The 56252-nt window shown below is 60.4% G+C and carries 56 protein-coding genes and 1 pseudogene (2 of these 57 running past the window's edge); 41 read left to right on the forward strand and 16 right to left on the reverse strand.

Going from position 1 to position 56252, the window contains the following annotated elements:
• The 9 genes from A9G06_RS01865 to A9G06_RS01905 all read left to right on the forward strand — a co-directional run.
• Window positions 1-3 carry the final stretch of a glycerophosphodiester phosphodiesterase gene (locus A9G06_RS01865; RefSeq protein WP_069554090.1) on the forward strand. 681 nt of this gene lie to the left of the window's left edge, so 3 of the gene's 684 nt are visible here — the last part of the coding sequence; its start codon lies off the left edge, out of view; the stop codon is at window positions 1-3.
• 155 nt (window positions 4-158) lie between these two features.
• Window positions 159-2036 (forward strand): methyl-accepting chemotaxis protein, encoded by a 1878-nt coding sequence (locus A9G06_RS01870; protein WP_021229777.1) that lies wholly within the window; start codon window positions 159-161, stop codon window positions 2034-2036.
• 509 nt (window positions 2037-2545) lie between these two features.
• Window positions 2546-4330, forward strand: a complete 1785-nt coding sequence (gene frdA, locus A9G06_RS01875; RefSeq protein ID WP_069554091.1) for a fumarate reductase (quinol) flavoprotein subunit — start codon at window positions 2546-2548, stop codon at window positions 4328-4330.
• Window positions 4323-5057: a succinate dehydrogenase/fumarate reductase iron-sulfur subunit gene (locus tag A9G06_RS01880; protein WP_005335057.1), complete on the forward strand. Its 735-nt coding sequence runs from the start codon at window positions 4323-4325 to the stop codon at window positions 5055-5057. Before frdA ends, A9G06_RS01880 begins: the two co-directional genes overlap by 8 nt.
• Before the next feature lie 16 nt (window positions 5058-5073).
• A complete protein-coding gene (locus A9G06_RS01885; protein ID WP_005335058.1) occupies window positions 5074-5472 on the forward strand; it encodes a hypothetical protein in 399 nt (132 codons plus the stop codon).
• A gap of 10 nt (window positions 5473-5482) precedes the next feature.
• Complete coding sequence (gene frdD, locus A9G06_RS01890) at window positions 5483-5839, forward strand: fumarate reductase subunit FrdD (protein WP_040066869.1); 357 nt, start codon at window positions 5483-5485, stop codon at window positions 5837-5839.
• 251 nt (window positions 5840-6090) lie between these two features.
• On the forward strand, window positions 6091-6819 hold the full coding sequence (locus A9G06_RS01895) for a nucleoside recognition domain-containing protein (RefSeq protein ID WP_005335061.1): 729 nt from the start codon (window positions 6091-6093) through the stop codon (window positions 6817-6819).
• Window positions 6816-7283, forward strand: coding sequence for a YjiG family protein (locus A9G06_RS01900; RefSeq protein ID WP_069554092.1), 468 nt, complete (start codon window positions 6816-6818; stop codon window positions 7281-7283). Before A9G06_RS01895 ends, A9G06_RS01900 begins: the two co-directional genes overlap by 4 nt.
• A 25-nt stretch (window positions 7284-7308) precedes the next feature.
• Complete coding sequence (locus A9G06_RS01905) at window positions 7309-8433, forward strand: M20 family metallopeptidase (RefSeq protein WP_069554093.1); 1125 nt, start codon at window positions 7309-7311, stop codon at window positions 8431-8433.
• 87 nt (window positions 8434-8520) lie between these two features.
• On the opposite strand, the gene A9G06_RS01910 is transcribed toward A9G06_RS01905, so the two are convergent.
• From A9G06_RS01910 to A9G06_RS01920, 3 genes are all read right to left on the reverse strand, one after another.
• Window positions 8521-9270, reverse strand: coding sequence for an ABC transporter substrate-binding protein (locus A9G06_RS01910; protein WP_139126132.1), 750 nt, complete (start codon window positions 9268-9270; stop codon window positions 8521-8523).
• Between the two features lie 91 nt (window positions 9271-9361).
• Window positions 9362-10588, reverse strand: a complete 1227-nt coding sequence (locus A9G06_RS01915) for a winged helix-turn-helix domain-containing protein (protein WP_069554095.1) — start codon at window positions 10586-10588, stop codon at window positions 9362-9364.
• A 108-nt stretch (window positions 10589-10696) separates the two neighbouring features.
• Window positions 10697-11290, reverse strand: coding sequence for a TetR/AcrR family transcriptional regulator (locus A9G06_RS01920; RefSeq protein ID WP_005335070.1), 594 nt, complete (start codon window positions 11288-11290; stop codon window positions 10697-10699).
• A 107-nt stretch (window positions 11291-11397) separates the two neighbouring features.
• Here A9G06_RS01920 and A9G06_RS01925 point away from each other — a divergent pair, with 107 nt between their 5' ends.
• Complete coding sequence (locus A9G06_RS01925) at window positions 11398-12321, forward strand: ABC transporter six-transmembrane domain-containing protein (RefSeq protein ID WP_069554096.1); 924 nt, start codon at window positions 11398-11400, stop codon at window positions 12319-12321.
• Between the two features lie 27 nt (window positions 12322-12348).
• Entirely contained in the window at window positions 12349-13737 is a 1389-nt protein-coding gene (locus A9G06_RS01930) for an FAD-binding oxidoreductase (protein WP_069554097.1), read from the forward strand.
• A gap of 31 nt (window positions 13738-13768) precedes the next feature.
• On the opposite strand, the gene A9G06_RS01935 is transcribed toward A9G06_RS01930, so the two are convergent.
• Entirely contained in the window at window positions 13769-14416 is a 648-nt protein-coding gene (locus A9G06_RS01935) for a class I SAM-dependent methyltransferase (protein WP_069554098.1), read from the reverse strand.
• A 144-nt stretch (window positions 14417-14560) separates the two neighbouring features.
• On the opposite strand from A9G06_RS01935, the gene A9G06_RS01940 reads away from it, so the two are divergent.
• The 7 genes from A9G06_RS01940 (at window position 14561) to A9G06_RS01970 (ending at window position 21127) form a co-directional block, all read left to right on the forward strand.
• Window positions 14561-15235, forward strand: a complete 675-nt coding sequence (locus tag A9G06_RS01940) for a thermostable hemolysin (protein ID WP_042054595.1) — start codon at window positions 14561-14563, stop codon at window positions 15233-15235.
• On the forward strand, window positions 15232-16728 hold the full coding sequence (locus tag A9G06_RS01945) for an AMP-dependent synthetase/ligase (RefSeq protein ID WP_069554099.1): 1497 nt from the start codon (window positions 15232-15234) through the stop codon (window positions 16726-16728). Before A9G06_RS01940 ends, A9G06_RS01945 begins: the two co-directional genes overlap by 4 nt.
• The gene (locus tag A9G06_RS01950; RefSeq protein ID WP_064340823.1) at window positions 16725-17378 is read left to right on the forward strand and encodes an iron-containing redox enzyme family protein; all 654 of its coding nucleotides are present in this window, start codon (window positions 16725-16727) and stop codon (window positions 17376-17378) included. Before A9G06_RS01945 ends, A9G06_RS01950 begins: the two co-directional genes overlap by 4 nt.
• A gap of 42 nt (window positions 17379-17420) precedes the next feature.
• Entirely contained in the window at window positions 17421-18290 is an 870-nt protein-coding gene (locus A9G06_RS01955) for an SDR family oxidoreductase (RefSeq protein ID WP_042082681.1), read from the forward strand.
• A 67-nt stretch (window positions 18291-18357) separates the two neighbouring features.
• Window positions 18358-18924 (forward strand): tetratricopeptide repeat protein, encoded by a 567-nt coding sequence (locus tag A9G06_RS01960; protein WP_253182300.1) that lies wholly within the window; start codon window positions 18358-18360, stop codon window positions 18922-18924.
• Between the two features lie 83 nt (window positions 18925-19007).
• Window positions 19008-19694 (forward strand): response regulator, encoded by a 687-nt coding sequence (locus A9G06_RS01965; RefSeq protein WP_069554101.1) that lies wholly within the window; start codon window positions 19008-19010, stop codon window positions 19692-19694.
• Complete coding sequence (locus A9G06_RS01970; protein ID WP_069554102.1) at window positions 19691-21127, forward strand: ATP-binding protein; 1437 nt, start codon at window positions 19691-19693, stop codon at window positions 21125-21127. The genes A9G06_RS01965 and A9G06_RS01970 overlap by 4 nt, the downstream gene beginning before the upstream one ends.
• 38 nt (window positions 21128-21165) lie before the next feature.
• Here the strand turns inward: A9G06_RS01970 and A9G06_RS01975 are convergent, their stop codons facing one another.
• Window positions 21166-21660: a RimK/LysX family protein gene (locus A9G06_RS01975; protein WP_081990717.1), complete on the reverse strand. Its 495-nt coding sequence runs from the start codon at window positions 21658-21660 to the stop codon at window positions 21166-21168.
• Window positions 21661-22041: 381 nt separating this feature from the next.
• Between A9G06_RS01975 and A9G06_RS01980 the strand changes: the two genes are divergently transcribed.
• From A9G06_RS01980 to A9G06_RS02000, 5 genes are all read left to right on the forward strand, one after another.
• On the forward strand, window positions 22042-23085 hold the full coding sequence (locus tag A9G06_RS01980) for a GMP reductase (RefSeq protein ID WP_069554103.1): 1044 nt from the start codon (window positions 22042-22044) through the stop codon (window positions 23083-23085).
• 96 nt (window positions 23086-23181) lie between these two features.
• The gene (gene earP / locus A9G06_RS01985) at window positions 23182-24390 is read left to right on the forward strand and encodes an elongation factor P maturation arginine rhamnosyltransferase EarP (protein WP_069554104.1); all 1209 of its coding nucleotides are present in this window, start codon (window positions 23182-23184) and stop codon (window positions 24388-24390) included.
• A 45-nt stretch (window positions 24391-24435) separates the two neighbouring features.
• A complete protein-coding gene (gene efp / locus A9G06_RS01990) occupies window positions 24436-25002 on the forward strand; it encodes an elongation factor P (RefSeq protein WP_005335100.1) in 567 nt (188 codons plus the stop codon).
• A gap of 134 nt (window positions 25003-25136) precedes the next feature.
• Entirely contained in the window at window positions 25137-25901 is a 765-nt protein-coding gene (locus A9G06_RS01995) for a DUF3530 family protein (RefSeq protein ID WP_069554105.1), read from the forward strand.
• 143 nt (window positions 25902-26044) lie between these two features.
• A complete protein-coding gene (locus tag A9G06_RS02000) occupies window positions 26045-27001 on the forward strand; it encodes a D-2-hydroxyacid dehydrogenase (RefSeq protein ID WP_069554106.1) in 957 nt (318 codons plus the stop codon).
• Window positions 27002-27097: 96 nt separating this feature from the next.
• On the opposite strand, the gene A9G06_RS02005 is transcribed toward A9G06_RS02000, so the two are convergent.
• Window positions 27098-27574 carry a YMGG-like glycine zipper-containing protein gene (locus tag A9G06_RS02005; protein ID WP_042061095.1) on the reverse strand — a complete coding sequence of 159 codons (477 nt, stop codon included), beginning with the start codon at window positions 27572-27574 and terminating at the stop codon, window positions 27098-27100.
• Window positions 27575-28061: 487 nt separating this feature from the next.
• Between A9G06_RS02005 and A9G06_RS02010 the strand changes: the two genes are divergently transcribed.
• A complete protein-coding gene (locus tag A9G06_RS02010) occupies window positions 28062-28664 on the forward strand; it encodes a nitroreductase family protein (RefSeq protein ID WP_069554107.1) in 603 nt (200 codons plus the stop codon).
• Window positions 28665-28777: 113 nt separating this feature from the next.
• On the opposite strand, the gene A9G06_RS02015 is transcribed toward A9G06_RS02010, so the two are convergent.
• Both A9G06_RS02015 and A9G06_RS02020 read right to left on the reverse strand, forming a co-directional pair.
• The gene (locus A9G06_RS02015) at window positions 28778-29428 is read right to left on the reverse strand and encodes an HAD-IA family hydrolase (protein ID WP_069554108.1); all 651 of its coding nucleotides are present in this window, start codon (window positions 29426-29428) and stop codon (window positions 28778-28780) included.
• An 8-nt stretch (window positions 29429-29436) separates the two neighbouring features.
• On the reverse strand, window positions 29437-29682 hold the full coding sequence (locus A9G06_RS02020) for a hypothetical protein (RefSeq protein WP_064340815.1): 246 nt from the start codon (window positions 29680-29682) through the stop codon (window positions 29437-29439).
• Window positions 29683-29798: 116 nt separating this feature from the next.
• On the opposite strand from A9G06_RS02020, the gene A9G06_RS02025 reads away from it, so the two are divergent.
• A complete protein-coding gene (locus A9G06_RS02025; RefSeq protein ID WP_069554109.1) occupies window positions 29799-30707 on the forward strand; it encodes a LysR family transcriptional regulator in 909 nt (302 codons plus the stop codon).
• 94 nt (window positions 30708-30801) lie between these two features.
• Here A9G06_RS02025 and A9G06_RS02030 read toward each other — a convergent pair whose 3' ends face one another.
• From A9G06_RS02030 to A9G06_RS02040, 3 genes are all read right to left on the reverse strand, one after another.
• A complete protein-coding gene (locus tag A9G06_RS02030; protein ID WP_069554110.1) occupies window positions 30802-31740 on the reverse strand; it encodes a GGDEF domain-containing protein in 939 nt (312 codons plus the stop codon).
• Between the two features lie 132 nt (window positions 31741-31872).
• Window positions 31873-32439: a cysteine hydrolase family protein gene (locus tag A9G06_RS02035; protein WP_069554111.1), complete on the reverse strand. Its 567-nt coding sequence runs from the start codon at window positions 32437-32439 to the stop codon at window positions 31873-31875.
• Window positions 32440-32488: 49 nt separating this feature from the next.
• Window positions 32489-33652 carry an FAD-dependent monooxygenase gene (locus A9G06_RS02040; RefSeq protein ID WP_069554112.1) on the reverse strand — a complete coding sequence of 388 codons (1164 nt, stop codon included), beginning with the start codon at window positions 33650-33652 and terminating at the stop codon, window positions 32489-32491.
• A gap of 265 nt (window positions 33653-33917) precedes the next feature.
• On the opposite strand from A9G06_RS02040, the pseudogene miaB reads away from it, so the two are divergent.
• The 5 genes and pseudogenes from miaB to lnt form a co-directional block, all read left to right on the forward strand.
• Window positions 33918-35345: pseudogene (gene miaB, locus A9G06_RS02045) on the forward strand (tRNA (N6-isopentenyl adenosine(37)-C2)-methylthiotransferase MiaB); the annotation flags it as partial.
• A 138-nt stretch (window positions 35346-35483) separates the two neighbouring features.
• Window positions 35484-36533: a PhoH family protein gene (locus A9G06_RS02050; protein WP_005354086.1), complete on the forward strand. Its 1050-nt coding sequence runs from the start codon at window positions 35484-35486 to the stop codon at window positions 36531-36533.
• A complete protein-coding gene (ybeY, locus tag A9G06_RS02055; protein ID WP_069554113.1) occupies window positions 36530-36994 on the forward strand; it encodes an rRNA maturation RNase YbeY in 465 nt (154 codons plus the stop codon). The genes A9G06_RS02050 and ybeY overlap by 4 nt, the downstream gene beginning before the upstream one ends.
• Before the next feature lie 95 nt (window positions 36995-37089).
• On the forward strand, window positions 37090-37974 hold the full coding sequence (corC, locus tag A9G06_RS02060; RefSeq protein WP_005354092.1) for a CNNM family magnesium/cobalt transport protein CorC: 885 nt from the start codon (window positions 37090-37092) through the stop codon (window positions 37972-37974).
• A gap of 148 nt (window positions 37975-38122) precedes the next feature.
• Window positions 38123-39667 carry an apolipoprotein N-acyltransferase gene (lnt, locus tag A9G06_RS02065; RefSeq protein WP_069554114.1) on the forward strand — a complete coding sequence of 515 codons (1545 nt, stop codon included), beginning with the start codon at window positions 38123-38125 and terminating at the stop codon, window positions 39665-39667.
• Between the two features lie 65 nt (window positions 39668-39732).
• Here the strand turns inward: lnt and A9G06_RS02070 are convergent, their stop codons facing one another.
• The 3 genes from A9G06_RS02070 to A9G06_RS02080 all read right to left on the reverse strand — a co-directional run bounded on the left by A9G06_RS02070 (window position 39733) and on the right by A9G06_RS02080 (window position 43438).
• The gene (locus A9G06_RS02070; protein ID WP_069554115.1) at window positions 39733-40917 is read right to left on the reverse strand and encodes a MerR family transcriptional regulator; all 1185 of its coding nucleotides are present in this window, start codon (window positions 40915-40917) and stop codon (window positions 39733-39735) included.
• A gap of 177 nt (window positions 40918-41094) precedes the next feature.
• Window positions 41095-42825, reverse strand: coding sequence for a single-stranded-DNA-specific exonuclease RecJ (gene recJ / locus A9G06_RS02075; protein ID WP_069554116.1), 1731 nt, complete (start codon window positions 42823-42825; stop codon window positions 41095-41097).
• Window positions 42791-43438: a disulfide isomerase DsbC N-terminal domain-containing protein gene (locus tag A9G06_RS02080; protein ID WP_069554117.1), complete on the reverse strand. Its 648-nt coding sequence runs from the start codon at window positions 43436-43438 to the stop codon at window positions 42791-42793. The genes recJ and A9G06_RS02080 overlap by 35 nt, the downstream gene beginning before the upstream one ends.
• A gap of 316 nt (window positions 43439-43754) precedes the next feature.
• Here A9G06_RS02080 and mscL point away from each other — a divergent pair, with 316 nt between their 5' ends.
• Window positions 43755-44165 (forward strand): large-conductance mechanosensitive channel protein MscL, encoded by a 411-nt coding sequence (mscL, locus tag A9G06_RS02085; protein WP_047438040.1) that lies wholly within the window; start codon window positions 43755-43757, stop codon window positions 44163-44165.
• A 72-nt stretch (window positions 44166-44237) separates the two neighbouring features.
• On the opposite strand, the gene xerD is transcribed toward mscL, so the two are convergent.
• Window positions 44238-45137: a site-specific tyrosine recombinase XerD gene (xerD, locus tag A9G06_RS02090; protein WP_069554135.1), complete on the reverse strand. Its 900-nt coding sequence runs from the start codon at window positions 45135-45137 to the stop codon at window positions 44238-44240.
• 249 nt (window positions 45138-45386) lie between these two features.
• Here xerD and fldB point away from each other — a divergent pair, with 249 nt between their 5' ends.
• The 3 genes from fldB to A9G06_RS02105 all read left to right on the forward strand — a co-directional run bounded on the left by fldB (window position 45387) and on the right by A9G06_RS02105 (window position 48848).
• Window positions 45387-45905 (forward strand): flavodoxin FldB, encoded by a 519-nt coding sequence (gene fldB / locus A9G06_RS02095; protein ID WP_069554118.1) that lies wholly within the window; start codon window positions 45387-45389, stop codon window positions 45903-45905.
• A 202-nt stretch (window positions 45906-46107) separates the two neighbouring features.
• Entirely contained in the window at window positions 46108-47508 is a 1401-nt protein-coding gene (locus tag A9G06_RS02100) for a TldD/PmbA family protein (protein WP_069554119.1), read from the forward strand.
• Window positions 47508-48848 (forward strand): metallopeptidase TldD-related protein, encoded by a 1341-nt coding sequence (locus A9G06_RS02105; RefSeq protein WP_069554120.1) that lies wholly within the window; start codon window positions 47508-47510, stop codon window positions 48846-48848. Before A9G06_RS02100 ends, A9G06_RS02105 begins: the two co-directional genes overlap by 1 nt.
• A gap of 86 nt (window positions 48849-48934) precedes the next feature.
• Here the strand turns inward: A9G06_RS02105 and A9G06_RS02110 are convergent, their stop codons facing one another.
• Window positions 48935-49429, reverse strand: coding sequence for a zinc ribbon-containing protein (locus A9G06_RS02110; RefSeq protein WP_005335155.1), 495 nt, complete (start codon window positions 49427-49429; stop codon window positions 48935-48937).
• 145 nt (window positions 49430-49574) lie between these two features.
• On the opposite strand from A9G06_RS02110, the gene leuS reads away from it, so the two are divergent.
• From leuS to mrdA, 7 genes are all read left to right on the forward strand, one after another.
• Window positions 49575-52151 (forward strand): leucine--tRNA ligase, encoded by a 2577-nt coding sequence (leuS, locus tag A9G06_RS02115; RefSeq protein WP_069554121.1) that lies wholly within the window; start codon window positions 49575-49577, stop codon window positions 52149-52151.
• 113 nt (window positions 52152-52264) lie between these two features.
• A complete protein-coding gene (gene lptE, locus A9G06_RS02120) occupies window positions 52265-52747 on the forward strand; it encodes an LPS assembly lipoprotein LptE (RefSeq protein ID WP_005335160.1) in 483 nt (160 codons plus the stop codon).
• Window positions 52748-52847: 100 nt separating this feature from the next.
• Window positions 52848-53885 (forward strand): DNA polymerase III subunit delta, encoded by a 1038-nt coding sequence (holA, locus tag A9G06_RS02125; protein WP_069554122.1) that lies wholly within the window; start codon window positions 52848-52850, stop codon window positions 53883-53885.
• Window positions 53879-54529 carry a nicotinate-nucleotide adenylyltransferase gene (nadD, locus tag A9G06_RS02130; RefSeq protein ID WP_069554123.1) on the forward strand — a complete coding sequence of 217 codons (651 nt, stop codon included), beginning with the start codon at window positions 53879-53881 and terminating at the stop codon, window positions 54527-54529. The genes holA and nadD overlap by 7 nt, the downstream gene beginning before the upstream one ends.
• Before the next feature lie 103 nt (window positions 54530-54632).
• The gene (gene rsfS / locus A9G06_RS02135; RefSeq protein WP_005335165.1) at window positions 54633-54974 is read left to right on the forward strand and encodes a ribosome silencing factor; all 342 of its coding nucleotides are present in this window, start codon (window positions 54633-54635) and stop codon (window positions 54972-54974) included.
• 19 nt (window positions 54975-54993) lie between these two features.
• Window positions 54994-55461, forward strand: coding sequence for a 23S rRNA (pseudouridine(1915)-N(3))-methyltransferase RlmH (gene rlmH / locus A9G06_RS02140; protein WP_005335166.1), 468 nt, complete (start codon window positions 54994-54996; stop codon window positions 55459-55461).
• 103 nt (window positions 55462-55564) lie between these two features.
• Window positions 55565-56252, forward strand: the start of a protein-coding gene (gene mrdA, locus A9G06_RS02145) for a penicillin-binding protein 2 (RefSeq protein ID WP_069554124.1). The gene runs 1235 nt beyond the window's last position; the window shows 688 of its 1923 coding nt (coding positions 1-688); it begins with the start codon at window positions 55565-55567; the stop codon falls past the right edge of the window.

The following is a 56252-nucleotide window of genomic DNA, read 5'->3' on the forward strand; positions in this document are numbered from 1 at the left end:
TGAGGGGGCGATACGCACATGGATAACCACTGATTTAGGCACTAACTTTAAATAGCTGACCGGGATACAAAGAGTTCAACTTCAGCCGATAAACAGAGGCTAATAACAATAACTAGATTCCACACACACTTCAGACTGACGCTCACAAGGATGTAACTATGAACTTATCCATTAAAAACAAGCTTGTTCTGGCTATCGGGGTCATCATTCTGGTGATCACCTGCCTGCAAGTCTGGTACAACACCTCGCAACTGCGCAGCGAGACCCAGCGACTGGTCTGGAACATCATCGACGAAAGCTCCATGGCCAACGTCAAGGGGATCTCCCGCTGGGTCGACTCCCGGATCAGCATGGTCAGCACCACCAAGGAAGCATTCGCCAAAGAAGACGAGCCCATCAGTCATCTGGCCCAGTCCATGAATGCCGGTGGCTTCGACCTGGTCTATGCCGGTACCGCAGACGGCAAAATGATCCAGAGCAAACCAACCGACTTGCCCGCCGGTTATGACCCACGTCAACGCCCCTGGTACAAGGACGCGGCCGCCGCAGGCAAGCTGGTCATCACAGCCCCCTATGCCGACATCTCCACCGGCCAGCTGATTGTCACCATTGCCGAACCGTTCCAGCGTGGCAATACCCAGGGGGTCATCGCCGGTGACGTCTCCATCAGCTCACTGATCTCGGATATTCTGGCGGTCACCACCGAGGGCACATACGCCATGCTGGTGGACAGCAATGGCACCATCATCGCGCACCCCGATGCCTCCCTGAGCCTGAAATCCGCCACCGCTCTGGCACCGGAACTGACTGCGGCCTACATCAATCAGGTCGCCCATGACGGCATGATCAACGAGCTGGTGATCAGCGGCAAGAAAGAGGTCTATGACTTTAATGCCATTCCCAATACCAACTGGTATTACGGCATGATGGTGGATGAAGAGATCGCCTACCAGTCGGTACGCCGCATGGTTACCTCCTCCCTCATTCAGGGGCTTATCACCATACTGATCGTGGCAGGCTTCTCCTATGTCGCCATCAACGGCTCGCTGGCCCCTCTGAAAACCCTGGGCGAAGCGATTGCCGATCTCTCCCGTGGCAACGGCGATCTGACCCGCCGCATCAAGATTGAACGTGAGGATGAGGTGGGCGCGGTTGCCAAACACGTCAACACCTTCATCGAGCGGATCCATGTGATGGTGCAGGATATCTCCAACTCCTCCGGCCAACTCAACCAACAGGCCAAGTCCTCCCACAGCATGGCGGAGAAGGCCAATCAGGGGCTGGCACGCCAGCAAAACGAGATCTCCCAGATCGCCACTGCGGTACACGAGATGTCGGCCACTGCGGTCGAGGTCGCCAGCAACGCCGAGCAGACCGCCGAAGCGGCCCGCAGCTCCTCCAGCAGTTGCGAGCATGGCAAACAGGTGATCGCCCGCAACCAGCGATCTATCACCGATCTGGCCACCCAGGTGGAACAGGCCTCCAACATCATTCAGGAACTGGAGAAAAACGCTCAGGAGATCAACACCATCCTCTCCACCATTCAGGGGATCGCCGAGCAGACCAACCTGCTGGCACTCAACGCCGCCATCGAAGCGGCACGTGCCGGTGAACAGGGCCGCGGTTTTGCGGTGGTTGCCGACGAGGTGCGCGTCCTGTCACAGCGTACCCACAGCTCCACCGTCGAGATCCGCAATATGATCGAAACCCTGCAACGCAATACCCAGGGGGCGGTCAGCACCATGCACGAAGGCCAACTGCTGGCCCAGAACAGCGTGGATGACGCCAACAACGCCACCCACGCGCTGGAGCAGATCACCACCTCGATCAACCAGATCTCCGACATGGCGACCCAGATCTCCAGCGCGGCTGAAGAGCAGCGGGCCGTCACCGACGAGGTAAGCCGCAACATTCAGGCGGTGAAAGATGTCTCGGACGAACTGGCAGTAGATGCAGACAGCTCACGCCATCTCTCTGAACAACTTAAAAATATTTCGGGTGAACTGAGCAATCAGGTCGGCATGTTCCGCATTTGAGCATGAGCAAAAGGGGCCGTACAGGCCCCTTTTATTTTTCTAAATAGCGCTTAATTTTCAGTGAGTAATCTCACATTACCCGCCAAATACCTCGCCTTGAAATCCTTGTAACTCATCTGGAATTATCAGATCACCGCCGTGATCATCGCAGCATTTCGGATTACCTATTTCTATCCGAATATATAAATGCCAATAATTCTCATTAAAAAATTACAATAAAAAACTTAAAATTTTTTTCGCGAGTACCTAAAAAGAGAGGTGATTCGCATTTTATTGAAAGAAAACTACGTACAATCCAGAAGTTAAAGTAATCGTAGCTAGGTGTTCAACTGCTCAGTAACACCAAAAAATGACGATAATAACGACATTTTCATCCAGGGATTTGGGTGTTTTATAGAAAAATAACCAATAAAAAGGGAATAAAACCTAGCAGTTTGACTTGCATCAAGCCTGAATTTTTTTCATAGAGCAAAATCGTGCCCAGCAAATCTATCCCTAAGGAGGCAGATGTGGATATTATCAAGACCGATGTGGCCATCATCGGTGCTGGCGGTACCGGCTTACGCGCCGCTATCGCTATAGCCGAATCACAGCCAGACCTGGACATCGCCCTGATTTCCAAGGTTTACCCGATGCGCAGCCACACGGTTGCTGCCGAAGGCGGCGCCGCCGGTGTCGTCCGTGATGACGACTCCCTCGAAAACCACTTCAACGACACCGTCTCCGGTGGTGACTGGCTGTGCGAGCAGGACGTAGTGGAATACTTCGTCAACAACGCGACCAAAGAGATGATCCAGCTGGAGCACTGGGGTTGCCCCTGGAGCCGCAAGCCGGATGGCAAAGCCAACGTGCGTCCGTTTGGTGGCATGAAGGTTCCCCGTACCTGGTTCGCCGCAGACAAGTCCGGTTTCCATATTCTACACACCCTGTTCCAGACCTCCGTCAAATACCCGAGCATCAAGCGCTTCGACGAGCATTTCTGCCTTGATCTGATCGTGGACGACGGCCGCGTTCAGGGCGTACTGACCTTCGACATCCAGAACGGTATCACCCGCTTCATCCAGGCCAAATCCGTGATCGTGGCAACCGGCGGTGCTGGCCGTGTCTATCGCTACAACACCAACGGTGGCATCGTCACCGGCGACGGCATGGCACTGGCCTACCGTCACGGCGTACCGCTGCGTGATATGGAGTTCGTCCAGTATCACCCGACCGGTCTGCCGGGCACCGGCATCCTGATGACCGAAGGTTGTCGTGGTGAGGGTGGTGTCCTGCTGAACAAGGATGGCTACCGCTACCTGCAAGACTACGGCTTGGGCCCGGAAACCCCGATTGGCCAGCCGAAGAGCAAATACATGGAACTGGGTCCGCGCGACCGCGTTTCCCAGGCATTCTGGCAAGAGCAGCAGAAAGGCCGCGTCATTCAGGGCCCGATGGGCGATGTGGTTCACCTCGACCTGCGTCACCTTGGCGAGAAGTACCTGAAAGAGCGTCTGCCGTTCATCTGCGAACTGGCCAAAGCCTACGTCAACGTGGATCCGGCCAAAGAGCCTATCCCGGTACGTCCGACTGCCCACTACACCATGGGTGGTATCGAGACTGACAACAAGTGTGCCACCCGTCTGCCCGGCCTCTACGCCGCGGGCGAATGTGCCTCCGTCGGTCTGCACGGTGCCAACCGTCTGGGTTCCAACTCCCTGTCCGAGATCGTGGTATTCGGCAAGCTGGCCGGTGAGCAGGCAGGTGAATTTGCCAAGACTCAGAAGAATGGCAACACCGAAGCGCTGGCCGCCAAGGCCGAGGCGCTCATCAAGCAGCACCTCTCCCTGATGGATGTAGACGGTACCGAAAACCCGGCCGATATCCGCAACGAGCTGGGCATGTCCATGGAAGCCGGTGTCGGTATCTACCGTACCGAAGAGCTGATGCAGGGCACCATCGACAAGATCAACGAGCTGAAAGCCCGTTACAAGAAGGTCAAGATCAACGACAAGTCCTCTGTCTTCAACACCGATCTGCTGTACGCCATCGAACTGGGTTACATGCTGGACGTGGCTGAAGCCATGGCGCACTCCGCCATCAATCGTAAAGAGTCCCGCGGTTCCCACCAGCGTCTGGATGGTTACGAAGAGCGCGATGACGTGAACTTTCTCAAGCACACGCTCTCGTTCTACAAAAATGGCGAAACGCCCTCCATCGATTACTCCGATGTGAAGATCACTAAGTCCCAGCCGGCAAAACGCGTGTACGGCTCCGAGGGTGAGAAACAAGACGAGGCTAAGAAGAATGGCTGAGATGATTGAAATTGAGATCCTGCGCTACCGTCCGGAACAGGATAACGAGCCCTGGATGCAAACCTTCCAGGTGCCATACCAGAGAGAGATGTCTCTGCTGGACGCCCTGCAGTACATCAAGGATCACCTGGACTCTACCCTGAGCTTCCGCTGGTCCTGCCGGATGGCGATCTGCGGCTCTTGCGGCATGATGGTCAACGGTGTGCCCAAGCTGGGTTGCAAGGCGTTCCTGCGCGACTATCTGCCGGGCAAGATGACCGTCGAGCCGCTCAACAACTTCCCGATCGAGCGCGATCTGGTGGTCGACATGTCCGACTTCATCGAGAAGCTGGAGAGCATCAAGCCGTACATCATCCCGAGCGAGCCTCGCAGCCTGTGTGATGGCGAGTACATCCAGACTCCGGCCCAGATGGCGCAGTACAAGCAGTTCTCCCAGTGCATCAACTGTGGTCTCTGCTACGCAGCCTGCCCGCAGTACGGCATCAACAAGAAGTTCACCGGTCCGGCGGCACTGGCTCTGGCCTATCGCTACAACGTCGACAACCGTGATGCCGGCGCCAAAGAGCGTATGCGTATCATCAGCCAGGACGAAGGCGTCTGGGGCTGTACCTTCGTGGGCTACTGCTCCGAAGTGTGCCCGAAGGGCGTCGATCCGGCGGCGGCCATCCAGCTTGGCAAGGTAGAAAGCGCCAAGGACTACATGATCGCCATGTTCAAGCCAGATTGAGAGCAGGATTGAGACCATGAACAACACTGATAGCAAACGTAAACCTTACGTCCGCGAAATGAAGAAAGACTGGTGGCTGAAGAACGCCTTCTACACCGGTTACATGATCCGTGAAGGCACCAGTATCTTCGTCTCCATCTACGCCGTTGTGCTGATGTGGGGCCTGATGCGCCTGGTTCAGGGTCAGGAAGCGTTCAACGGCTGGCTGGAATCCCTGCAAAGCCCGATCGCCATCCTGTTCCATGTCGTCGCTCTGGCGGCGTGCCTGTTCCATGCCAAAACCTGGTTCGCCCTGGCGCCGAAAGCCATGCGTATCTTCCGTGGTGAAGACCTGGTACCGGAGAAGCCGATCGTTCTCGCCCAGTATGTGGCGCTGGCGGTGGTGTCCCTGCTTGTCCTGATCATCGTGGCCTGAGGAGAAAACAATGAGACGTTCTGACGAACCAATTTACTGGGGTCTGTTTGGTGCGGGTGGCATGGTCGTTGCCATGCTGCTGCCGGTCATTGTCCTCATCACCGGTCTGCTGGTGCCCATGGGCATCATGGACGTGGAAACCATGAGCTATGACCGCGTGCACGCGTTCGCCAGCTCCTGGTGGGGTGCCTGTATCCTGCTGGTGATCATCGCCCTGCCAGTCTGGCACGGCATGCACCGTATCTACCACGGTCTGCACGATCTGGGGATCCACACCACCAAGCTGCACCACTATGTGTTCTATGGCTTTGCCTTCCTGGTATCTGCCATTACCGTCGGCTTGCTGATGGTGCTGGTACTCCAGTAATCACATCTGACTGATTGACCAAACCGGGCCAAGTGCCCGGTTTTTTATTGCCCCGCTATCCCGCCCTGCTTTTTATTCACTCAAACAATTCGATAAAAACCAGATTATCGTCCAATCATATGGCGATCACAGTCACATAACCCCAATACATTCGTCATTTGTAGCAAACCATTTTGACCACCATCAATTTAGTGACATCCATATCAATTATAATTATTCAGATTAAATAATTATTCATATGGAGCTAGCTAATGACAGACAAAACACGCTCGGTGAGCATAGGCAGTTACCTGGCACTGGCCTTCGCCGTGGTCTTCTTCTCCGGACTGTTGCAATCCGGCGAGTGGTACGGGGTATTCGATTTCACCACGCTGAACGGTTCGTTTGGTACCATGGTGCAGAGCGTCAGCGAGAATGGTGACGGCATCAAGACCGCCATGACCGACATGCGCGGCAAGGGGGGCAACGGCGCTCGCGATGGCTTTCTGTTTGCCCTGACCCTGATCCCCACCGTGATGTTTGCCCTTGGCATGATCAATGTGCTGGAACACTACGGCGCGTTGGAAGCGGCCCGCAAGTTGCTGACCCCGCTGCTGCGTCCGCTGATGGGGATCCCCGGTAATACCGGTCTGGCGCTGATCGCCTCCCTGCAGAGCACAGATGCCGGTGCCGCCATGACTCGTCAGCTCAAGGATGAAGGGCTCATCACCAAGCGTGAAACCGACGTATTCACCATGTTCCAGTTCTCCGCTGGTGCCACCATCGTCAACTTCTTCTCCTCCGGTGCCGTGCTGTTCACCCTGACACTGGCAGATGGCAGCCCGGCGGTCAGCTCCTCCATCGGTCTGGCTGTCATCGTGATGTTCGCCTTCAAATTTGTCGGAGCCAACCTGTTTCGGGTCTACCTCAATATGAGCGAAGGCAAGCAGACCGATAACAACACCCAGCAAACCCTCAACACTCAGGAGCAAGCCAAATGAGCCAGGCCAACATCAAGAAACCCATCGTCACCGATATCTTCGTCGAAGGGGCCAAGAAGGGCTGGGTCATCGCCACCACCTCCACCGTACCCAACGTACTGATGGCCTTCGTCATCATCAAGGCGCTGCAGATCACCGGCGCGCTGGATGCCATGGGCGCCATCTTCTCCCCCGTCATGGCCATCTTCGGGTTGCCCGGTGAGGCGGCAGCCGTGCTGATCGGCGCCTGGATGTCGATGGGCGGTGCGGTCGGTGTGGTCATCACCCTGTTCGATCAGGGGATCCTCAACGGCACCCACATCGCCATTCTGGCGCCAGCCATCTACCTGATGGGCTCCCAGGTGCAGTACATGGGCCGCATCCTCGGCTGCATCGGCACCGAAGGGCGTTACATCCCCATCATGGTCGCCATCTCGGTACTCAACGCCTTCGGCGCCATGCTGGTGATGAACATCATTCTCTGACCCGAACCTGATAGTGGAGCAAGCAATGACTTTTTCTCTGGATCAATACCTGACCGAACTGGCCCCGCTGATCAATCTGGATTGCGTATCCCTGCACCAGCCGGGCATTGCGGTAGTGGCCGACCTGATGGCCGCCAAATATGAGGCGATGGGCGGCTGGCAGATCAAGCGGGTCGACTGTGGCGCCGCCGGGGTGGGGCTGGAGATCCGCAACCAGCCTGATGCGGCGCAGATCGATGTAATGCTGATCGGCCATATGGATACCGTCTTCCCCCTCGGCACCGCCGCCGCCCGCCCGATGAGCATCGATGGTGAGCGCGCTTACGGCCCCGGTGTCTCCGACATGAAATCCGGCCTGCTCAACATCGTCTATGCCCTGCGTGAACTGCCCCGCGAGATGCGCGATCGCCTCAGCATCTGCGTCTGCATGAACCCGGATGAGGAGATCGGCTCCCTCCACTCCAGCGACTGGCTGGCCACGGTGGCCAAACAGGCAAAGCAGGTGCTGGTGGCCGAAGCGGCCCGCGCCGATGGCTCGCTGGTCAAGGCGCGCAAGGGGATGGCCCGTTATCGCATCGACTTCACCGGCAAGGCGGCTCACGCCGGCAACGAACCGCAGAAGGGGCGCAGCGCCATCACCGAGCTGGGTCACTGGATCCTCGCCATCAATGCCCTGACCAACTTCGAGAGCGGCACTACCCTCAACATCGGCATCGTCGAGGGGGGCAACGGCGCCAACATAGTACCGGCCCACGCCAGCGCGGTGGTGGATGTGCGCTTCTGGGACAATCAGGAGTACAGCCAGGTCAACGATCATCTGCTGACCCTGGTCGAACGGCCGCATCTGGAAGGGGTCACCATCAAGCTGACCCGCGAGGCCCACAAACCGGCCATGGTGCCGTCAGAGGGCACCCAGGCGCTGATGGCTCTGGTTGAAGAGTGTGGCGCCGAACTGGGGCTGCCCATTCGCTGGCAAGAGGTAGGTGGCGGCTCCGATGCCAACCTGACCGCCGCCCTCGGTATCCCCACTCTGGATGGTCTGGGCCCTATCGGTGCAGGTTTCCACAGTGACGAGGAGTATCTGGATCTGGCCAGCATTGCCCCGCGCATCGAGCTGCTGGTGAAGGTACTGACCCGTCTGGCGGCCTGACAGTCTCGCGTAGAAAAGGGCCAGCCGGTTTGCACCGGCTGGCCCTCTGTCCATCTGCTCCTCCTGAATGACAGCCCCCCTTCGCTATTACTCCATCGGCGGCAAGAAGCGGCGCATCACCTCATCCGTATGCCCCCCTTCCTGAAATGCCACCAGCGACTGATTGAGGATATTCACCAGCTGGTGGCTGCGGGGGGAGCCCTTGCTCACCAGCAGATAGAATCCCTTGCGACTGGGCAGGGCGAGATTGAGCAATCCGCTCTCGCTGCGGTAGATGCCAAGGCTGATGCCAGCCACCAGAGGTTCGATTTCACTTGGCAGAAAGTCGCAGCGATCCCGTTCCAGCATATCGAGCGCCTGCTGCAACTGCTTGACCCGGCGTGGCTCCTGCGCAAGCCCGTAGGGGGTATAGTTGTAGCCAATCACCCCGCACACCCGGGAACGATTGACCGTCTGCAGATCCGGCGGTTCGGGGTAGCGGCGCTTGAGATAGAAGAAACCGAGGTGAGTGTAATATAGGGGGACGCTGTAGAAGGCAAACTCGGCCCGCTCCGGCTTGTAGCTGGCATCCCAGGTCAGCTCGCACAGACCATTCTGGCGATAATCCGCCAGCTCCTGCTGCACCCGCGCCCAGGGCAGATAGCGGATCTGGTGCGAGAGCCCGCTCTGTTGTAATGAATCAAGCACCAGCGTCGTCGCCGAACCGGTCAGGCGGCTGGTATCGGGCACACCGTCCTTGCGCTCCCAGTAGGTAAAGGGGGCCCACTCGTTGCCCTCCCCCAGACAGATCTTCACTGGTGGCTCTTGCCCCCATAGCGCGGGGGACAAGATGGCCATCGCCAATCCCGCCCACCATGTTCCCGCTCGTTTCATCTCCCGCTCCCGGACTGTTTATCCCTCTTGCAGCTTAGCCCAGAAGGGATTTTGCTCACTTTGCAGGGGCGCTTTCATGCCACAACGCCAGCAAATTGGCCGGAATGGCACCATAACGAAGCTGCGGCGTCTGGTGCCAGTCAGCCAGCTTTTGCAGGGCTTTCGCCAGTTCCTGTGCAAGGGTGCGGGTCACTCTCACCCCGGCTTCCAGATAGAGGCTCTTGATCTCGAAGATCCCCTGCTGGCGATGAGCCTTGGCATCCATTCTGCCCACCAGTTTGCCGCGATGGAGCAAGGGCAACACGAAGTAGCCGTACTGGCGCTTGGGCGCCGGGGTGTAGCACTCGATGCGATAGTCGAAGTTGAACAGTTCACTGGCCCGTTTGCGATCCCACACCAGCGGATCGAACGGCGACAAGGCCGTGGTATGGGTCGCCTTGAGACGGCCCTCCTTGGCTTGCACCAGCTCATCGGCCAGCGAGGCGTGCACAAAAGCGCCGTGCTGCCACCCCTCCACTCGTACCGGCAACAGCTCCCCCTCGTCCGCTAGCTGATGGAGCAGGTCATCGTATTTGCCACGCCGCAGCCGGTAGTAGTCAGCGACCCAGCCAGTTTTGACCAGCCCCAATGCCCGGCAACTAGCGCGCACCATATCCCGTTGCGCCTGCTCGACGCTCGGCAGATCCCGCTGGTCGCTCCACTCGGGGATGACCCGCTCGGCCAAGTCATAGACCCGTTGAAAGTTGCGCCGCTCCCGTACCATCAGCTGACCGCTGGTAAACAATACCTCCAGATGGCGCTTCTCCGGTTTCCAGTCCCACCAGCCATTCCCCTTGCCGGTTGTGCGTTCAAAATCGGCCGCCCGTACCGGGCCATGGTGGCGAATACGCTCGATAAGCCGGTCGATCTCCTGCTGATGGGTGGCGAGCCAGTTGGCCGAAAACTTCCACCCCATGGCGGCAGGATCAAGCATTCGATGGCGCAGCAGCCTGTAATCCTCGCGGGGCACAAAGCAGGCCTCGTGGGCCCAATATTCGAAGATCTCGCCGTCGGCCAGCAGCTGCTCCAGCCAGCGCGGTTCATACTGGCCAAGGCGGCTAAAGAGCACCAGATAGGGGCTGCGCGCCACCACCGAGATAGTATCGATCTGCAGCAACGCCATGCGGCGAATGGTGGCCAGCAGATCGGCCGGGACAGCCTTTCTGCGGCGGGGGGCTAGCAGCCCTTGCGCCGCCAGTTGCAGATGACGGGCATCTTGCAGTGACAAATGGGTAATCGACATCAACAACCGCTCCTTGGTATCTGGCTATCGCGCGCCCGCCGGATAGCCAACAAAACCGGGGGGAGGCCCCACGTAGGCACGCCTCCCCTCCCTTGTGTGCCTGCGCCGCTATGAGTGGGCCGGGGGCAAGACCAGCTGATTGACCACCAGCATGATCTCTTGATAAGTGGCCTCGACCGTCTCGGGGGTCGGCTCCAGAATAAGGTCATCGGCATAGCCGTTGATGAGGGAGGTGATCTGACGCGCCAGTCGCCGGGCATCGCCCGCCACAAACTCGCCGCTGTCGATCCCCTTTTGCAGGATCTGCTCCAGCACCTCGCGCCACGCCAGAATGATTTTGCGGTAGCTCTCGGCAAATACCGGGTCGCGCAGCGACTCGTTCCAGGCATCCAGATAGATGGCCCAGGAGGCATCCTGACTGGTCGGCAGGTTGTCCCGCACGAAGAGCGGCAACGCTTCGCGGGCAGGCAGCGGCAACAGCCACTCCCGCTGCTCGGCGATCTCCTGATAGGTGAAACGCTCCACGGCACAGAGGCAGAGCTCCTTCCAATCCTTGAAGTAGTGGTAGACGTGGCTGCGCGCCAGACCGGTGCGTTCGGCAATATCACGGGTTGACGATGCCGCCATCCCCTTCTCTCGAAACAGGGCCAATACGGCCTCGATGATCATCTCTTTGCGCTGTTCTGCTGATGGGCGTGCCATCTGACCTCCTGCGATATCAATCGACTTGCTTGACTTTGAGCAGTCGCTCAAACAAACTTTGAGCACTTGCTCAAACCTAGCGTTTCCGACATCTTAGGAGATAACCCATGACAACACCAACCACTTCGGCAGCCAGTTGCGACGAGCAGGCCACGCCGTTGCCACACTCGGCCGGTCGTTCGCTGGGGGCGATTGCACGGGCCAATCCCCTCAAGCTGGCGGGCACCTTCTCGCTGGTGGCCCTCGAAAACATCCTGCTGGTGGTCTATCCCCTGTTCGCCGGCTTTGCCATCGACGCCATCGTCAAAGGCCAGTGGTGGCAGGCTTCAAGCTACGCCCTGATCGTGCTGCTGTTCTGGCTCATCGGCGCCCTGCGCCGGGCGGTCGATACCCGCACCTTTACCCATATCTATGCGGCACTGGCGGTGCCGGTGATCCTGACTCAGCGCCAGCAGCAGGAGGGGCAATCCACCATAGTGGCGCGGGTCACCCTGGCGCGGGAGTTTGTCGACTTCTTCGAGAAACATATCCCGATCCTGGCCACCAGCCTGATCTCCATCGTCGGTGCGGCCGTGATGCTGATGGTGATCGAGTTCTGGGTCGGCATCGCCTGCATGGGGGTATTGCTGCTGTTCGGCCTGCTGCTGCCCGGCTTTTCGCGCAAGAACCAGCTGCTGCACGAGCGGCTCAACGATCGGCTGGAACACGAGGTCAAGCTGGTCACTCATGCCCAGTCAGCCAGCCTCGCCCGCCACTACCGCGCGCTGGCCTGGCTCCGTATCCGGATTTCGGATCGGGAGGCGCTCGCTTTTCTGGCGGTCGGCATCAGCGCCGCCCTGCTGTTCCTGCTGGCCATCACCATGCTGATGGCCCAACCCCAGGTCTCGGCAGGCCATGTCTATGCTGTGATGACCTACCTCTGGAACTTTGTCACCAGCCTGGATGAGGGGCCCGGTCTTGCCGATCAGCTGGCCCGACTGAGAGACATAGGCCGCCGGGTCAATACCGCCCAACCAGATGAAATTATTTGATTTTTGTATCTGTAACCGGAGTAGAAGATGAATCCGACCACCCTTTGCCAACGAGCGTTGACCATGTGCATCAGCTGTTTCTTCCTCGCCGCCTGCGGTCCCAAGATGAGCGACTTTGAGCCCAACACCAGCTACTGGTTCAAGGAGAAACCGGCAGAGGAGAGTGCCCCGCTGGCGCAAGACCTGAAGGTGGATATCGCCATCATAGGTGGCGGCTACAGCGGCCTCTCCAGTGCCTGGCATCTGGCCAAGGCCAATCCGTCGCTCAAGATCGCCATCTTCGAAGCCAAGCAGGTGGGCAGCGGCGCCTCGGGGCGCAATGGCGGCATGGTGCTGCCGGGCTCCGAGGTGATGGATCTCTACGAAGAGGGGGAGGCGAGCAAGCGCCACTACGATCTCACCGTCGCCAGCATGCGCAAGCTGCAGGCGCTGGTCGCCTCAACCGGCGTCGAGGCCGATCTCAAGCTCGATGGCTATGTGGAGGCGATCCTCGATGAGGAGGATATCCCCGAGTACCGCGACTATGTGAAAACCGCCAATCGCCTCGGCATCCCGCTCCAGTACTGGAACGCCGATACCACAGAGGAAAAACTCGGCACCGATCGCTACGTGGGGGCGGTCTACGACCCCAATGGCGGTCAGGTACACGCCATGAAACTGGTCAATGCCCTGCGCAAGGCGGTGGAGCAGGCGGGCGTCACCATCTACGAGCAGAGCCCGGTAATGGGGATCAAGGAGGGCAAGCAGATCGAGCTCAATGTGGCCGACAAGTACAAGGTGAGCGCCGACAGCATAGTGCTGGCAACCAACGGCTATACCTCAAAACTTGGCTACTTCAGCGGACGGGTCTTTCCGGTGCACGCCCAGAGCGCCGTCACCGAGCCGCTTACCAAAAAACAGCTGGCCGCCATCCAGTGGCAGAGTCGGGTGCCCTACTACGACACCCGCAACATCCTGTTCCATCTGGTATTGACCCCGGATAACCGCATCGTCATCGGTGGCGGCAATGCCGAGTACGTCTTCAACGACGGCCTCAACTACAAAGGCGATCTTAACCGGGTCAGCGAGATGATGATGACCGAGCTGGTGACCCTCTATCCGGCCCTCAAGGGGATCAAATTTGAGCAGGTGTGGGACGGGGTTCTCGGCATGACCGGCGACAGCACCGAAGCGGTGGGGGTGATGGGGGATCACAAGAACATCTACTACGCCCTCGGCTACAACGGCCACGGCATCAACCTCTCCTTCCTGTTTGGCGACATCGTGGCCAGCCTCTATCAAGGCAAGGATCACCCCTGGTTCAACCACGCGGAGCAGACGCTGCCAATGTGGCTGCCGCCAGAGCCGTTCAAGTCAATCGGCGTCAAATCTGCCCTGATGTACTACCAGTGGCAGGACAAGGGCTACGACGAGTAACCCACCAACGAGCAACAGAACAAGGCACGCCTCAGGGCGTGCCTTTCTGCAATACCGCCACATCGGCGTGGGGGAAGCTGAGTTCGGCCTGCCAGCTGGCGGCCAGCACCTGAAACGATGCCTCGGCAAAGAAGACGATATGGGTCGGGTCGTGACGATAGCGCCAGCTTTTAAACCGCTCGTCACTGAGCACCCGCTGGGTCTGCAGCACCAGCAGGCCACCGGGCTTGAGGCAATCCCACAACTGCGCCAGCACCGTGCGCGGCTCGGCGATATGCTCTATCACCTCGGTACTGGTGATGAAGTCGTACTGACGCGTCAGCAACTCGGGAAAATCGGCGTAGAACTTGTCATATCCCGCCATCTGGTAACCCGCCTCGCGCCCCATCGCCACCAACGCGGGGCCCGGGCCACAGCCAAAATCGAGGCCACTGGCAGGGGTTGGCACCCGTGCCAGCACCTCACCAAAAGCCCGCATCAGAAAGCTGCGATAACGGGGATCATCCACCCTGTTGTCGTGACCGTCATAGACAGCCTTCTCCGCAGCCTCATCCAGATGATCCGCCTCATCCAGCCAGACCAGCTCGCACGCGAGGCAGCGATGATAGCGCTTGCCCGCCACCGGCAGAGGATAACTGCGATGGCTGGCACACAGGGGGCAGCTGACGGTGGATGACATGGCGGTTCCTCTTGGGGGCTTCCTGTTGGATAACAGCGGCGCAGATTGCCTGCCCGCTGCCTCGCTGACAACTTTTTTTGCTCCTTAAGGGTTTCTTAAGTTTGCCCTTTTACTCTCAAACCATCGCAAGAGAAGGAGTCACCCATGACCATCGAGATCCAGGCCCCCTACCGATTGCTGCTAGCCAAGTCCCCGCAGCAGGTCATGGCGCTGCAAACCTATATCCAGGCCGCCTACACCCTCGAGTTCAATGCCCGCATCCCCCATTTTCTCCCCTGCCTGCTGGGGCTCTATCGGGCGGACGGGACGCTGGTCGGTGCCTGTGGTCTCAATCATGCCAGTGAGGGGCCTCTCTATCTGGAACAGTATCTGGAGCAACCCATCGAGGCCGCCATCAACACCCGCCTCGGGGTCTATCCGGCACGCAACCGCATTATCGAAGTGGGCAATCTGGCCTGCAGCGAACCGGGCAATGCCCGCCTGATGTTTGCTGCCCTGTGTCGTCTGCTGTGTGAAAACGCCCTCGACTATGTGGTCTTTACCGGCACTGCCAAGCTGCGCAACAGCTTTGCCCGCCTGCAACTCAACCCGGTGGAGCTGGCCCCCGCACAGGCCCATCAGGTGGGAGCCGACGCCGACGCCTGGGGTGAGTACTACCGCTGCCAGCCCAAGGTGATGGTGGGAGATATCAATCAGGGACGCGAGGTGCTCGCCCAGAGCAGCCTGCTGCTCAACCTGCTGGCCCCCATGCCGACCCTGTTTGACGATGCCGGCAAGAGCAGTGATAACCAGACCCATCAAAAAAGGTGCGCCCAATGAGCCTGTTCGACGCCATCGCCAAACATGCCCGCGAGAATCCGCAATCCCCTGCGCTGTTGAGCAGCCAGCAGCGTCTCGATTACCAGACCCTGTGGCAACAGATCCAGCGTCTGGCCAGTCAGCTGCAACAGCTCGACATCAACCGTCTGGCGCTGCAACTGGACAACGGCCTGCCCTGGGCGCTGATGGATCTGGCCTGCACCAAAGCCGGTATCGTGGTCATACCGGTGCCCCACTTCTTCAGCCTTGAGCAACAAGAGTGGCTGCTGGAGAGCAGCGGCGCCGATGCGCTGGTGGGGCCACATCATCAGGGGTGGCATGCCGCCGAGCCGCTCTCGCTGATCACCGGCGAGCTGCCGCTCTGGCGCCGCAAACCGGCAAACCTCCCGGCATTGCCACAGAGTACCGCCAAGATCACCTACACCTCCGGCACCACGGGCCAGCCCAAAGGGGTCTGCCTCTCGCTGGCCAGCATGATGGCGGTGTGCGAATCGCTGGCCGAGCGTGTCGCGCCAGCCAAGGTGGAAAAACACCTCACCCTGCTGCCGCTGGCCACCCTGCTTGAGAACCTCACCGGCCTCTATGTGCCGCTGCTGACCGGCGCCTGCAGCCGCATTCCGTCCCTCGGGGAGCTCGGTTTCACCGGATCCAGTTCGCTCAATCCAGCCATGCTGGGGGAGGCCCTGCTGCGCTGGCCGACCCACAGTCTGGTGCTGGTGCCCGAACTGCTGCGCCTGCTGCTGGCGCTCTGCATCAGCACCCCGACGCTGGCCCAACAGCTCAAAAGCTTGCGCTTTATTGCCGTCGGTGGCGGCAAGGTAGCACCCGACCTGATCAAACATGCCCGCCAGCTCGGCCTGCCGGTGTATGAGGGATATGGCCTCTCGGAGTGCGGCTCCGTGGTGGCGCTCAACAGCCCGGATGCTGACAAACCCGGCAGCGTAGGCCGCCCCCTGCCCCACTGTCAGGTCACCATCGCCAGCGACGGCGAAATTATGGTGAGCGGCAGTGCCATGCTGGGCTATCTCGGCAGCAACGAACCGGCTCCCGAACAGATCGCCACCGGCGAACCTTCTGCCATGCAGGTCGCCACAGGCGATCTGGGTCATCTGGATGATGAGGGCTACCTCCATATCACCGGGCGCAAGAAGAATGTCCAGATCACCGCCTTTGGCCGCAACTTCTCCCCCGAGTGGGTGGAGGCCGAAGCACAGCTTTGCCCCGCCATCGCCCGCATCGTGGTCTTTGGCGATGGTCAACCCGCCAACGTGGCGCTGATCCAGCCCCTGCCGGGCAAAGAGGCGGATCTGCCCCGCCAGATCGCCGGTCTGAACCAGCGACTGCCCGATTATGCCCGGCTGCACCACTGGTTGCCGGTGGCACTAGACCAGCATCCCGGCCTGCTGACCGCCAACGGGCGCCCCCGTCGCAACGAGATTTACCAACACTTTTCCCGGCAAATCAGCCAATGCCTTACAGGAGAATCGTTATGAGCTTCTATCAGACTCTGCAACAAGCCACTGCCAGTGAGCGTGAGCATCTGTTCAACGCCCCCATTATCGAAGCCTGTCGCCGTGGCGATATCAGCCGTGATACCTATCTCGCCTTTCTGGCGCAAGCTTACTACCACGTGCGCCACACAGTTCCGCTGCTGATGGCCACCGGCGGCAAGCTGGGTCAGGAGTACGAGTGGGTGCGCGGTGCCATTGCCGAGTACATCGACGAGGAGTATGGCCATCAGGAGTGGATCCTCAACGATATCCGCGCCTGTGGCGGTGATGCCGAAGCGGTGCGCCACGGCCAGCCCGGGCTGCCCATCGAGCTGATGGTCGCCTTCCTCTATGACCAGATCCAGCGCGGCAACCCCATGGGCTTCTTCGGCATGGTGCAGGTACTGGAAGGCACCAGCGTCGCCATCGCCCTCACCGTCGCCGACCAGCTGAAAAAGGGCCTCGGCCTGCCACCGCAGGCGATGAGTTACCTGAGCTCCCACGGCGCCCTGGATCAGGAGCACCTCAAGTTCTTTGAATCCTTGATGGATAAGGTCGAGAGCCCGGCAGATCAGGCCGCCATCATCCACGGGGCCAAGGTGGTCTACCGCCTCTACGGCGAGATGCTCTACAACCTCACCGCCACACCGTAAGTTGGCAGCGGATCAGCAGACAGCAAAAAGGGAACCCACACCATGAACCTTGAAGGGAAACTCGTGCTGCTCACCGGCGCCAGCGGTGGCATAGGTGAGGAGCTGGCGCAGGAGCTGGCGGCCCAGGGGGCCCACCTGCTGCTGCACGGACGTCGCGGCCCGGCACTGGAGCGGCTGTGCAAGTCACTGCCTCATCCCGAGCGCCATCAGGTGGTGCTCGCCGACCTCGGCTCTGCGCAGGAGCGGGCCAAGCTATTGCAACACCCTGCGCTGGAGGACGGGATCGACATCCTGATCAACAACGCTGGCTGCAACCAGTTTGCCTGGCTGGAAGATCAGAGCTTCGAGCAGGTGGAGCGCCAGCTGCTGCTCAATATCGAGGCGCCCATCCAGCTCACCCGTGCCCTGCTGCCAACCATGCGCAAGCCGGGGATCATCATGAACATGGGGTCGAGCCTGGGCAGCATCGGCTACCCCGGTTACAGCGTCTACTGCGCCAGCAAATTTGCCCTGCGCGGCTTTAGCGAAGCGCTGGGACGGGAGCTGGAGGGGAGTGGTATCAAGGTGCTGCACTTTGCCCCCCGCGCCACCCGCACCAAGCTCAATTCCGAAGCCGCTTACGAGATGAATGCGGCGCTCGGCACCCAGACCGACAGCCCGCAGGAGGTGGCCGAAGAGGCGGTCATCGCCCTGTGCAACGAAACCCGCCGCAGCTGGCTCGGCTGGCCGGAAAAACTGTTCGTGCGGCTCAATGCCCTGCTGCCCGGCATCGTCGACAAGGCGCTGGCCAGACAGCTGCCGATCATCAAACGTTATGCCCGTCATCTTCAGCCAGGGACGGCTGATGCCGGCGCCAACAGTGCGCCACAACCAGACTTGTCCCGCCCGATCCCGACCAAGAAGGAGCATTAATATGAATTTTGTCCGTCAATCAGTGACCTCTTGTGCCATCGCCATCCTGCTGGGGTCCTCCTCGGTCATGGCCGCGGGTGATGCCCTCGTCCCCATCCAGCAACAGTGGGCCGTCTGCCAGTATCAACAGACCGGCAAGGCGAAAGAGAGCTGCCTCGAAACCTTGAGCACCCAGGCCGAAGCGGCCAGCGCCAAGGAACCCTTTCGCGCCGATCTGCTGATCTGGTCGGCCATCGTCAAGAGCACCTGGGCGGGGGCCAAAGGCGGGCTGGGGGCGCTGGGGCTGGTGAAAGAGGCCAAGGCCAAGCTGGAGCTGGCCATCAAGCAGGATCCCAAGGCGCTGGATGGCTCCGCCTACACCAGCCTGGGTTCGCTCTACTATCAGGTGCCCGGCTGGCCGGTCGGTTTTGGCGATGACGAGAAGGCGGAGCAGCTGCTCAAGCAGGCGCTGGCCATCAACCCGACCGGCATCGACCCCAACTTCTTCTACGGCGACTTCCTGCTGGATCAGGGCCGCAAGGCTGAGGCCAAAACCTATCTCGACAAGGCGATGGCAGCTCCAGCGCGCCCGGGCCGGGAAGTGGCGGACGAGGGCCGAAGAATGGAGATCCGCGAGCGGCTCGCCAAGCTGTAAAGTTCTGCCGTATCAGAGATCTATTTAAACTCTGCCCACCAGCTTGCATACTGGTGGGCAGAGTCGTTTCAAGGGGAATAACAATGCGGATCCTGCTGGTTGAAGATGATGTGATGCTGGGGGATGGTATGCAGGATGCACTGCGCCATAGCGGCTATACGGTGGACTGGCTGCAACAGGGGTTGCCCGCTCTGGCAGCCCTCAAGAGCGACGAGTTCGCCGCCCTGATCCTCGATCTCAATCTGCCCGACATCGATGGCCTCAGCCTGCTGCGCAAGTTGCGGCGTGAAGGACACCAACTGCCGGTGCTGATCCTCACCGCCCGCGATGCGCTGGACGATCGGGTGGTCGGCCTCGATGCCGGCTCCGATGACTACATGGTCAAGCCCTTCGCCCTGCAGGAGCTCAACGCCCGCCTGCGCGCCCTGGTTCGTCGCAGCAAGGGGCAGGCTCAGGCGGTGCTGGAGTATGGCGATATCCTCATCTATCCCGAATCCCAGCAGGTCACCTATCAGGGGGAAGCGATCAAACTCACCCCCCACGAATACAAGTTGCTGCAGGAGCTGATCAGCCAGAGCGGCCGGGTGCTGAGCAAGGATCAGCTGCAACAGAGCCTCTACGGCTGGGACGAGGGGGCCGAAAGCAACGCGGTAGAGGTGCATATCCACCATCTGCGCAAGAAGTTCTACAGCGACCTCATCCGCAATATTCGCGGGGTCGGCTACATCATTCCCCAGCTCGAACAGCCAAGCCGGACACCCGCACGATGAAACGTCCCCGCTCCATTCGCCGCTTTCTGCTCACCGGTATCCTGACGCTGGTGAGCCTGAGTCTCACCATCAGCGCCTTTATCGGCTACATGGAAGCGAGCCACGAGATGGAGGAGCTGTTTGATGCCCGCCTCGCCCAGTCGGCCCGCATCACCAACCAGCTGCTGGCCCGCTACATGGCCCAGCAGGGGCAGTTGCCCGCCAACGGCACCGTCTATCAGGAGTGGGAGGCGCAAAACCCCGATGAGTGGCAAAAAGATCCCGGCCTCAACCTGACCGGCGAGGATCGGGAGATCACCCCCTACGGCCACGAGTTCGAACGCAATCTCTACTTCCAGCTGCTCGATGAAAAGGGCGGCTTGCTGCTGCGCGCCCCCAGCGCCCCTGATCAGCCGCTGGTCACCCTGGCTATCGGCTTCGACACGGTCGAAAAAGATAATCACCAGTGGCGCACCTTCACTCTCTACAACCAGCAGGAGCAGACCTGGCTGGTGGTGGCCGAGCGGGACGACGAGCGCAGCGAACTGGCCAGCAAGATGGCCACCCTCACCATGCTGCCGCTGCTGATCACCCTGCCCTTCCTGCTGGCCCTGCTCTGGTGGCTCATCACCCGCGGGCTGGCCCCCCTGCGCCAGCTGGCCCAGGCCATCAGCGAACGTCACCCCGCCAACCTGAGCCCGCTCAGCCTCAAGATAAGCGCGCAGGAGCTGACCCCCCTCACCAACGAGATCAACCGGCTGATGCAGGCGCTGGCGGAGACTATAGAGCGGGAGAAACAGTTCACCAACGAGGCGGCCCACGAGCTGCGCACCCCGCTGGCGGTACTGCGGATCCACAGTGAAAATGCCCTGGCTGCCGATGATGACGCCAGCCGCCAGCAATCCCTGCACAAGATGTTGCAGGCCCTCGATCGCAGCGATCGGCTGATCCGCCAACTGCTGACCCAGGCCCGTATCGACAACCAGCAGGGGCTGGTATTGACCGAACTGGAGGTGGGCCACCTGCTGCAAGGCACCCTCGCGACGCTGGCTCCCATTGCCCTCAAGAGGGATCAGCAGCTGTCGCTGGAGTGTGAAGTGCCGCAGCTGGTGATGGGGCAAGCCACCCTGCTCGAACTGCTGTTCAGCAACCTGATCGACAATGCGCTGCGCTACACCCAGCCGGAGGGCGAGATCAGGGTGCGGGTTCAGCGAGAGGGCAACCGGGTGAGGGTGGATGTGAGCGACAATGGCCCCGGCATTCCCGCCAGCGCCTTGCCCCGGCTGTATGAACGCTTCTTTCGGGTCAATCCCCAGCAGGGGGATGGCGTGGGGCTCGGCATGGCCATCGTCTCGCGTATCGCCCAGTTGCACGGCGCCGACCTCGATGTCCACAACCGGCCGGAAGGGGGGCTGGAGGTGAGCGTGTTACTCCCGCTCCCGCCGGCAAGATAAGCGATAAGTAAAGAGCCCGCGATGCGGGCTCTTTACTTTCAATGACAATCTGGCTGCACGGTAAAGGTTCGACTGGAGTCCACCGGGCCCAGCTCCGCCAGCAGACGTCGGCCCAGCAGCACCGGATAGATCATCTTGCTGCGATCCCGCAGGGTAAACCACTCCTCATACACCTTGTCCCCCAGACAGATGGACATGGTCACCGTTGGCCGCTGCTCCATACCACCCGCCCCACGCACCGTCACGCTGCGCTCGACCCGCCGTTCGAACTGCTGCTTGACCAGTTTGCCGCTGTCGGCATCAGTTACCACCAGCATGAAGCGCACCCAGGGTTTACCATCCCGTTTGAATCTGGTGATGGAGCGTGCATCGAGGGAAGAGGTGAGTGCCCCGGTGTCGAGTTTCATCTTCACCGCCACGCCGGTGGGCAAAATAAGCCCCTTCTCGATCCAGCCATAGCTGGTCGGGGTCTCTGCCAGCGCACTGCCACACAGTGCCAGCATCAGGGTGATCCCCACCATCATCTTGCCCATTTTACTGCCCAGCCTTGTCAATCCTGCGCCCAGATCTACCACAGTCCCATTGTGGGTCAATCCGATTTATTTCAGCTACTTGGATAATATCTGGCGGGTCAGGAGAGAGACGACAAAGAGTGGCCGAACGGCGGCCCAAGCGAGCGGGAATATCGAAGGAGAGCAAGGCACCGAACGGTGCTGGATGAAACTGGTGGTTAACCTCAGGTTGTGACGCCAAAGGCTACCACAACAATGAGCGAATTATCAGTCTTGTTCTGAAGGGATTTTTGCCTACACTGTTGTAAACCGGAGGGCCTGAAAACCACCGGTTTTTTTGCGCCTGCCGAAAATTTGCCACTGCAAAAGTGACTTTCAACAAGGCTCAATAAGGAATTTGTAATGCGTATCGAAGAAGACTTGAAGCTCGGTTTCAAGGATGTCCTGTTCCGCCCCAAGCGCTCTACTCTCAAGAGCCGTTCCCAAGTAAGCCTGACCCGTCAGTTCACCTTCAAACACACTCAGACCCAATGGCAAGGCGTACCCGTTATCGCCGCCAACATGGATACCGTCGGCAGCTTCGCCATGGCGCGCACGCTGGCCGGTTTCGAGATGATGACCGCGGTACACAAGCACTACAGCCTTGAGCAGTGGCAAGCTTTCGTCAACGAGACCGACCCGACGCTGCTGGGCCATGTGATGGTCTCCACCGGCACCTCGGCTGAAGATTTCGCCAAGACCCGCCAGATCCTCGCCATGTCCGAAGCGCTGCGCTTCATCTGTGTCGACGTGGCCAACGGCTACTCCGAACACTTCGTCGAATTCGTGCGCAAAATTCGTGAAGCCTGCCCCAACCACGTCATTCTGGCGGGCAACGTGGTGACCGGCGAGATGGTCGAAGAGCTGATCCTCTCCGGCGCCGACATCGTCAAGGTCGGCATCGGCCCGGGCTCCGTCTGTACCACTCGCGTCAAGACCGGCGTCGGTTATCCGCAGCTCTCCGCCATCATCGAGTGTGCCGATGCGGCCCACGGCCTCGGCGGCCAGATCGTCGGTGACGGCGGCTGCACCTGCCCGGGCGACGTCGCCAAAGCATTCGGCGGCGGCGCCGACTTCGTGATGCTGGGCGGCATGCTGGCAGCCCACGAAGAGTGCGGTGGCGAGATCGTCGATGTAGACGGTGAGCCCTTCATGAAGTTCTACGGCATGAGCTCCTCCAGCGCCATGGACAAGCACGCTGGTGGCGTCGCCGAATACCGCGCCTCCGAGGGTAAAACCGTGCTGCTGCCCTACCGCGGCCCGGTCGAGAACGCCGTGCGCGACATTCTGGGCGGCGTGCGCTCCACCTGTACCTACGTTGGCGCCAGCCAGCTGAAAGAGTTGACCAAACGCACCACCTTCATCCGGGTACGCGAGCAAGAGAACAACGTCTACGGCAAGGAGTAACCTGCCACAGACCGCCGTCACGCGCTGACGGTTAGAAGCCAGTCAACCGGTGTGCTACCCTGCGCACCGGTTTTTTTGCATCTGGGATCCCGAGCCATGACCACTCCCCTGCCCCCGTTTGACTGGGACATCTTCTGCTGCGTCGTCGACAACTTCGGTGACATCGGCGTCACCTGGCGACTTGCCCGCCAGCTAAAACGGGAGGGGAATATTGCGGCACATGGCAATGAGGTTCAGGTGCGGCTCTGGGTGGACGATCTGGCAAGTTTCGCCCGCATCTGTCCCGGGCTCGACCCGGCGCAGGATGGTCAGTGGGTCGATGGCATCTATATCCAGCACTGGCATGAGTCCCTGCCGGCTGACATGACCCCGGCCAGAGTGGTGATCGAGGCCTTTGCCTGCGAGCTGCCCGTCCCCTTCATTGAGCGAATGGCCGAGCAGATGGCGAGCCAACCCAGCCCCCCATGCTGGATCAATCTGGAGTACCTCTCGGCGGAGAGCTGGGTCGAGGATTGCCACGGCCTCGCCTCGCCCCAGCGGGTTGGCAATAAAAGCCTCAACAAATACTTCTTCTTCCCGGGCTTTACCGCTAAAACCGGCGGCCTTTTGTGCGAGCACGACCTCATCGCCGAACGGGAAGAGTGGCAGCAGGATGAAGCGGGACTGGCAGCCTACTGGGCCAGTCTCGGTTTGCCGCCAAAACAAGAGCACGAGCTACGGGTCAGCCTCTTTACCTACGAGAGCGATGCGCTGCAAAGTCTGGTCGAGAGCTGGTGCCAGAGTGCCACGCCCGTCACCCTGCTGCTGCCGCTGGGGCGCTCTCTCAACGATGTGCTCACCGGTGCCGGTCTGGCAGATGCCATCACCACCGCCCAAGCGGGGGATCTGCTCCACGCGGGCAACCTCACCATCAAGCTGCTGCCGATGACCGATCAGGCCGGTTACGATCGATTGCTGTGGAGCTGCGATCTCAATCTGGTGCGCGGGGAGGACTCCTTCGTGCGGGCCCAGTGGGCAGTTCGTCCTTTCCTCTGGCATATCTACCAACAGGAGGAGGAGGCCCATCTGGTCAAGCTGGAGCAGTTCCTCGACCACTATCTTGCTGATCTGCCTGCCGATTGCGCCCAATGGCTGCGCCGCTTCAATCTGGCTCTCAACCGTGGTGAAGATTGCCGCGCACTCTGGGCCCAATGGCCGCAATACAGCGCGATTTGGCAGCAACATGGGCGACTCTGGTCACAGAAGCTGCTCCGGGATGGGGATCTCGTCACGAGGTTGGTGAAATTTCTGGAAAGCCGTATATAATCTGGCAGTTTTTATCCGTCCGTTTCACGAACAGGAATTTTTTACATGAAAACCGCTCAGGAAATCCGCGCTGGTAACGTAGTCATGATCGGCACCGAGCCGATGGTGGTCCAGAAGGCTGAATTCAACAAATCCGGCCGTAACTCCGCCGTGGTCAAAATGAAGCTGAAAGGCCTGCTGAACGGCAGCGCCACCGAGACTGTCTTCAAGGCCGACGACAAGCTGGACGTTGTTCAGCTGGAGCGTAAAGAGTGCACCTACTCCTACTTCTCCGACCCCCTGTATGTCTTTATGGACACCGAGTACAACCAGTACGACGTAGAGAAAGACAACCTGGGTGACGTGCTGAACTACCTGGTAGACGGCATGGAAGATCTGTGTGAAGTGACTTTCTACAACGAGAAAGCCATCTCCGTAGAACTGCCGACCACCATCGTGCGCGAAGTTGAGTACACCGAACCGGCTGCCCGTGGCGACACCTCCGGTAAAGTGACCAAGCCTGCCCGTCTGAAAGGCACTACCTACGAGCTGGCTGTTGCCGCTTTCGTAGAGATCGGTGACAAGATCGAAATCGATACCCGCACCGGTGAATTCAAGCGTCGCGTCAACTAATTGACCGCTTTGAATTGATTGCAAAAAAGCGAGCCAACGGCTCGCTTTTTTATTGCCTCCGAGTTGTCATCACACCACCCGCCTTCAGAAAATCCCGCCGCCGCCGCTAACCCAGATAACCGGGGGAGCACACTATGGCCAGATTATCCTTATCACTGCTGTTATTGACCATGCTGGCTGGCCATGTCGCGCAGGCGAGCGAGGTCGCGCCCCCCGTTGCCGAGCCAATACCCCTCGACCACTGGCAAGCGAGCGACTGGAAAGGGATGCCCGATGCCACCCAAATCGACAAGCAGACGGTGCTGTTTGCCAAACATGACAGTGAAAACTATCTGGGGCTCGCCATTTTACTGCCCGACTGGCAGCGCAGCGGCCAGCTGTGGCAACTGACTCGCGCCCTCGGCCGACTGGGCTTTGATACTCTGCTGCTGCTCCCCTCCCCCCAACAGACCGAACTGGACCCTGCCGCCGAAAAAAAAGCGAAAAACAGCGATACATTTCGCAAACAGTTTGCCGAGCGGATCAGCAAGCTGGCGGATGCCAAGCTGCAGGAGGGGGGCTTCAAGCTGATCCTGGCGCAAGGTACCGGCGCCGCCTGGACTGCCAACCTTATCGCCAGCGAACAGTTGCCCGCCCCCGACGCGCTGGTGCTGCTCGATGGCTTCTTCCCCAATCAGCAGAGCAACCAGACCCTGGCCAAACAGGTGGCTCAGGCGGCCATCCCCACCCTGGATCTCTATCAGGAGGATGGCGGTCGCTGGCCCCTGCTGGCCGCCGAGGCCCGCAGAAGCGAGAGCCGGCGCAGCAACAAGCTCAACTATCGCCCCTACGCCCTGATGGAGCTGGAGGAGACCCCCACCCGCATTCAGGGCTGGCTCAACCATCTGGGCTGGCTCTAAACCGGCCGCTACCGTGGCGCAATAAAGCGCGCAAGCTCACATCTGCCGGATAAAGCCCAGCCATGACACAGCGGCAGGCTGGCCCTGACTGCATCCTCTTTGGCATCATGGCCTCTCGAACCTGAACAATGGCAGGAAGGCCCATGCAGCAGATTGTGTTTCTCGACAGCGATACCCTGGATGCGGGCATCACCCTGCATCACCCCGACTTCCCACACCACTGGCAGAGCTATCCCTGCACTGCCCCGGAACAGGTGGTGGAGCGGCTCAAAGATGCCAGCATCGCCATCATCAACAAAGTACGGATCGGCGCCGCCGAACTGGCCCAGCTGCCGGAGCTCAAACTCATCGCCTTGGCCGCCACCGGCAGCGACAACGTGGATCTGGAGGCGTGCCGCGCCGCCAACGTCGGGGTGTGCAACATCCGCAACTACTCGGGCCCCTCGGTGCCGGAACATGCCATGGCGCTGATGCTGGCCCTGTCGCGCAACCTCTTCTGCTGGCGCCAGTCGTTGCTGGAGGGGCGCTGGCAACAGAGCGGCCAGTTCTGCTTCTTCGACCACAACATCATGGATCTCCACGGCAAGCAGCTTGGCATCATCGGCAAGGGAACCCTGGGTCAGGCGCTCGGCGAGCGGGCCAAGGGAATGGGGATGACGGTACGTTACGCCCAGAGCCAGATCGGTGGCAGCCACGACGAAGATCGCCTGCCGCTCGACGAGCTGCTGCAAAGCTCGGATGTGATCAGCCTGCACTGCCCGCTCACCCCCTATACCCGCAACCTGATTGGCGAGCGGGAGCTGGGCTTGATGAAACCGGGCGCCCTGCTGATCAACGTCGGCCGTGGCGGTCTGGTGGATGAAGAGGCGCTGCTGCGGGCGCTGGCCAACGGCAGCCTCGGCGGTGCCGGCTTCGATGTGGCGAGCGTCGAGCCCCCGCCCCCCGACCATCCCCTGATGAAGGCGCTGCAATACCCCCACTTCATCCTCACCCCGCATGTAGCGTGGGCCAGCGAGGAGTCGATGCAGCGTCTCGCCGATCAGCTGATCGACAACATCAACGCCTTTGCCGCCGGTCGCCGCCAGCACCGGCTGGTGTAACCGCACGAGCGAGTAACCGTAAAATCGAGTGACCACACCATGCAAAACGGGACCAACAGGTCCCGTTTTGCATCTTCCGCACTCACTGCACACGCATCAATCGTCGTCATGCCATCTGTGCTTCTTATGCTTCTTGTGCTTTTTGTGGTGCTTGTGATGGTGGTCATCATCATCGTAATAGCGATCCTGACTCTGGTGGCCATCGCCGGTCTTTGCACCGATGGCCGAACCGCTCGCCCCGCCGACCCCGGCGCCGATCAGCTGACCGGTATCACCACCGACACTCTTGCCGATGGCGGCACCGCCCAGCGCCCCCACCGCGCCGCCAAGGGCCGCTTCATTCTTGTTGCCCTTGTTGGCCGTCGCAGCCCCACCGGCAGCTCCGCCCAACGCAGCCCCCACCAGCGCACCGGTATCGCCACCCAGCTCCTTGCCGATCATGGTGCCCGCCACACCACCTGCGCCGCCACCCAAAATGGTATTGAGGGTCTCGGAGGCGTGCACGGTCGTGCTGCCAGCCAGCAAGGCGCCCAGCAGTGCCAGTGCGCGAAGAGCACGCGAATTCATCTCCATGGGTACTCCTGTCAAATCTGATTAATTTCCTCTGCACTATACAAACCGGCAGGCAGCAAACCAGTGGGTGACTAGCGGCAAGTAGATTTTCACTTGAAACCCTGCAATAGGCGTCACCGGCAAGCCCGAATTCAATCTCTTGAATAACCACAAGAAATTTTTTATTTCACAGGTATGGCGTGTCCCTCGGCAGGGGTGGGAGGCTGTCGCAGCCCCACCCCAACTACTGGCGATCGGACAGCTCCTGTCACCTGCACAGGGTTGGGTGGCGCAATCTCAGCTGGGCTGGCAGTTCAGCGCGCCTCAACCCCGTTCACTGGGGAGCAACAGGATTGCCTATGTGCGAGGTGTTAACCCTCAGTTGAAAGTGTCACCACTGCATGTAAACGCCCGGAAGATAATCGGGTGGTATAGTCTATAGCTTGAACAACAGGGGATGGCTGGCCACAAGGCTGGCGCCCGGTGACTATCAAGCAAAGGAGATGTTATGAGCAGTCCGTTTATCGAGCAGATCAAAGCACGTCGTACCATCTATGCCCTGGGTGACCAGGTCTCCCATACGCAGGAGCAGCTGACGGCCCTGATCCAGGATGCCATCAGACACAGCCCCTCCTCCTTCAACTCCCAGAGCTCCCGTGCCGTCATCCTGTTTGGCGTCCAGCACCACAAGCTGTGGGATATCGTCAAAGCCGAGCTGAAAAAGATTGTGCCGCCGGAAGCCTACGCCCAGAGTGAGGCCAAGGTAGATGGCAGCTTCCGCGCAGGCTTCGGTACCGTGCTGTTCTTCGAAGACACCGACGTCATCAAGGATCTGCAGCAAAAATTCGCCCTCTACGCCGACAACTTCCCCATCTGGTCGGAACATGCCACCGGCATCGCCCAGTTTGCGGTCTGGACGACGCTGGCGCAGGAGAAGGTCGGTGCCTCCCTGCAGCACTACAACCCGCTGATCGACGAGGCGGTACGCAAGGAGTGGAACCTGCCCGCCAGCTGGTTGCTGCGCGCCCAGATGCCCTTTGGCAGCATCAAGCAACCGGCAGGAGAGAAGACCTTTATCGACGACGCCACCCGTTTCCGCGTCTTCAAATAACAGTCAGATAGCAAAACGCCCCCGCATCTCGGGGGCGTTTTTATTGCAACATAGAGTGCAGATAGCGATGGTTCATACTGCAATCTGCGGTCGTAATACGCTCTATCCACCACTCAGGTGAGCAGCATCACCAGCAGGGATTCGCCTTCCCCCAACTCAATCTTCACCTCGCACCAGTCGCGGATCACCGCCACCACCGCCGGATTGAGCGGCGCATCGCCCCCTACCTCAACCACGGTGCAACCTGCACGTAGGGCGCTCTCGATACCGGCCGGGGCATCCTCGAACACCAAGCAACGATCGGGCGAGACGCCAAGCCGTTCAGCCCCCAGCAGATAGGGCTCGGGATCGGGCTTGCCATTGATCACAGCTTCGGCCCCCACGAGCACAGCCGGCAGCGGCAAACCGGCACAATTCAGGCGGTGACGGGCAACCTGCTCACTGGCGGAGGTCACGATGGCCCAAAGCTCTGGCGGCAAGTGGCGCAGCAACTCGCCAGCTCCTGCGATGGCGTCGCCGCCGGTATGCAGCATCTCCAGCTCGTCGAGCCGCGCCTCCTCCCGCTCCACATCCAGCTGCGGGGCCAACGCCCGGATCACCTCACGTGAGCGCATACCGTGGCACATAGCCAACACCGGCTCTGGGGCAAGCTGATGATGCTGGCACCAGAACCGCCACACCTTCTCCACATCGCCGGTCGAGCAGACCAGGGTGCCATCCATATCGAGCAGCAGGGCGGATACCGACAGGGTGATCGTGTTCATGCCAGCACTCATACAGGCACCCCGGCCAGCTCGGGCAGAGAGCCAGAGAGCGCATCGGCAAAGGCCTGCTGCTGGGCGGCACGCTCATAACAGGCGAGTGCCTGCTCGGTACTGCCAGCCCACACTTGCAAGGGGCCGACCACAAAACCCTGTTGCAGCAGGCTGGCGAGCAGCTCCCCCGTCTCCGGGGCCGCCAATGGCTGGGCCAGCACCAGCGTGCCCTTGATCAAAAAAAGATAACGTTGGGTAGACATGATATGGCTCCTTGTTCCGGTTCAGAGGAGGGCGATTCCCCCCTTGCCGAGCCATTAGAACAAGGCGATTAGATAATTTATAATCAATAAATCGCCACTTTGGATAACCAATTGGAATGAAATTCGACTTGAGGCAACTGCAGGCGTTTGTGACGCTGGCCGACACCGCCAACTACGGGGAAGCGGCCAATCGCCTCTTTATTACCCAGCCCGCCCTCACCAAGCAGATCCAGGGATTGGAGCAGACCCTCGGCAGCACCCTGTTCAATCGCGGCCGCCACGGCGCCGAACTGACTGCCGTCGGTGCCCAGCTATTGACCCAGGCGAGTGCGCTGGTCGAACACGGGCGGGAGTTCGAGAGCCATGCGCTGGCGGTAGCGAGCGGGGTAGCCGGTCGGCTCAAGATTGGCTTTGGTTTGTCGAGCTTTGCGCTGGCCCCCTCGCTGGTCGCCCGCTTCAAGCAGCAGGTGCCTGATGTGATGGTGCATCTGCAGGACATGCCCTCTGCCATCCAGCAGGAGCAGCTGCTCTCCGGCCAGTTGCAGCTTGGCTTTATGCGCAGACCTCAGATGCCCCAGTTGCAGGAGCACAGACTGCTGATCGACCGGCTGGTGCTGGCGGTGCCAACCCGGATGACCTTGCCAGATCCGGCTGCGTTTGATCTCCAGCAGGCATTGACCAGCCAGCCGCTGCTGCAGATGGTGGGCCATCGCTGCCCCGGCCTCAGCCAGCAGATCGCCAGCTTTCTCGGCGCCAACCGGCTGACCGGCATGGTCCAGGAGGCCGAGGATATCCAGACGCTGGTGGCGTTGGTCGCGGCTGGCATAGGCAACGCCATCCTGCCACGCAGCGTCAGCTTTATCGCAGGGCCCGATGTCACCCTCTATCCCCTCTCAGGCCCCAGCTCCGAGTGGGAGGTCAGCATGGTATGGAATCCGGACTTTGCCGACCCCATCCGGGATCACTTCGTCAGGCAGGTGATCGCCAGCTATCCCCTGCCGGTGTCGGCCACGCCAGAACGCTGAAACCAACGCTCGCTGGTGGCTAACACCGTGACCAGTCAAAAAACAGTGCGCCCCCATCAAGGGGGCGCATGCAGGACAAAAGCGGCAATGCGGCTCAACAGCTGGCGCAGTGACTACGGTTTTTACCCGACCCCTTGGCGCAATAAAGCGCCGCATCGGCCGCGGCCAGCAACGCCCCTTCTCCCTCCAGCAGTTGCTCTGCCGTGTAGGTGGCAATGCCAATGCTGGCGCTAAGCTGAATATTATTTGCCACCACGATGTCGAGATCGTTGATGGCCTGGCGGATCTCCTCTCCAATCCGCTGAGCCGCATCTCGATCGGTATTGCCGAGGATCAGGGCAAACTCGTCACCACCAAAACGGCAGGGCAGATCCGCCGGACGCTGGCAAAAGGATTGCAGAAGATGGCCCACCAGCTGGAGGGAGCCATCCCCCATCTGATGACCAAGATGGTCATTGCACGCCTTGAAGTTATCCAGATCCAGCATGATGAGGGAGAGCGGGGTATGTTCACGCATGCTGCGCCGCCACTCGTTATGCAAAAAGCTGTTGAACAGCCGCCGATTGGCCAGTCCGGTCAGAGGATCATGTTGGGAGAGGCTGGCAACTTCCAGCTCCAGCAGCTTGCGCTCGGTGATATTGATATGGGCGATGGAAAAATACTCGGCATCAAGCCCGGGTACCGGCGCTACTCGCATCATAAACCAGCGCTGGGTGTCGGGGCTGTGGCAGGGGTATTCCAGATAGAACTTCTCCTGCTGATGACGGATAACCCGGAGGATCCCCTCCACAGCAGCCAATCCCGAGGGCTCGGATTCAGCGTCACAAGCCCCCATATAATTGACCCCAATCCAGTTATATCCCTTGGGCATGCCGTTTTGCTCGGCAAACAGATCCCAGGCGAGATTGGTGTAATGGATCACGCCATCCCGATCTATCACCGATATCTGGTCTTCCAGTGAATCCAGCAATGCAACCAGATCCTGAGCTCGCTCGGCAAAGCGACGCATCCCCCCCGGCATGTTATCAATCATGGTGGCCATCCTGTGGCAAAAGTGGCGTCTCGCCAGCTATTAACAATTAGGTCAGCAGGTAGAGTAAAGCACCCCGTTCCCACTTAGCCAACTGAGACCAAATTTCACCATCGAACATCATCCGGCAAGGTTTCAGGCCAGCTGGGACACCTTGATGATCTCGGCGATGCGACCCAGCATCCGCAGTGAGGTGTGATGCTCGGTGGCATCTGCGGCGGCGCAGGCATCCTCCAGAATGGTGATGGCGTAGTCGCGATCGTGACCATCCCGCGCTGCCGCCTGAATGGCCCAGCTGGTGCTCACCCCGCACAGATAGAGGTGGTCGATGTGATTGGCCCGCAGCGCAGGCTCCAGCGCCGTGCCATAGAAGGGGCTGACCCTGGGCTTGGCCAGCACCAGATCACCGGGTTGCACATCCAGATCCGGGTGAAAGTCGGTGCCCGGGTCGGTAAGCGACAGCGCGCCGAACTGGTGAGCACGACCAAACATGGGAGACCCCTTGGGTTGCAGCTGATAGCCGCCGTCAAAGCCCACCTTGATCAGCACCACCAGCCAGTCGTTGGCGCGGGCATGGGCCAGCGCCTGATTGGCATGCGCGATGGCATCCTGCTCCAGCACATGGGCTGCGGAGGCGGCAATGCGCCCGTCGGGATGGGCAATATCGTTGATAAAATCGATCACCAGCAGTGCCTTGTTCATCACCTTTGCTCCTTCGCGCATTCAGCCCGTGCTATCTGGTTCCGACCTGTCAAACCAGCCCCAGTGCATAGCGCAGCGCCATCTCCTTCAATGGGCCCGCCTTGTCCGCCAGATTGAGGGCCAGATTGCGGGCCAGCTTGAGGGGGCCAATCTCGTTGCTGAACACCCCGTAGAAGAGATCCATTCCCGACTGCATCAGCAGGTTGTCGGGGCGACGGCGTCGCTCGTAACGCTCGGCCAGCTCCAGCTGATGCCAGTCGGCGCCAGCTCCTTGCAGCAGATCAGCCCAGCAGGCCACATCCTTGAAGCCAAGGTTGACCCCCTGCCCCGCCAGCGGGTTGATGGTGTGGGCAGCATCGCCAAGCAACACCACCCGACCGGCGTGATAGTCGTTGGCGTGGCGGCGCACCAGCGGGAAGCTCCCCTTGCCGGTGACGGTGAACCCGCCGAGCCGACTCGGGAAGTGGCGGCGCACTTCGGCGGCGAGCGCCTCGTTGCTCATGGCTGCCAGCGCCCGGATCCGGGCCGGGCTGTCATACCACACCAGAGAGCCGTGCTGACCTAGTAGTGGCAGGAAGGCGCGCGGGCCACTCGGGGTGAACTGCTGCCAGGTGATATCTTCCTGCGCAAAGTCGGTGTCGATATTGATCAGCATGCAGTGCTGGCGGTACTCGAAGCGCGATACGCCGATACCCGCCAGCTTGCGGGTGTGAGATTCAGCACCATCGCAAGCCAGCACCCAGCGGGCCGCCAGCTCGGTGCCGTCGTCCAGAGTCAGCACAGCTTCATCCGCACTCTGGCGCAGGCTGGTCACCGCCGCCGGGGTGTGGGTCTGGATGGTGGGAAAATCCTCCATCCGTTTGAGCAGGGCCAGCTGCACCAGCCGGTTTTCGATGATGTAGCCGAGCTGGGGCAGACCGAGATCGGCGGCATTGAAGCGGGTGGCAAAGCCGTCCAGCTCCCAGGTCTCCAGCCGGCGATAGGGGCAGAGCCTCATCTGCTGCAGATGGTGCCAGGCACCGGCCTGCTCCAGCAGCGCCACCGAGGCCTGACTGATGGCGGAGACCCGCAGATCCAGCGGCTGCGACCGTGCGTAATGCTCCGGCAGTTGGGTCTCGATGACCCTCACCGAGAGGCCCTGAGCCGCCAGCAGACAGGCGGTGGCGGCGCCCACCATGCCGGCGCCGACGATGGCGATATCACACTGTTCCATACATTTATTCCTGAAAGGGTGCGTCCGGCGACAGCGCCCGGACGTGAACCGGATGGCAGCATGATAGCGCAAGGGCGGCTGATAAACAGTGAGACAAACGGGGAATTGCTGCGTCAAATCAAGGAGAAAGCTTATTGAGCTTGCTGGCAACAGGTATCGGGTGAGCACCATTGCCAGCTGGATATTAGCTAGGCAGTATCCAGATTGCGGAGTAAAATGCGCGGTCCTTTGACCATGCCGATTTCAAAACAAGTCAAGAGAAGCAATGAGCAAGAAACTTCACATTAAAACCTGGGGTTGCCAGATGAACGAGTATGACTCGTCCAAAATGGCCGACCTGTTGGATGCCAGCAATGGCTACACCCTTACCGAAGAGCCCGAAGAGGCAGATGTCTTGCTGCTGAATACCTGCTCCATCCGCGAAAAGGCGCAGGAGAAGGTGTTCCACCAGCTGGGACGCTGGAAAAAGCTCAAGGCCAACAAGCCCGGTCTGGTGATCGGCGTGGGTGGCTGCGTTGCCTCTCAGGAGGGCGATGCCATCCGCCAGCGCGCTCCCTATGTCGATATCGTGTTCGGCCCGCAGACCCTGCATCGCCTGCCTGCCATGATCAAGGAAGTTCAAGAGGGCCGTGGTGCCCAGGTTGATATCGCCTTCCCCGAGATCGAAAAATTCGACAGCCTGCCCGAACCGCGCGCCGAAGGGGCTACCGCGTTCGTCTCCATCATGGAAGGCTGCTCCAAATACTGTACTTACTGCGTGGTGCCCTACACCCGCGGTGAAGAGGTGAGCCGACCGCTGGACGACGTGCTCTACGAAATCGCCCAGCTCGCCCAGCAGGGCGTGCGCGAAGTGAACCTGCTCGGTCAGAACGTCAACGCTTACCGCGGCCCGACCTTTGATGGCGGCATCTGCACCTTCGCCGAGCTGCTGCGTCTGGTGGCCGCCATCGACGGTATCGATCGCATTCGCTACACCACCAGCCACCCGATCGAGTTCACCGACGACATCATCGAAGTCTACAAAGACACCCCGGAAGTGGTCAGCTTCCTGCACCTGCCGGTACAGAGCGGCTCCGACCGTATCCTGACCATGATGAAGCGCCCGCACACCATCCTGGAGTACAAATCCAAGATCCGTCGCCTGCGTGCCGCCCGTCCCGACATCACCATCAGCTCCGACTTCATCGTTGGCTTCCCGAACGAGACGGACGAAGACTTTGAAGCGACCATGAAGCTGATCGAGGATGTGGGTTTCGACATGAGCTTCAGCTTCATCTTCAGTCCGCGCCCGGGCACCCCGGCCGCCGACATGCCCGACGATGTCGACATGGAAGTGAAGAAAGCTCGTCTGGCCCGCCTGCAGCACGTCATCAACAACCAGGCGATGCAGATTGGCCGTGCCATGCTGGGCACCACCCAGCGCATCCTGGTGGAAGGGCCCTCCAAGCTCGACCCGATGCAGCTGTGTGGTCGCACCGAGAACAACCGGGTGGTCAACTTCGAAGGCCAGCACACCCTGATCGGCGGCTTTGCCGACGTGGAGATCACCGAGGTACGTCCCAACTCCCTGCGCGGCAAGTTCATCCGCGGCGAGAGCGAGATGAACCTGCGGATCGCCACCGCCCCGAGCGAAATCCTGGCCCGTCGCCCGGATAACGTACCGGACGAACTCGGAGTAGCCGCGTTTACCCCCGCCCAGAGCGAAATCCCGGTTAAATCCAACCGCCCGGATAACGTACCGGACGAGCTGGGCGTGGCCGCCTTCACTCCCCATTAATCCCCTCCTCCCCATTCGCCCGGCGGATGGGGAGCGCCTTGAGACGAGGATATTTTGAGCCGACACATCTCGACCCTGAATCTGCATCTGGAGCCCGCCGACAACCAGCGCCTTGCCAGCCTGTGCGGCCCCTTCGATGACAACATCAAGCAGCTGGAGCGCCGCCTCGGCGTCGAGATCAGCTACCGTGACAGCCACTTCCAGTTGGTGGGCAAACCGGCCCAGCTGGATGCCGCCGCCGTCATCCTCAAGCACCTCTATGTGGAAACCCAGCCCCTCAAGGGTGGCAAGGTGACCGATATCACTCCCGACATGGTCCATCTGGCCATTCAGGAGTCGCGGGTGCTGGAGCAGGATGACGAACCGGCGCCGAGCATCCCCTATGGCAAGGAGGTGACGGTCAAGACCAAGCGCGGTCTCATCAAGCCACGCAGCCCAAATCAGGCCCAGTACATCGCCAATATCGTGCGCCACGATATCTGCTTCGGCATAGGCCCGGCCGGTACCGGCAAGACCTATCTGGCGGTCGCAGCGGCGGTGGATGCGCTGGAGCGTCAGGAAATTCGCCGCATTCTGCTGACTCGTCCGGCGGTGGAAGCGGGTGAGAAGCTCGGCTTCCTGCCCGGGGATCTCTCCCAGAAGGTGGATCCTTACCTGCGCCCCCTCTACGACGCCCTGTTCGAGATGCTGGGCTTTGAGCGGGTCGAGAAGCTGATGGAACGCAACATCATCGAGGTGGCGCCGCTCGCCTATATGCGCGGAAGAACCCTCAATGACGCCTTTATCATTCTCGATGAGGCCCAGAACACCACCACCGAGCAGATGAAGATGTTCCTCACCCGCATCGGCTTCAACTCCAAGGCAGTGGTCACCGGTGACATCACCCAGGTAGACCTGCCGCGCAACGCCAAATCCGGCCTGCGCCACGCGCTGGAAGTGCTGCCAGGGGTCGATGGTCTGTCGTTCAACTTCTTCGAGTCCAAAGACGTGGTGCGCCACCCGGTGGTGGCCCGTATCGTGCAGGCCTATGAGGCGTTCGACGCCAAACAGGCCGCCGAGAAGGTGGCCGGCCAAACAAACTCCAGCAAAGAGAGCGAGCAATGAGCGTAACCCTGGACCTGCAGCTGGCCAGTGCCAGCACTGACGGCCTGCCCACCGAAGCCCAGTTGCAAGGCTGGCTCGACGGCACCATTCTCGGCTTCCAGCAGGAGGCAGAAGTGACGGTGCGCATCGTCGACGAGGCGGAGAGCAACGAGCTCAACCTCACCTATCGCGGCAAGGACAAGCCCACCAACGTGCTCTCCTTCCCGTTCGAGGCGCCGCCCGGTCTGGAGCTGCCGCTGCTCGGCGATCTGGTGATCTGCCGTCAGGTGGTGGAGCGCGAGGCACAGGAGCAGGGCAAGCCCCTGATGGCACACTGGGCCCACATGGTTGTGCACGGCAGTCTGCATCTGCTAGGTTATGACCATATCGAGGATGAGGAAGCCGAAGAGATGGAAGCGCTTGAGCGCGACATCATGCAGGAGCTCGGTTTTGCCGATCCTTATCTGAACGACGAAGAGTAAAGAACCGGATGGTCATCGTCTTGAAACAGCAGATGGCCATCCTTATATAACCCGAACTATTTCAAGTGTGTTCATACGAGTAACCAAGAGAGAAAATGACCGACGATCACCCTAGTACCGGCTCGCCGAAGAAAACCTGGCTCGACAAACTCAGCCAACTCTTCCAGGGCGAGCCAAAAGACCGCAATGATTTGGTAGACGTGATAGCCGATGCCGAAGAGCGCGACCTCATCGATCAGGACACCAAGGACATGATCGAGGGGGTGCTGGAGATCGCCGATCTTCGCGTGCGCGATATCATGATCCCCCGCTCCCAGATGGTGACCATCGAGAAGTCCCAGCCGGTGGATGCGATCCTGCCGGTGATCATCGAGTCCGGCCACTCCCGCTTCCCGGTGATCAACGAGGACAAGGATCATGTGGAGGGCATTCTGCTCGCCAAGGATCTGCTCCCCTTCGGGTTTGGCGGCCATCACGCCAGCGAGCCGCTGCAGCTCGAGAAAATCTTGCGCCCCACGGTGATCGTGCCGGAAAGCAAACGGGTTGACCGTCTGCTCAAGGAATTCCGTGAAGAGCGCTACCACATGGCCATCGTGGTCGACGAATTTGGTGGCGTCTCCGGTCTGGTGACCATCGAAGACATACTGGAACTGATCGTTGGCGAGATCGACGACGAGTTTGACGACATCGAGGATGAGCCGGACGAAATCCGCCGTCTCAGCAAGCGGGTCTTCTCCATCAGCGCCCTGACCGAGATCGAGGATTTCAACGACTTCTTCGGCACCAAATTCAGCGATGAAGAGGTGGATACGGTGGGTGGTCTGGTAATGCACGCCTTCAGCCACCTGCCAAAGAAGGGCGAGGAGATCGAGCTGGACGGCTACCTGTTCAAGGTGATGCATGCCGACCGGCGCCGTCTGCAGCAACTGCAGGTGAAGATCCCCGAGCACCACGCGGCGGCGCAATCCGAGCCGCAATAAGCAGATCCGCTCGATGTGTGAAACAACGCCCCGACCTCGGGGCGTTGTGCTCTCTGCCACCGGCATCGAGGCTCGCCGTTGCCCCGCTTACAGGTTAAGATACCGGCCATTCGACCCCAGTTGCACACCAAGACGAGCACCATCGCCCGTGAGATTATCCCCTGTTACTTCCAAAATTCTGTTAAGCCTCAGTGCATTGGCCTCTGGTGCCATCGCAGTGCTGGCCTTCTCCCCCTTCGGCTACTGGCCGCTGGTGATCCCCTCCCTGCTTGGCCTCTACGCCCTGCTGGACAAAGCAACGCCGAAACAGGCCGCCTGGCGCGGTTTTGGCTACGCCATGGGACTCTTTTTGCCGGGGCTGTGGTGGATCCATGTCAGCATGACCGAGTTTGGCGGCATCCCGCTGCCGGTCGCTTTTGTGCTGCTGGCCGGGCTCTCCGCCTATCTGGCCCTCTACCCGACGCTCGCCAGCTGGGTCTTTGCCCGCTTCTTTGGCGGCCGTCACTGGAGCCGCTGGCTGCTCGCCTTCCCGGCACTCTGGCTGCTGGCCGACTGGCTGCGCGGCTGGGTGATGACCGGATTCCCATGGCTCTGGTTTGGTTACAGCCAAATTGATGGCCCCCTCAAAGGCTTTGCCCCGATTCTTGGGGTACAGGGCATCACGCTGGCGCTGCTGCTCGGCACCTCAGCCATCTGGCTGGTGTGGAAATCCCGTTCCCCACTCTGGCTGGCGGTGCCCGCCCTGCTGGTTGCCAGCGCCCACGGCCTGATGCAACTCAACTGGGTGACCCGTGGCGAGCCGGTCAAGGTGGCGCTGGTGCAGGGCAATATTGCCCAGTCCCTCAAGTGGGATCCGGAGGCACTGGCCCCCACGGTGCGCACCTATCAGGACTTGAGCCGCGAGAATCAGGATGCCGACATCATCATCTGGCCCGAGTCGGCGATCCCGGCTATCGAGAAGGCGATGGGCCCCTATCTGGAGAATCTGGACAAGGCGATGAAGGTGAACGATACCGGCCTGCTGGCGGGGATCATCCACTACGACGAGCAGCAACAGCGTTTCTACAATACCGTGCTCGGCATGGGGGTGCAGGATGCGGATGGCAAGGAGTCCTACTTCTACAACCACTCCAACCGCTACAACAAGTACCACCTGCTGCCCATCGGCGAATTCGTGCCGTTTGAAGATCTGCTGCGCCCCATCGCCCCCTTCTTCAACCTGCCGATGTCCTCCTTCAGCCGGGGTGACGAAGTGCAGCCAAACCTGATCGCCAAGGGGCTCAAGTTTGCCGCCGCCATCTGCTACGAGATCATCTTCCCGGAGGAGGTGCGCCGCAACGTCAATGCTGATACCGACTTCCTGCTGACCGTCTCCAACGATGCCTGGTTCGGCACCAGCATCGGCCCGTGGCAACATATGGAGATCGCCCGGATGCGCGCGCTGGAGCTGGCTCGTCCGCTGCTGCGCGACACCAACACCGGCATCACCATCGTGACCGAAATCGACGGCAGCATCATCGGCCAAATCCCGCAGTTTGAAGCGGGCGTGCTGCGCAGCGAGGTACGTCCCGCCCACGGCGAGACCCCCTACCTGCGCTTTGGCAGCTGGCCTCTCTACGGCCTGACCGTGCTGCTGCTGGGTCTGGCGCTGGCGCTGCGCCCCAAGGCCCACCCCTGGGCCCGCGAGCTGTAATGGCCATCAGCCATCCCTGATAAACAACGAGGCGCCCGCAGGCGCCTCATTTTTACGACAACTTATCACGCATCTTTTTGCAGGCAGCAAATCACATAGCCGTAACTGCCCAGATATTGGCGGTGGATGGCCACTTCCCGGCTCAAGTCCTGCCATGCAGCACTCTCCCCCAGCTCGTCTCGATAGCGCACCAGATTGACCTCGATAGGGTCCAGATAGTTGTTCCAGGCGCTCATCGGCAACGGAGTGTGTGACAGGCAGCGATAGCCTGCCGCTTGTATCGTCTCAAGCAGGCCCGCCAGCGTCTGCATGGCGGGATAATCCTGCTGCCAGAATGCCAACGCCTCCTCGGGCGGGTTATCGGTCAGCCAGACCGCATCACTGAGCACGATGCAAGCCTGCGGGCTCGCGAGCAGCGGACGCCACGCCTTCAGCGCATTGGCAACCCCCATCACGTAAGCGCTCCCCTCTGCCCAGATGAGGTCGGCCGGGGCCAGATCGTCCGGCAGTGCCGCCATGTTGGCGCAGAGGGTGGAGACATGCTCAAAGCCTGCTGCACGGGCGGAGTGCGCCACGGCGGCCAGTGCCTCCTCTTCCAGATCGATGGCTACGATGGCGGCATCGGTCACCTGAGCCAGCGCCATGGTCGAGGCACCGCGCCCGCAACCCATGTCGAGGATCCGGCGCGGCCGGATGGGCAAGGCGGCAAACTGCTGCTGGGTGAAGGCGCGATCCCCCGGCCCCCAGTAACTCATGCCATCCAGCAGCTGGATAAAGTCCTTGATGTAACGATCATGTTCATTCATGTCTTTGCTCAACCATTGCAAGTGGTAGCGATCTTTCTCGCTAAAACCCTGTTTCATCACCCACGCGAAGTAGGCCTCCGGTGCCTCGCGCTGCAGTTGCAGCTGCCAGGCCTTGAATTCCTCACCGGAGCGCGGACGCAACCCTGCCAGATCCGCCAACAGATCCCGGGCGCGCTGCATCCGCGCCAGCTCCTGATCGAGCTCCCTGACACGGGCCTGCAATGCCGCCTGATCTATCTCGCCAGCCAGACAGGCGAGGCACTGCTTGAGGCTGAGACCACCCGCCTGCAGGGCCTGCACCATCTGCAGTCGCTGCAGATCCCCCTCGTCATAGTGGCGATAGCCGTTGGCGGCCCGGGTGCCAGCAATCACCCCCAGCTTCTCGTAATAGAGCAGGGTGGAGCGGGCGAGGCCGCAGCGGCGGGCCAGTTCGGATATTTTCATGGCAATCACTCACGGTGCGGGCCCTCAGGTGACCCGATAGAGACGAGCTTAAACTGTAAAGCTATAGACAGGTCAACGCCCTTTTCCAGAGATCCGCCAACAAAAACGGCCACCCGAGGGTGGCCGTTGTCAGCGCTATCTGTGATAAAGCGGCGATAGAGCAGCGATGCTACCGGCTCAGAGACCGGCTGCCTCCAGATGCTCCACCAGCAGCTGCACGCTGCGGTTGCCGCGCCACTCGTTGACATCGAGCCGGTAGACAAGCCGCACCCGCTTGACCGAGGCATCGGGCCAGCGCTTGAGATCGACCCCAAAGGCGATGGCATCCACCGCGTGACCAGAATCGGTTGTCAGCATCATCTTGAGGTGCTTCTCCCCCACCAGCCGCTGCTGCACCAGCACGAACTCGCCGTCAAACAGCGGCTCGGGGAAGGCCTGACCCCAGGGGCCGGAGGCGCGAATCAGCTCCGCCAGCTCGATATTGAGTTCGTCCGACAGCAGCTCGCCATCGGTGAGCAGCACCCCGGTCAAGAGCTCGGGGGTCACCAGCTCGCTGATGACCGCCTCAAACGCCCGACCGAACGCCTCGATATTGGCCTTGGGCAGGGTCAACCCTGCCGCCATGGCATGGCCGCCAAACTTGCCCATCAGGCCCGGATGGCGGGTGTCGAGCAGTTCCAGCGCATCGCGCAGGTGCACGCCGGGGATAGAGCGGCCGGAGCCCTTGAGCTCGGTCTCGCTGCTCTCGGCAAACGCGATGACAGGGCGGTAGTACTTCTCCTTCACCTTGGAGGCCACCAGCCCCACCACCCCCTGATGCCACTCGTCCCGGTGCAGCACTATACCCGACGGCACCTCGCCATCGCGAAAACGGATCTGCTCCAGAGTGGCGAGGGCCTCCTGCTGCATCCCCTGCTCGATCTCCTTGCGCTCCTGATTGAGGCTGTCCATCTCGGCCGCAAGCTGGCGCGCCAGATTGAGATCATCGCAGAGCAGACAGGCGACCCCGAGGGACATGTCATCGAGGCGCCCTACCGCATTGAGGCGTGGCCCCAGCGCAAAACCGAGGTCGGCGGCGGTGAGGCGGCGACCATCGCGGCCCGACACATCCACCAGCGCCTGAATGCCGGGGCGACAGCGCCCGGCCCGGATCCGCTGCAAGCCCTGATGGACCAGGATGCGGTTGTTGCCATCGAGCGCCACCACGTCGGCGACCGTGCCGAGGGCCACCAGGTCGAGGTAATCCGCCACATTGGGGGCTCGCAACCCTTGCCGTTCGTACCAGCCGAGCTGACGCAGATGGGTGTTGAGGGCCGCCATCAGGTAGAAGGCCACCCCCACCCCGGCCAGCGACTTGGAGGGGAAGTTGCAACCGCGCTGGTTCGGGTTGACGATGGCATCGGCGTCAGGCAGCTCCTGACCCGGCAAATGGTGATCGGTAACCAGTACCTGCATGCCGGCCGCCTTGGCAGCCGCCACCCCGGCGATGCTGGAGATGCCGTTATCCACCGTGATCAGAAACTCGGCGCCGCGCGCCACCGCCAGCTCGACAATTTCGGGGGTGAGGCCGTAGCCAAACTCGAAGCGGTTGGGCACCAGAAAATCGATGTGGCGCCCCCCCATGGCGCGCAGGGCCAGTACACACAGCGCCGAACTGGTGGCACCATCGCAGTCGAAGTCGCCGACAATCAGAATCCGTTTCTGGACAATCAGGGCATCCGCCAGCAGCGGCACCGCCTGCTCCATCCCATAGAGGCGCTGGGGCGGCAACAGCTGGCTGGCGCTGCGCTCCAGCAGGGCGGGATCCTCTACGCCACGGCTGGCGAAGATTTGGCGAAGCAGGGGATGCAGGGTGGCAGGCAGATGGGAATCATCAACTCGCGGACGACGACGGATTTGCAGAGGCATCAAAATTATCCAGTATCTTGAGCAGCTGTTCGGGGCTCTGATACCCGCGCACCAGATCCCCGTCGGAGGAGACCCAGGCCGGCAGTACCTTGACCCCCAACCATTGGCTCAGGCCAATATTTTGGATAAGGGTCTCACTACAAGCCGTTTGAGGCAAATAGGCTTTTAACGGATCATTTTGCAGCAGGGGATCGCTGCACCAGTCGGCGGCCCGTTCGGCGTGATCAATCACCGGATAGAGTGCCACGCTCACCCCGGATGCCTGCAGCCGTTTCAACGTAGTAGAAAGCTTATGGCGTGCTGCGTCTCGCTCGCCGAGAAACAGCGCGACCCGGTGACGCTCATCCCGGGCCTTGAGCACGATGGGGGCATGGGCCACCTGTGCCAAGCCAAGTCGGCGCTGCTCGCGCATACCCGAGATGGTCAGGTTCTTCATGTCGCGGGTCATATCCAGCATGACCCCCTGCACCACATAATCCCCTTTGGCATCGCTGTAGAGCACCCCCTGCGAGGTGCCCAGCATATACAACCCTGCGATCGGGGTCGGTTCAACCAGATAGACGGGGACCCCCAGCCGGGCCGTGATGGTCTGTTTCAAGGCTTGGGTATCCATCCCCGCTCTGGCAGCAAATGTGCACAAAAGCATCATTCCCAGTAGTAAATACTTCACTTGTTTACTCACGTGGTATGAATGAATCGACCCAGCAAACTACAGCAGCACAGCTCATCATTCAATCAACTACTTATTAAAAAATTAATATCGCTTTGTACCAAAAAAATGGTTCCCCCCGATTGCCAAGGACTCATAACGCCCGCAAGCTAGTCAGGACGACAGGAATAACGCGGCTTAGCCTCTGTTTTTCCTGACAAGAGTTCGCCCTGTGGCAAGGGTAATCAACGCGCTATCTTGTTTAATTTCGGAGGAAATAATGAGTCTGATTCAAGAGTTCAAAGCCTTTGCCGCCCGCGGCAACGTCATCGATATGGCGGTCGGTATCATCATTGGTGCCGCCTTCGGCAAAATTGTCTCCTCTTTTGTCGGTGACGTAATCATGCCGCCCATCGGCCTGATCCTGGGCGGCGTGGACTTCAGCGACCTGGCGGTCACCCTGAAGGCCGCAGAAGGTGCAACACCCGCCGTGGTCATCGCCTATGGCAAGTTCATCCAGACCATCATCGACTTTCTGATCATCTCTTTTGCCATCTTCATGGGACTGAAGGCCATCAACACCCTGAAGAAGAAGCAGGAAGAGGAAGCCGCCGCCCCGGCAGGCCCGACCAAGGATCAGGAGCTGCTGACCGAGATCCGTGATCTGCTGAAATCCCAGCAAGGGAAATAAGCGCCATCTCCTGTCGTGTAGAGATAAAAAAACCGCCTGCTGGCGGTTTTTTGTTTTTGAAAGGCCAACAACTCAGGCTCTGGGGTGGTGCTCACCGTGCAGCGCCTTGAGTCGCTCGTTGGCCACATGGGTGTAGATCTGGGTGGTGGAGAGATCCGCGTGACCCAGCAGCATCTGCACAACCCGCAAGTCTGCGCCGTGGTTGAGCAGATGGGTGGCGAAGGCGTGGCGCAAGGTATGGGGGGACAGCTCACCGTTGATCCCGGCCCGCAGGGCATAGAGCTTGATGCGATGCCAGAAGGTCTGGCGGGTCATCATACGGGCCTGCTTGGAGGGAAACACCACATCCGAGCTGGTGCCCCCCAGCAGTAGGGTACGGGCCTCCCGGTAGTAACGCTCCAGCCAGTGCATCGCCTCCTCGCCCATCGGCACCAACCGCTCCTTGTTGCCCTTGCCCACCACCCGCACCAAGCCTTGACGCAAGCTGACATGCTCGGCAGTGAGCCCCACCAGCTCGGAAACCCGCAGCCCGGTGGCGTAGAGCAGCTCCAGCATCGCCTTGTCCCGCAGCTCCAGCGGATCATCCACCAGCGGTGCACGCAAGAGCGCGTCCACTTCGGCTTCACTCAGATCGGCTGGCAGCTTCTTGGGCAACTTGGGCCCCTCCAGCAGCACGGTCGGATCATCGCTGCGCAGCTTCTCGCGGTTAAGGTACTGGTAAAAGCGGCGCAGGGCCGACAGGAAGCGGGCGGTGCTGCTTGCCGCAAACTGGTGATCGACCCGCCAGGCGAGGTAGTGCTGGATCTCGTCCATCCCTGCCAGCAGCAGCGAGCTCCCCTGCTCGTCGAGCCAGAGGGAAAACTTTTCCAGATCGCTGCGATAGGAGCTGACCGTGTTGTCAGACAATCCCCGCTCCAGCCAGAGGGCATCGAGGAAGGGTTCAATCAGGGGATGGGGGTCGGGTTTACTCATGGTGCGCTGCAATCAGGGGAAAGATGGCCCATTGTAACGCGCCAACTCCTTGGAAAGACAAGGCACTTTCATTGGAAAGGTAAGGCTCGTTTGCCACGCCCCTTGTCGGGCGGTGAAGGTCGAATGGCAATCTGCTAGACTGGCGCCCTCCCCTTACGTTACCCATCGTGTTGCCAACATGGCGCAGCCCACACGAGCATGCGAGAACGCGCCAAAGCACGCGAGAAAGCGCCAACAGAGAGAAGAGCGATGAAGATTGGTCTGTTTTACGGTTCCACCACCTGCTACACCGAGATGGCTGCCGAGAAGATCCGCGCCCTCATCGGCCCCGAGCTGGTGGATATTCACAATATCAAGGATGTCTCCCTGCGCCTGATGGAGGATTACGAGATCCTGATCCTCGGCATCTCCACCTGGGATTTTGGCGAACTGCAGGAGGACTGGGAGTCCCGCTGGGAAGATATCACCGATCTCCATCTGGAGGGACGCATCGTCGCCCTGTTTGGCCTCGGCGATCAGCTCGGTTATGGCGAATGGTTCCAGGACGCCCTCGGCATGCTGCACGATCAGCTGGTGCCAAAAGGGGTCAAGCTGGTGGGCTACTGGCCCAACGAAGGGTACGAATTCGATGCCTCCAAGGCACTGATCGACGATGGCCGTCACTTCGTTGGGCTGGCGCTGGACGATGCCAATCAGTATGACCAGACCGATCCGCGCATCGAGCAGTGGGTCGAACAGATCCTGAGCGAAATCCACGCCCTGCTCTGATCTTTCCCACGTTTTGGCAAAACGACTCTGAGCGCCTGGCCCTGGCCGCCGGGCGCAGTTATCGTGCCGATTTTCTCAATCGGTATCATCGCATGACGCTATAGCGACTTTTTTGTGCTGGTCTGCAACAATGGACTCGACATCCCATAACAATCAGAGCCGGATGTCGGAAGCAAACGGACAGACCAGAAAAGGATATTCTATGACCCCATTCTCCCTGTTGGCCCCCGCCATCGCCCGTGACGTGCTCGATCACGCGCTGGCGCTGGGTGCCGATTTCGCCGAGCTGTTTGTCGAGCGCAAGCGCCGCAGCCAGCTCAGCCTGCTCTCCAGCCAGATAGAGAACATCAGCGGTGGCCTCGATTTCGGCATCGGTGTGCGCCTCTGTTACGGCCACAAGGTGCTCTACGGCTACACCAATCTGGCCAGCCGCGATGAGCTGCTGCGCATCGTCACCCTGCTGGCGGCCAAAGACCGCCGCGACCCCGTGGTGACCGCCACCGCCTTCGACTTCACCCGCCTGAGCGATCGCAACCCGGTGGCGCTGCCGCTCTCGGCAGACAAGCTGCTGGAGCAGAAGATCGCCTATCTGCACGCCATGGATGCGGCGGCCCGCGCCGAGAGCGACAAGGTGAGTCAGTTCTCCGGCAACGTGCTGGGCTGGGAGCAGGAGGTGGAGATCTTCAACAGCGAAGGGGTGCAAGTCGCCGATCGCCGCCACTACAACCGCATCATGGCCCAGACCATCGCCATGGAAGGGAGCGAGCAGAGCGTCGGTTACGAGGCACCGGGCGCCCTGATGGGGTGGGAGCATGCCGATCGCATCGATCCGCACGAGCTGGCCCTCACCGCCACCCGTCAGGCGCTGGTGAAACTGGGCGCGGCTCCCTGCCCGAGCGGCACCCTGCCGGTCATCATGGAGAACGGCTTTGGCGGCGTCATCTTCCACGAGGCGTGCGGCCATCTGCTGGAGACCACCTCGGTGGCCAAAAAGGCGTCGGTATTCCACGACAAGATGGGCCAGCTCATCGCCAATCCGGTGGTCAATGCGGTGGATGAAGGGCTGCAAGGCAATGCCTGGGGCTCCATCAACGTCGATGACGAGGGGATGGCGACCCAGCACACCCAGCTCATCAAGGACGGGGTACTGACCGGCTTTCTGGTGGACAGAATGGGTGCTCTCAAGACGGGCTACGCCCGCACCGGCTCCGGGCGGCGCGAATCCTACAAGTACGCCCCCACCTCGCGCATGCGCAACACCTATATCGAACCGGGCAACCATAGCCTCGACGATATGCTGGCCACGGTGGAGCACGGCATCTACGCCAAGAAGATGGGGGGCGGCTCGGTACAGCCCGGCACCGGTGAATTCAACTTCAATGTGCAAGAGGCCTACCTCATCGAGCACGGCAAAATAACCAAACCGCTCAAGTCGGCCACCCTGATCGGCACCGGCCCACAGGTGCTGAAAGAGATCTCCATGGTGGGCCGCAATCTGGCGCTGGCCGCCGGTATGTGCGGCTCTGTCTCGGGCTCGGTCCCCACCTCGGTGGGCCAGCCGGCCCTCAAAGTGGACAATATTCTGGTGGGAGGGAACGCCTGATGAGCACCATCGACATGAACCAACTGCTCACCCGCCTGCTCGACAAGGTGACCGACCTCGGCGCCGAGGCGGACATCATCGCTAATCAGGAGAAGGCCTTCTCCCTCAAGGCAGACAAGGGCGAGCTGGGTGAATACAAGGTCACCAGCAGCCAGCAGCTCGGTATTCGCCTGATCAAAGAGGGCCGAGTCGGCATCGCCTACTCGGAATCCCTCGATGAGCTGGCGCTGGATGCCATGCTGCAAGATGCGCTCGATGCCAGCCGCTTTGCCAAGGTGGATGCGGATCAGCGCATCTCGGTGGCCAATAGCCGGATCACCACAGATTGCGCCGAGATCAACCAGCCCGATACCACGCCGGTTGAGGAGAAGATCGCCCTGGCCCTGCGCCTCGAATCAGACATGCTGGCCATGCCCGATGTGAGCGGCGCCCCCTACAACAGCTTCTTCGAAGGTGAGAGCCAGCTCTGGCTCGCCAACAGTCAGGGCACCCTCTGCCAGCACGGCGAGTTCAGCGTCGGCTGCTACACCTCGGCGCTGGTGGTACGGGATGGCCGCCAGTCGATGCACTCGCAGGGGCAGTATGGCCGTCGCTTCGACGAGCTGGATAGCCAGGCCCTGATCGAGCAGATCTACGCCATCGCCGATGGCCTGCTGCCCGGTGAAGCGGTGCCGAGTGGTCGCTACAGCGTCATCTTCAGTACCAACTGCTTCGCCAGCCTGTTTGGCTGCTTTCAGGGCGTGCTATCAGGCAAGTGGGCCCAGCAGGGGATCAACCCCTGGCGCAGCAAGGTCGGCCAGAGCGTGGCGTCACGCTGGCTCACTCTGGAAAGCCGGGTCTATATGCCTGGCGGCATGAACATCAAGGCGTTTGATGGCGAGGGGGCGGCCACTTCGGATCTGCTGCTGATTGGCGAAGGGGAGCTGAAAACCCTGCTCCACAACAGCGCCACCGCCCGCCACTTTGGCGTCGCCAGCAACGGCTCGGCCGCCCGCGGCGCCCGCAGCGCCCTCGATGTGGCCGCTCGCCATCTGGTGTTTGGCGCGGGCCCCCATAGCGAAGCGGAGGTGCAGCGCGGTGACTATCTGGAGCTGGTCAAGCTGGATGGCCTGCATTCGGGTGCCGATGCGGTGAGCGGTGACTTCTCCTTTGGCGCGTCAGGGTTCCTCTGTCGCGATGGAGTTCGCCTGCAGCCGGTGCGCGGCATCACGGTAGCAGGCAACTTCTACCGCCTGCTGGGCGAGCTGGAAGCGGTCGGTGACACCATGCACCACAACGACAGCAAGGGCTTCTACGCCCCGCTTATCCGTTTTTGTGGCCTCTCCGTCGCAGGCAAGTAAACGTCCCGACGAAACCTGCAAGCAAGAAAAAGGCGCCTAATGGCGCCTTTTCCTCGTTATCTCGTCCGCATAGATGGTATGGCTGCTCAGGGCGAGAGCGGCTCGCGGTGGTACTCGGCGCAACCGCATTCGGGGCAGGTATCGAGCTGTTGGGGGTGCAGCACGGTATGGCGCCAGCCACACTGGTCGCACACCATGACCCCAAGCCCTACCCAGTCACCCGCTTCGTAAACACCCTTGTGCTCCAGCTCGTCGGCCAGTTCCCGCCACTCCACCTGGGCGCGGTCGGTCACATCCGCCAGCCAGGACCAGGCGGTGTCTTTGAGGGCCAGCATAAAGGCAGACTCTTCCACCTGCGCACTATCGTCATGGCGCCCCTCGTCATAGTTGCCCAGATCCCGCTTCACGTACTCGGCGATGAGCGCCAGTTCGTCCTGAGTCAGGTCGCTGGCAGCCTCCAGATAGGCCTGCACCTTGGCAATCATCCGGTTGAGGCGCTCCCCCTGGAACTCTTCAGTCTCTTGCCACTGTTTTTGCAGCTCGGCAATGAAGGCTTCGTACCCTTTTTGACGTTTGTCCATGGCTCTAACTCCTCTACTAAACCCTGATCTGGCCCGGCTTAAGGCCCAAGGGACGCTGGCGGTTGTTGCCGCCGCAGGATATGGGTATTCTATTGCGATTTCCCAGCTGATTTATCTATTCATTTCACAGATCCGGATGTCACCAATGCAAGAGCAATACGTTCCCCAATCAATCGAACCAGCAGTGCAAAAGCACTGGGATGCCAAGAAAACCTTCAAGGCCGTGGAGAAGGTAGACAAGGAGAAGTTCTACTGCCTGTCCATGTTCCCTTATCCGTCTGGTCGACTACACATGGGGCACGTTCGTAACTACACCATAGGTGATGTGATCTCCCGTTATCAACGCCTCAATGGCAAGAACGTGCTGCAACCCATAGGTTGGGATGCATTCGGTCTGCCGGCCGAGAACGCCGCGATCAAAAACAATACCGCACCGGCGCCCTGGACCTACGAAAACATCGAATACATGAAGAACCAGCTGAAGATGCTGGGTCTGGGTTATGACTGGGATCGTGAAGTCGCCACCTGCAAACCGGATTACTACCGCTGGGAGCAGTGGTTCTTCACCAAGCTCTACGAGAAGGGTCTGGTCTACAAGAAGACCTCCTCCGTCAACTGGTGCCCGAACGACATGACCGTACTGGCCAACGAACAGGTGGTCGACAACTGCTGCTGGCGCTGTGACACCCCGGTGGAACAGAAAGAGATCCCCCAGTGGTTCATCAAGATCACTGACTACGCCGAAGAGCTGCTCAGCGACATCGACAATCTGGAAGGCTGGCCAGAGATGGTCAAGACCATGCAGCGCAACTGGATTGGCCGCTCCGAAGGCGTCAACATCAGCTTCAATATTGAGGGTCAGGCTGAGCAGCTGGAGGTCTACACCACCCGTCCGGACACCTTCATGGGCGTCACCTATGTCGGTATCGCTGCCGGCCACCCGCTGGCGCAGCAAGCAGCCCAGAACAATCCTGAGCTGGCCGCCTTCATCGAAGAGTGCAAGAACACCAAGGTAGCCGAAGCCGAGCTGGCTACCATGGAGAAGAAGGGCATGGCCACCGGCCTCTATGCCATTCACCCGCTGGATGGCCGCAAGGTACCGGTTTGGGTCGCCAACTTCGTGCTGATGAACTACGGCACCGGCGCCGTAATGGCGGTTCCGGCCCACGATCAGCGTGACTTCGAATTCGCCACCAAATATGGCCTCGACATCAAGGCGGTGATCAAGCCGGTTGATGGCGACGTCGACGTGAGCGAAGCCGCTTATACCGAGAAAGGTGTGCTGTTCAACTCCGGCGAGTTCGACGGTCTCGACTTCCAGGGCGCCTTCGATGCCATCGCCAGCAAGCTGGAAGGGCTCGGCAAGGGCAAGCGCACCGTCAACTACCGTCTGCGTGACTGGGGTGTCTCCCGTCAGCGTTACTGGGGTGCCCCCATCCCGATGCTGACCCTGGCTGACGGTTCCGTGGTACCGACGCCGGAAGATCAACTGCCGGTGCTGCTGCCGGAAGATGTGGTGATGGATGGTATCCAGAGCCCGATCAAAGCCGATGCCGAGTGGGCCAAGACCACCTACAACGGTCAGGAAGCGTTCCGCGAGACCGATACCTTCGACACCTTTATGGAGTCCTCCTGGTATTACGCGCGCTACTGCTCCCCGGACTACGACAAGGGCATGCTGGATCCGGCTGCTGCCAACCACTGGCTGCCGGTGGATCAGTACATCGGCGGTATCGAGCACGCCTGTATGCACCTGCTCTACGCCCGCTTCTTCCACAAGCTGCTGCGTGACGCGGGTCTGGTCAACAGCGACGAGCCGTTCAAGCGCCTGCTCTGCCAGGGCATGGTGCTGGCCGACGCCTTCTACTACAAAGACGAGAAGGGCGGCAACGTCTGGGTCAGCCCGACTGACGTCAAGGTAGAGCGTGACGAGAAGGGTCGCATCACCAAGGCCATCGACAACGAAGGCCGTGAGGTAATGCACTCCGGCATGACCAAGATGTCCAAGTCCAAGAACAACGGCATCGACCCGCAGCTGATGGTCGAGCGTTACGGCGCCGATACCGTCCGTCTGTTCATGATGTTCGCCTCTCCGGCCGAGATGACCCTGGAGTGGTCCGACTCCGGCGTAGAGGGTGCCCAGCGCTTCCTGCGTCGCCTGTGGCGCGTCACCTTCGAACACGTCTCCGGTGGCGCCGTTGCCGCACTCGATGTAGCTGCTCTCACCAACGAGCAGAAAGCGGTACGCCGTGAACTGCACAAGACCATCGCCAAGGTGAGTGATGACGTGGGTCGCCGTCAGACCTTCAACACCGCCATCGCCGCCATCATGGAGCTGATGAACAATCTCTCCAAGCTGGGTTCAGAAGAGCAGGACCGCGCCCTGATGCAGGAAGCGCTGGAAGCCGTGGTAGTCATGCTCTACCCCATCACCCCGCACATCGGCTTCGAGCTGTGGAAGATGCTGGGCAAAGGCGACGACATCGATCACGCAGCCTGGCCGGTGGCCGATGAAGCGGCCATGGTCGAGACCGAGAAGCTGGTGGTGGTACAGATCAACGGCAAGATGCGCGGCAAACTGACCGTGCCGGCCGAGATCAGCCAGGCCGACGTCGAGAAGCTGGCGATGGCCGATGCCTCCGTGCAGAAGTTCACCGACGGTCTGACCGTGCGCAAGGTGATCTATGTACCGGGCAAGCTGCTCAATATTGTCGCTAACTAATTGGCTACCAACTGATTGGTTACCAACTGATCATTGCCAATCTGTGACAGCAAACGGATGATAACGGCGGGCCCTGCGCCCGCCGCTTTCCCTTAATGCAAAGAGGATTTTCTATGGGCACCATCTTCACCCGCTGGATGGCCATCGTGCTGGCTGGTCTGCTGCTGCAAGGCTGCGGCTTTCACATGCGCGGCAACGGCATTCCGAGCGAGCTGATGACCATGAAGGTCGTGGGCGACAACAAGAGCGACTTCTACCGGATGGTTACCACCCGACTGAAGGCCTCTGGCGTGACCCTGGCCGACAAGGAGGGCATTCCGGTGCTCACTCTGGGCGGCGTAGGCAGCACCAGTCAGGTCGCCTCGGTCAACGCGCTGGGGACGGACACCGAATATGTGCTGGGCTTTGGTACCCAGTTCACCATCTCGGTACCGGGCAAGCCGACTCAGGTCTTCCCCATCAACTTCAACCGCAGCTTCCTCAACAAGCCGGATGCAGCGCTCGCCTCCTCCCGTGAGCAGGAGCAGCTCAACCGCGAAATGCAGGAGCAGGCGGCCAATCAGGTGATCCGGCAGTTGAGTCAGGTCAGCTTCTGATGCGGATTTATCCTGAACAATTTGGTGACGAGTCGCAGTTCAAGCAGCCAAAGCAGGCCGCGAATCTTGTGCGCCTTCATTTCAGTCAGGCAAGCTTCTGATGCGAATTTATCCTGAACAATTTGGTGACCACCTCAAAGCAGGGCTTCGGCCCTGCTATCTCGTTTTTGGCGACGAGCCCCTGCTGCGACTGGAGGCCATTGATGCCATCCGTCAGGTCGCCCGCAAGCAGGGTTTCGATGAGCGCCACACCTTCGTGGTGGAACAGGGGCTGGACTGGAATCAGGTCTACGATGCCTGTCAGGCCATGAGCCTCTTCTCCGCCCGCCAGATCATCGAGCTGGAGCTGCCCGCCAAGGTGGACAAGGATCTGGCCGCCCGCATCAGCGAAATTGGCAAGCAGCTTCATCCAGATTTGCTGCTGGTGCTGAGTGGCAGTCGCCTCAACCAGACCCAGATGAAGGCAGCCTGGTTCGACAAGCTCTACCAGATTGGCACCTATGTGCCGGTCAACCATCCGGAGCCCAAGTTTTTCCCGCGCTGGATGAGCGCCCGCTTTGCGCGTTTCGGCCTCAAGGCGCTGCCGGATGCCATTAACTTCATGTGCCACTCCTACGAGGGCAACCTGCTGGCCGCCAGCCAGGAGATCGAGAAGCTGACCCTGCTCTCGCCGCCCCAGCCCATCAGCGTCACCTATCTGCAAGAGACCATTATCCGCCACGCCCACTTCACCCCGTTCCAGCTGGTCGATACCCTGCTGGAGGGCAAGGTGAACCGGGCCCAGCGCATTCTGGCCGCCCTGCGGGCCGAAGGCACCGAGCCGGGCATACTGGCCTGGACCCTCTGCCGCGAGCTGGAGCAGCTGACCGAGCTGTCGCTGGCGATGCGCAACGGCCAGCCGCTGGGTGAGCACTTCAGCCGCCTGCGCATCTGGCAGAGCCGCCAGCAGCTCATTCAGCAAGCACTGACCCGTCTGCCGTTTGCCAAGTTGCAGCAACTGTGGCAACTGATGGCCCAGCTGGACGATGCCCAGCGCCGCTTTGATACCGAGCAGGCCTGGCTGATGCTGCAGACCATAGCCCTCGGCTTTCGCGATGGCACGCCCCTGCCGCTGGCGATGGAGAGTGCGCCATGCTAAAGGCGCCCATTGGCCTGTTGGGGGGCACGTTCGATCCTATCCATATCGGCCATCTGCGCCCCGCCATCGAGGCGCGCGATGCCATTGGTCTGGCCGAAGTGCGGCTGATCCCGAACCATATACCGCCCCACCGCGCCAACCCGCACTGCTCCAGCGAGCAGCGTCTGGCCATGGTCAGGCTGGCGGCGGCAGAGAACCGCCATTTTGTGGTGGATGAGCGGGAACTTTGGCGCGACAAACCCTCCTACACCATAGATACCCTGATCGAGCTGCGTCGTGAACTGCCCGATACGCCGCTATGTTTTCTGATGGGGATGGATTCCCTGCTGAGCCTGCCAAGCTGGCACCGCTGGCAGGAGCTGCTCGACCATGCCCATCTGGTGGTGAGCGTGCGACCGGGCTGGCAACCGGAGTATCCGACCGAGGTGGCGCAGCTGCTGGCGCGCCATCACACCACAGATGCCAACGCGCTGCATCAGCGTCTGGCCGGTCATATCTGGCTGGCGGACAACCAGCCCATCGAACTGTCAGCCACCCGACTGCGGGCCTTGCTGGATGAGGGACAAGACACCCGCTACCTCTTGCCCGAGTCGGTTGCGCACTATATTGATCAACAGGGGCTCTACCGCGCCAACCGCCGCTAGCCCCTGTCGTAATCCCGCCCCACCCGATGGGAAACGGGAGTGACCATGATATAATCCGCCGCCCTGACGCAAACGCTGCGCGCCGGAATACAGGAGAGACTCATTGCAAGGCCAAGAATTGCATGCCTTTATCATCGACAAGATCGATGACATGAAAGGCCGCGACATCATCACCCTCGATGTACGCGGCAAATCCAGCATTACTGACACCATGATCATCTGTTCCGGCAACTCCAGTCGTCACGTCAGCGCCATTGCCCACCATCTGGCCAGCGAAGCCCGCCACGCAGGTCTGGATCTGCTGAGCGTGGAAGGACAACTGAGCGGTGAATGGGTGCTGGTAGATATGGGCTCGGTGATCGTGCATGTGATGCAGGATGAACACCGTGACTTCTACCAACTGGAAAAGCTGTGGAGCGGTGCCGCTCAAATGAATACGCAATAAGAGCACAAGTGTAACGACCATGAAGATCCAGTTGATTGCGGTGGGCACCAAGATGCCCGCCTGGGTAGAGCATGGCTTCGAAGAGTATCGTCGCCGCTTCCCCAAAGACATGCCGTTTGAACTCGTCGAGATCGGCGCAGGCAAACGGGGCAAAAATGCCGACATTCCCCGCATCCTGCAGAAGGAAGGGGAAGCCATGCTGGCGGCTGCGGGGCGCTCGCGCATCGTCACCCTCGACATTCCGGGCAAGCCCTGGACCACGGAGCAGCTGGCTACCCAGCTGGAGGCGTGGAAACTCGATGGCCGCGATGTGGCCCTGCTGGTAGGCGGGCCGGAAGGCTTGTCACCCGAGTGCAAGGCTGCCGCTGAACAGAGCTGGTCACTGTCACCGCTCACCCTGCCCCATCCGCTGGTACGGGTGCTGGTGGCAGAGAGCCTCTATCGGGCCTGGAGCATCACCACCAATCATCCGTATCATAGAGAGTGAGCCATGCGTCTCTGGAGTCTCACCTCTCATATTCACCCCTATCACAGAGAGTGAACAATGCAGTTCCTGCTCTTATTGCCCCCAAGGGTCTTGAGGTAAAGGCATGCTGAAACAACGCATCGAAATGCGCGATCACAGTGCCGAGGGCAATCTGTTCTTCCGGCGCACCCTGGTAGCCTACATCGGCATCGTCGTGCTGATGCTGGTGCTGCTGGGCAATCTCTATTATCTGCAGGTCGAGTCCTACGACACCTACCAGACTCGCTCCAACTCCAACCGAATCCGCGTGGTGCCGGTGGCACCGCCACGGGGCCTCATCTATGACACCAACGGTGTGCTGCTGGCGGAAAACCGCCCGGTCTACAGTCTGGAAATCGTGCCGGAAGAGACCAAAGATCTCGAAAAAACCGCCGACCAGCTGATCACCCTGCTGGGTCTGCCGGAAGGCACCAAGGAGAAGTTCCTCACCGAAGTGAAGCGCCAGCGCCGCTTCAAGCCGGTCGCCCTCTACGAGAAGCTGACCGAATATCAGGTGGCCCTCTTCTCGGTCAACCAGCATAACTACCCGGGCGCCAGCATCGAGGCCTACCTCAAGCGCTACTACCCGTTTGGTGACACCCTCACCCATGCTTTGGGCTATGTGGCCAAAATCAACACCCGTGACGTAGAGCGCCTCGAGAAGGAAGAAAAACTCGCCAACTACGCGGCCACCAAGGATATCGGCAAGCAGGGGGTGGAGAAGTATTACGAAGATGAGCTGCACGGTGTGGCGGGCTATCAGGAGGTCGAGG

Origin of the sequence: Aeromonas sp. DNP9 (assembly GCF_001728955.1) — a bacterium.
In the GTDB taxonomy this organism is placed as follows: Bacteria; Pseudomonadota; Gammaproteobacteria; order Enterobacterales; family Aeromonadaceae; genus Aeromonas; species Aeromonas veronii.

Bases quoted from the DNA above. Each gene is read 5' to 3' on its own strand.
- A9G06_RS01870 (WP_021229777.1), top strand. From the start codon at position 159: ATGAACTTATCCATTAAAAACAAGCTTGTTCTGGCTATCGGGGTCATC.
- A9G06_RS01880 (WP_005335057.1), top strand. From the start codon at position 4,323: ATGGCTGAGATGATTGAAATTGAGATCCTGCGCTACCGTCCGGAACAG.
- A9G06_RS01885 (WP_005335058.1), top strand. From the start codon at position 5,074: ATGAACAACACTGATAGCAAACGTAAACCTTACGTCCGCGAAATGAAG.
- frdD (WP_040066869.1), top strand. From the start codon at position 5,483: ATGAGACGTTCTGACGAACCAATTTACTGGGGTCTGTTTGGTGCGGGT.
- A9G06_RS01895 (WP_005335061.1), top strand. From the start codon at position 6,091: ATGACAGACAAAACACGCTCGGTGAGCATAGGCAGTTACCTGGCACTG.
- A9G06_RS01900 (WP_069554092.1), top strand. From the start codon at position 6,816: ATGAGCCAGGCCAACATCAAGAAACCCATCGTCACCGATATCTTCGTC.
- A9G06_RS01905 (WP_069554093.1), top strand. From the start codon at position 7,309: ATGACTTTTTCTCTGGATCAATACCTGACCGAACTGGCCCCGCTGATC.
- A9G06_RS01910 (WP_139126132.1), bottom strand. From the start codon at position 9,270: ATGGCCATCTTGTCCCCCGCGCTATGGGGGCAAGAGCCACCAGTGAAG.
- A9G06_RS01915 (WP_069554095.1), bottom strand. From the start codon at position 10,588: ATGTCGATTACCCATTTGTCACTGCAAGATGCCCGTCATCTGCAACTG.
- A9G06_RS01920 (WP_005335070.1), bottom strand. From the start codon at position 11,290: ATGGCACGCCCATCAGCAGAACAGCGCAAAGAGATGATCATCGAGGCC.
- A9G06_RS01925 (WP_069554096.1), top strand. From the start codon at position 11,398: ATGACAACACCAACCACTTCGGCAGCCAGTTGCGACGAGCAGGCCACG.
- A9G06_RS01930 (WP_069554097.1), top strand. From the start codon at position 12,349: ATGAATCCGACCACCCTTTGCCAACGAGCGTTGACCATGTGCATCAGC.
- A9G06_RS01935 (WP_069554098.1), bottom strand. From the start codon at position 14,416: ATGTCATCCACCGTCAGCTGCCCCCTGTGTGCCAGCCATCGCAGTTAT.
- A9G06_RS01940 (WP_042054595.1), top strand. From the start codon at position 14,561: ATGACCATCGAGATCCAGGCCCCCTACCGATTGCTGCTAGCCAAGTCC.
- A9G06_RS01945 (WP_069554099.1), top strand. From the start codon at position 15,232: ATGAGCCTGTTCGACGCCATCGCCAAACATGCCCGCGAGAATCCGCAA.
- A9G06_RS01950 (WP_064340823.1), top strand. From the start codon at position 16,725: ATGAGCTTCTATCAGACTCTGCAACAAGCCACTGCCAGTGAGCGTGAG.
- A9G06_RS01955 (WP_042082681.1), top strand. From the start codon at position 17,421: ATGAACCTTGAAGGGAAACTCGTGCTGCTCACCGGCGCCAGCGGTGGC.
- A9G06_RS01960 (WP_253182300.1), top strand. From the start codon at position 18,358: ATGGCCGCGGGTGATGCCCTCGTCCCCATCCAGCAACAGTGGGCCGTC.
- A9G06_RS01965 (WP_069554101.1), top strand. From the start codon at position 19,008: ATGCGGATCCTGCTGGTTGAAGATGATGTGATGCTGGGGGATGGTATG.
- A9G06_RS01970 (WP_069554102.1), top strand. From the start codon at position 19,691: ATGAAACGTCCCCGCTCCATTCGCCGCTTTCTGCTCACCGGTATCCTG.
- A9G06_RS01975 (WP_081990717.1), bottom strand. From the start codon at position 21,660: ATGGGCAAGATGATGGTGGGGATCACCCTGATGCTGGCACTGTGTGGC.
- A9G06_RS01980 (WP_069554103.1), top strand. From the start codon at position 22,042: ATGCGTATCGAAGAAGACTTGAAGCTCGGTTTCAAGGATGTCCTGTTC.
- earP (WP_069554104.1), top strand. From the start codon at position 23,182: ATGACCACTCCCCTGCCCCCGTTTGACTGGGACATCTTCTGCTGCGTC.
- efp (WP_005335100.1), top strand. From the start codon at position 24,436: ATGAAAACCGCTCAGGAAATCCGCGCTGGTAACGTAGTCATGATCGGC.
- A9G06_RS01995 (WP_069554105.1), top strand. From the start codon at position 25,137: ATGGCCAGATTATCCTTATCACTGCTGTTATTGACCATGCTGGCTGGC.
- A9G06_RS02000 (WP_069554106.1), top strand. From the start codon at position 26,045: ATGCAGCAGATTGTGTTTCTCGACAGCGATACCCTGGATGCGGGCATC.
- A9G06_RS02005 (WP_042061095.1), bottom strand. From the start codon at position 27,574: ATGGAGATGAATTCGCGTGCTCTTCGCGCACTGGCACTGCTGGGCGCC.
- A9G06_RS02010 (WP_069554107.1), top strand. From the start codon at position 28,062: ATGAGCAGTCCGTTTATCGAGCAGATCAAAGCACGTCGTACCATCTAT.
- A9G06_RS02015 (WP_069554108.1), bottom strand. From the start codon at position 29,428: ATGAACACGATCACCCTGTCGGTATCCGCCCTGCTGCTCGATATGGAT.
- A9G06_RS02020 (WP_064340815.1), bottom strand. From the start codon at position 29,682: ATGTCTACCCAACGTTATCTTTTTTTGATCAAGGGCACGCTGGTGCTG.
- A9G06_RS02025 (WP_069554109.1), top strand. From the start codon at position 29,799: ATGAAATTCGACTTGAGGCAACTGCAGGCGTTTGTGACGCTGGCCGAC.
- A9G06_RS02030 (WP_069554110.1), bottom strand. From the start codon at position 31,740: ATGATTGATAACATGCCGGGGGGGATGCGTCGCTTTGCCGAGCGAGCT.
- A9G06_RS02035 (WP_069554111.1), bottom strand. From the start codon at position 32,439: ATGAACAAGGCACTGCTGGTGATCGATTTTATCAACGATATTGCCCAT.
- A9G06_RS02040 (WP_069554112.1), bottom strand. From the start codon at position 33,652: ATGGAACAGTGTGATATCGCCATCGTCGGCGCCGGCATGGTGGGCGCC.
- ybeY (WP_069554113.1), top strand. From the start codon at position 36,530: ATGAGCGTAACCCTGGACCTGCAGCTGGCCAGTGCCAGCACTGACGGC.
- corC (WP_005354092.1), top strand. From the start codon at position 37,090: ATGACCGACGATCACCCTAGTACCGGCTCGCCGAAGAAAACCTGGCTC.
- A9G06_RS02070 (WP_069554115.1), bottom strand. From the start codon at position 40,917: ATGAAAATATCCGAACTGGCCCGCCGCTGCGGCCTCGCCCGCTCCACC.
- recJ (WP_069554116.1), bottom strand. From the start codon at position 42,825: ATGCCTCTGCAAATCCGTCGTCGTCCGCGAGTTGATGATTCCCATCTG.
- A9G06_RS02080 (WP_069554117.1), bottom strand. From the start codon at position 43,438: ATGGATACCCAAGCCTTGAAACAGACCATCACGGCCCGGCTGGGGGTC.
- mscL (WP_047438040.1), top strand. From the start codon at position 43,755: ATGAGTCTGATTCAAGAGTTCAAAGCCTTTGCCGCCCGCGGCAACGTC.
- xerD (WP_069554135.1), bottom strand. From the start codon at position 45,137: ATGAGTAAACCCGACCCCCATCCCCTGATTGAACCCTTCCTCGATGCC.
- fldB (WP_069554118.1), top strand. From the start codon at position 45,387: ATGAAGATTGGTCTGTTTTACGGTTCCACCACCTGCTACACCGAGATG.
- A9G06_RS02100 (WP_069554119.1), top strand. From the start codon at position 46,108: ATGACCCCATTCTCCCTGTTGGCCCCCGCCATCGCCCGTGACGTGCTC.
- A9G06_RS02105 (WP_069554120.1), top strand. From the start codon at position 47,508: ATGAGCACCATCGACATGAACCAACTGCTCACCCGCCTGCTCGACAAG.
- A9G06_RS02110 (WP_005335155.1), bottom strand. From the start codon at position 49,429: ATGGACAAACGTCAAAAAGGGTACGAAGCCTTCATTGCCGAGCTGCAA.
- leuS (WP_069554121.1), top strand. From the start codon at position 49,575: ATGCAAGAGCAATACGTTCCCCAATCAATCGAACCAGCAGTGCAAAAG.
- lptE (WP_005335160.1), top strand. From the start codon at position 52,265: ATGGGCACCATCTTCACCCGCTGGATGGCCATCGTGCTGGCTGGTCTG.
- holA (WP_069554122.1), top strand. From the start codon at position 52,848: ATGCGAATTTATCCTGAACAATTTGGTGACCACCTCAAAGCAGGGCTT.
- nadD (WP_069554123.1), top strand. From the start codon at position 53,879: ATGCTAAAGGCGCCCATTGGCCTGTTGGGGGGCACGTTCGATCCTATC.
- rlmH (WP_005335166.1), top strand. From the start codon at position 54,994: ATGAAGATCCAGTTGATTGCGGTGGGCACCAAGATGCCCGCCTGGGTA.